Origin of the sequence: Nocardia sp. NPDC049707 (genome assembly GCF_040674855.1) — a bacterium.
GTDB lineage: Bacteria > Actinomycetota > Actinomycetes > Mycobacteriales > Mycobacteriaceae > Nocardia.
Genome location: NZ_JBFANN010000009.1, coordinates 1 through 57671 on the forward strand (window position 1 = coordinate 1; position 57671 = coordinate 57671).

Consider the following 57671-nt stretch of genomic DNA (forward strand, 5'->3'; position numbering starts at 1 on the left):
CTGCCGGACTGGACCGACCGGGACGCTGTCGCGGCGTTCGCCGCCTCGGGGGCCGAGTCGATGGGCAACAATCCGGAGGAAGCGCGAGCGACCGCGGCCCGAATCTGGGACCGGACGGCGTCGAGCGATCCCGCGGTGCACCAGGCGAATCAGCTCGGGATGGTGTTCTCCCGGATCGATTGCGCGCCGCGCTGGCGGGGCCGGCTCGGTGGGCTCGAGGTGCCCACGCTCGTGGTGCATGGTCGCGCCGACTCGTTCTTCCCGGTCGGCAATGGCGAGGTCCTCGCCGCCGAAATCCCTGGTGCGCGATTGCTCGTCCTCGATGACATGGGTACCGCTCTGCGCCCTGCCGCGGCCGACCAGGTCGCCGCCGCCATGCTCGCCCTGTAATTCATCCGGCTGGGAAGCATCCTGAGCCGGCGGAATGCACCATAAGTTGCCGCGCAATCGGAGAGTCGCCAAGGCGGATCGTCGTCGCTACTCGTTTGCTTGGTGGCCACATAACTGCCCGCTATGTGGCCGCCAGTGCGGAGTTCCGACTGGCCGCTGAGAGGTACCGTCCCGCCGATTGCTCAGTGTGACACCGATAACCGTACCCATCGCTTCCACCGTCGCGATTGCACCTGCTCCACACGTCAGCTCGTCTCTGCCTTCGACAAGGCGGCGCAATTTACTACGCAGACGTAATTCACTACCCAAATGATGCAGAGAGCCCCCTCGAAGCCGTGACACGATACTTGACCAGAAGTCACATACCAGTGCAGTTGAGATGAAAGACGCTCGGCTGCAGCCTATTACGGTAGAAACACTTCACCGACGGCGTTGAAACGAACATGGCAATCACCTATATTAGATGTCGTCGAACACATGGTTTAGGCAAATCTGCCGCACGTAGGGGTTCAAGTCCCCTCTCGCGCACAGCTCTCATCGACCCGTCGTAGCGGGTCAGGCTCATCGAGGTGATACATCGACGCCGGTGAGTGCCGAACTGGCTACCCACAGTCGGGCGGCGGTGTCGGGGTCGGCCATGTGCGCATGGGGTGTTTCCCGGCGCGGTCGTCCGCGCAGGCCGAAAACCCTTGGCCCCCAGAGCTGCCCGCTGCTGATCTCAGTATCGAGAACGGCCCGGACGATAGGCTCCGCTCCGACATGTTTGCCATGTAGCAGCAAACTTGCGGGCAGCCCGCGCAGGTGCTGTGCGGTGGTGCGAGTGAACAGCGGTGGCCGCGACGGGGTCAGCGAGTCCAGCGCTCCGCCGGGATGGACAACGATGCTGGCGGTGGTGGCACCGCGTGCGCGCAGGCGGCGATCCAGTTCGAAACCGAACAGCATCTGGGCCAGTTTCGAGCGTGCGTAGGTGCGTTTGGGCCGGTAATCGTGCTCGGACTGCAGATCGGACAGATCCAGCCGCTCCGAACGCACGGCGAAACTGCCCACAGTGACCACGCGGCTGTTCTCGGTAGCCGCCAGCACCGGCGCCAGGTGCCCGACCAACGCGAAGTGCCCGAGATGGTTTGTCGCGAACATCAATTCGTGGCCGCGGGCAGTGCAGCGACGATCAGCACCGGCAAGCAGCACCCCGGCATTGAGCACAACCGCGTCCAGGCGATCCACACCGAGGTCGGCCACTGCCACCGGCAGCGAGGCCAGATCCGCCAGGTCCAGTCGCACCGACCGCAATCGAGCATCCGGCACACGTGCAGCGATAGTGCGCGCTGCGAGGTCGGCCTTGGCGGTGTCGCGGCAACCCAGCACGACAGTGGCCCCGCTGGCCGCGAGCTGTTCGGCGACGAAGTACCCGATGCCCGCACTGGCACCGGTGATCAGAAACGTCTTGCCCGCTGCCGATGAGTAGTTTTGCCATGTCATGCCGTCGACTGTCACCCGAGATGCTTGCATCGGACTTACAAGCCGCTGGCATCCGACCGTCACCATCGATGACGACGATCTACCGCCGATGCCGTGCGCCGAACGCCCGTGACGGCGTTCATCAGCATCGCGTTCAGTGCCGGCCTTCCCACACGCTCGTACACCACGTCCACCAGCAGGGCGCTCCGAAATACCGCAGATCCGATCGAACAACACCCCTGCATCCCTTCCGATGCAGCCCGACTGCTCGACCACGTCAGCCGCCACCACGGCCGCCTCGGCCCACCACCCGCAACCGGGTTACCGGCCGTGATTCCCGGCCTGGCTGCTCTGCTAGTCGGCATTGAGTTTGGCGGGCATGGAGCGGTAGGCATGCAGGTTCTTCAGGCGACGCGGGATCGGCGGGCCGTCCAAGCGCAGATCCGGATATCGCTCGAAGAGGGTCCGCAGCGCGATGACGCCTTCCATTCGGGCCAGCCGGTATCCCAAGCAGCCGTGCACCCCGCTGCTGAACGCGAGGTGATCCGCGGCGTTGGTCCTGGTCACATCGAATCGTTCGGGATCAGGGAAGACACCGGGGTCGTAGTTCGCGCCCGCCAATGACAGTAAGACCATGGAACCGCGCTTGATGCGCTGACCGGCGATGTCGACGTCACAGTTCGCCATCCGGCCGGTCATCCGCACGGGGCAGTCGTAGCGCAGGATTTCCTCGATCGCGCCCGGCCACAGCTCCGGCTGCGCCAGCAGCAGTTCCAGCTGATCCGGATGGCTGGTCAGCAGGGCGATTCCGTTGCCGAGCAGGTTCACCGTCGTCAAGAATCCGGCGTCCAGCAGCAGGGCCGCGTTGGCGATCTGCTCGCGGCGGGTGAGCTCATCACTTGTCACCAGCACAGTGAGCAAGTCATCGCCCGGTTCGGCGGTGAGCTTGTCGATGCGCTGGTCGAAGTACCGCTTGACCTCGGCCAGCTCTTCGGTGGCGTGGCGATACGTGGTCCAGGGCAGGGCTCGGTCGACCAGCGGCGCACTGTTGAAACCCCACTTCAGCATGGTCGAATGCATGTCGGCGGGAAACCCGAGAATCTCGGCGATGATCGCGACGGGCACCTGCGCGGCGAAGTCCTCGATCAGGTCCGGCCGCGGCTTTGATTCCAGGCGTTCGAGTAGGCCATCGGTCACTTCAACGGCCCGTTGCTCCAATGTGGCAATCGCCCTCGGGCTGAATGCCTGCCCGACCAGGCGTCGGTACCGAGTGTGCTCCGGCGGATCGGTCACCAGCATCGAGGGCGGTTCCGCGAGGTTGGGAAGTTCCCGGTCCGTCTTGGCCAGCACCCAGCGGATCGGCTTCGGAATGACTGCATGATTGGGCGTGACCACACCGAAGCGATTGTCTCGCAGGATGCGACGGCACAGTTCGTAGTCCGCGGTGACGTGCGCTCCCGAGAGCTTGGGCAGACGGCCCCGCTGTCGGATCTCCTCGATGAACGGCGACGCGCCGAGCAAGCGATCCTGGCCGAAGGCGATCTGTGCGAGGGGATCGCCCCGACGCGACGACCACAGCAGGTAGGACCGCATCATGCCGTGCAGGAGCAGCCACCGAATCCACGCGCGAGTCAGCATTGTCACCTCCCGCTCCGGCCTCTTCCCCATGACAGGCAATGATAGGCGATGACTATGATCTTGCACCGCCGTTCGCGCGGTTGGCCGGTCTTGTCGATAACGGTGGTGACCTGCGATTATCGGCACGTTCCGACGACTCGCGCGTGCGTAACCCTGTTTCCAAACGTTTACTTATTCCAAACGTTTACTTACCGGAATGGGGTCTCTACGGACGAGGGCCGTCGTCAGATGGCCGCAGACCACGAAGCGCCGGACAGAGCAGGCGATACGAAGCCGGGCCTGATCCAGATAACTGCGAGACGCAGGAGCCGGTCTATACCGGGCTCGCCGGTCCGGCGCGGAAGGGAGCCGCAAGAGCACGCAACCGCCGCACAGCCCATTCGGTCTCGAACTGCACACCCCGAGAGATGACGGAGTCGTCGAACGTCGCAAAGGGCGAGTGGTTCGACGGCGCCGTTGCCGGATCTCGGTCGGAGGTGCAGGCGCCGAGGAGAACGAACGCGCCGGGGACCTGGTCGAGGAACCAGGAGAAGTCTTCGGAGGCCGTAAAAGGTTGGTCCAGCACCCGCACGGACTCGACCCCGAATTGGCTTCGGGCCGTTGTGATCGCGAAGTCCGCTTCCTCGTCGGCGCTGACGGTGGGAATGGCGACCTCCTCCAGCACCGCCGTCGCCTCGACACCGTGGACAGTTGCGACGCCGCGCGCAACCCGCTCCACAAGAGCCCGAAGTCGCGACGAATCCTCCGTGGTGAAGGCACGGGCAGTTCCACTGACCTGCGCCGTATCGGGAATGACGTTGCCGCTGTGTCCCCCGACGATCTGTCCAACCGTCGCCACGACCGGCTCGAACATGCCGAACGACCGGGTGACAGCGGTCTGGAGCGCGGAAACGAAGTCGGCGGCCGCAACGATCGGGTCGCGGGCAGTCTGTGGAGCGGAGCCGTGGCCGCCCTGCCCATCGAACCGTACGGTGAATGTGTTCGACGCCGACAACATCGCCCCTCGGCGCATCCCGAACACCCCGCGAGGCAGTTCGTAGGAGAACACGTGCAGGCCGAGAGCGGCGTCCACCCTACGACCCGACACGTCGAGAACGCCCTCAGCCAACATCGCGAGTGCGCCACCCCAGTTCTCTTCGCCGGGCTGGAAGACGAACACTACGTCGCCGGCCAACTCATCGCGCCGGGCCGTGAGGCGATGTGCGGCGCCGACGAGAATCGCCATGTGCACGTCGTGTCCGCAGGCATGCATCGCACCGTTGACAGCCGCGTAGTCGAGACCGGTGTTCTCGACCACCGGGAGCGCATCCATGTCCGACCTGATCAGTACTGCCGGGCGGTCCGTACCGCGGACCGCCCCGCCGCCGCGGAGTACGGCCGTGACCGAGGTCGTTGACCTGCCGGTAGAGATCTCCAGATCCAACCCCTCGAGGGCACGGAGCAGGCGCGCCTGCGTCCAGGGCAGGTCGAGGCCGACTTCGGGGTTGCGGTGCAGCTCATGACGCAACAGGATCAGGTCGGGGGTCGATGCTGTCATGGGTTCTCCTGCGCTTCGGGATGGATAGTTGAAATGGATAGGGTTGGTTCATGGAGTGGTATGCGGCGGCACGACAGTGGTCACGCGACGCACGCGGGCGCCTGTTCTCGGCCCCTGCCACGCCGTTCGATCGGTCTGGAACGGCTCGACCCGAGTTCGCGCTCGACTACTTCCGTGCGCTTGTCTCCCATGGTGCCGACGGACTGGCGATAGCCGCACATACCGGCCGCGGACCATATCTATCCGCCCCAGTTCGCGCGGATCTGGTGCGGATGGCACGGCAGGCAGGTGCCTCGGTGGTCGTCGGTGTAAAGAACGGCGACGAGGCCCGCTCGGCCGCTGACGCGGGCGCGGGCGCCGCGTTGGTCTTTCCTGTTCCTGGTGACACCGACTCCGCGCTGCGCCACATCGACCAGCTCTGGGAGGTGGGCCGACTGCCACTGATCGCGTTCGATCTGTACACCGCGCCCTATTCGGATGCGACTTTCGCCGCGGTCGTCGAGCACCCGGCCGTAGCCGCGGTCAAGTTGGCCCGGCTGTCCGACGCCGTCGCCTGCCAGGACCGGATCGCGCTGGTCCGCGACTGTGGCAAGTTGGCGATCACCGGTGAGGATCGGATGTTCGGTGCTTCCCTTACGTGGGGAGCTGAGGCCGCTCTGGTAGGTATTGCCGCTGCCGCAGTGTCGCTGACGCGATCGGTCCTGGACACGTTCGCTGGACGCGACATGTCGGCGTTCCTCGAGGCCACCCGCAAGCTCGACGAGTTCGCAGCGGCGACGTTCCGGGAACCCTTCGATGGGTACGTACAGCGAATGACTTGGGTCGCGGGAGCGGAGGGTCTGCTCCCGCGACACCTGCTGACCGACCCATACGCGCCAGTGCTTCCGGACGACGAGCGAGACCGCGTGCTGGAGGTACACAGCCGGCTCACGATCGGTCAGTTGCCCACCCGCGCGAGCTGAGCTGCGGCCAACGTCGTCTCGACCACCGCCCGGCTGCGTTCCCACGGCACTGGAGACGGAGCCCCTTCGGCCATCGCCAGTACTGCCCGCAGGCAGTCGATGTAGCCCAAGCTGTGGTAGTGATCCGAACCGTCCAACGACATCCGACGCACACCGGACTCGGTGTGGACCGCCAGTTCGTATTCTTCTCCGGTGCCCGCGCCCACGATGTCCACGCTGACCGGCACTCCCCCGGACGCCACGGCGTGGATTGCCGCGACGTTCTCCGAGATCGTGGGACTTCCGGGCAGTCGGGTGGTCACGCCTCCGAGCGGGGTGACCGCGCGCGGGAGGATGGCGTCGAGCATCTCCCACGCGTGGAGTCCCATCGAGATCGCTGTTCCACCACCGTCGTTGGGGTCGTCCTGCCATCTGCGTTCGGGAGTGGTGAAGATATCGATCCCATGCCGCACCGACACGTGTACCGCAATCGGTTCCTCGCCGTCGATTTCCGCCGCCAGCGCGCGCACTGCGGGAGCGAACCTCAGCACCGAGGAGGTGAGGAATCGACCCGAGCGACCGCGGACCGCCGTATCCAGCGCGGTCAGGCCCGATGAGTCCGCAGCCGGGACCTTGTTGAGGAAGCAGGCGAGACCGCGGTCCAGCACTGCCGAAACGACCGAGGCGATATGTCGTGGCCGCGGCGTGACGATCACGACGTCCGGACCCCAGTCGAGCAGCTCCGTCAACGTTCGGTGCGTTACGGCGGACCACTCCCGGGCGAAGTCCTCGCGCCGGGAATGATCGTCGGAGTCCCACACGGCCAGCTCACTTATTCCGAGTGATCGAGCATTGTGCGCATCGCTGAACGGATGTGAGTGCGCGACTCCAGCGAAACCGATTCGCATGCCAGCTCCTCATCTCATGTCGACATCACGAGTCTCCGGACTGAGAACGGCGCCGACCACGGTGAGCAATCCACCCAAGCAGAGCAGCACCACCGCGGTGTACGGCAACGGCATGAAGGCCGATAGTCCGCTCTGGATGTAGGCATAGAACGCGGGGATGACCATGCCCAGCGAGTATCCGAGACCGTAACCGGACGCACGAACACCGAGGGTGAACCGCTCGGTCAGGTAGGTCGTCAAGCACCCCCACGGGACACTGATGAGGACCGTGACCGCAATCAGCAGGATGAGGGCGGTTCCGAAGGTCTGCACGTTTCCGGAGGCGATCAGGGTGTACGGAATCGGCGCGATGAACATGCACAGCAGCCCACCCGCGATCAGCATCGGCCGCCGGCCGACCTTCTGTGACAGCAGACCACTACCCATGTACACGGCTACCACGATCGCGTTCGCGATGACCAGCGCCAAGGTCGTCGAGTTCGGACTGAGTTTCGCTTCGCTCTTCATCAGACCCGGCAACACCGTGGTCAGCATGTAACTGGTGAACCACAGACCAGTGGTGAGTACGAAAACCTGGAGGAAATCGCGGCCGGAGCTCCCCTTGAACAGCTCGAGCAGCGGCGTCTTCACCTTCTCCGACTGCTGCCACTCCTCGCTGTCCTCGACGCTTCGCGAATACCAGAACGCGAACCCGACCGACAGCACTGCCCCGATGAAGAACGGGATACGCCAACCCCATTGGACATACGCGGAGTCGATGCCCTGTGCGGGCATGATCTGCAAGAGGCCGAGCGTGATCAACGCGATCGAGCAGTACGCCAGGGGGAATCCGGTGGAGATGATCGCACCGTTGAGCCCGCGGCGTTCCTTCGCGCTCTGCTCCAGCGCGGTCGGTGTCGCGGAGGTGTACTCACCACCGAGGAACACACCGTCGATGAAGCGCAGGGCGATCAACAGGATCACAGCGAGGATGCCGATCTGCTGATAGCCGGGCAGCAAACCGATTGCCAGTGTGGTGACACCGAATCCCGTCACCGAGATCACCGTGATGCGACGCCGGCCGAACTTGTCGGCCAGATGCCCGAACAGCATCGCGCCCAACGGTCTGCCGATCAGTGTCGCGGCGAACACCGAACCATTGATCAGTGCGATCGTACCCGCCGACGCACCGGTGGCCTGGAAGTACACCGCGGCCGGCGCCAGCACGATCACCGGTAGATAGATGTCGAACAGGTCGACGTAGAACCCTAGCCAGGCGCCGAACAGCGCCTTTTTCGCGCGCGCGGTTTTCTCCGCATCGGGTGCAGCGGTGGACGTATCGGCTGCTATCGAACTCATGACAACCATCCTTCGAGTCGAGCGGCGATGAAACCGTCCTCCGCGCGGAGCAACTCGTACGCTCCGCTGATCCTGGTCAGTTCGTCGGCTTGTCCATCTGATAGACCTTCGGCCGGATCGAGACACCAGATGCCTTCGAGCAGACCCTGGCGGCGGAGCACCTCGTGCACTCCGGCGATGACGCCGGCGAAGTTGTTCCGCACGTCGAATACCGCGGCATTCGCGTCTGTGACGGCTGCTGCCATCGACAACGCTCGGACCCGAGCGAGTTCGTCTCCCGCCCATGCCTTCCGGACGAGTTCGTGCAGCTGAACAGCGGACCTGGTCCACACCGCCCAGTGCCCGAGCAGACCGCCAACGAACCGCCGGGTCACGCCCCCTGATGGTCCGCACAGCTCGTACGGTGTCAACAGATCCGGGACGATGTTGTCATCGTTGCCGGTGTAGAGAGCGACATCCGCGCCACGGTCGGAATCGACGACTCCCTGCACCAGTTCGAGCGTCCGGTATCGATCGAACGGCGCTGCCTTCACCGCCACGGTTGATTCCTGGTCGGCAAGCCGGCGCCAGTAGTCGCGAGGAAGGTACCGTCCGCCGACAGCTTCTTGGAGGTAGAACCCCATGACGGGAAGCACCTCGCCGACCGCAGCGGAACGATCGAGTAGGTAGTCCAGATCGCGGTCGGCGAGCCCGCCGGGTGAGACGAGCACGGCATCGTATCCGAGTTCGCGGGCCAGTTCAGCTTCGGCGACGGCCTGCCCGGTCGGGCCGGCGACACCCGCGATCCGAAGAAACGGACGCTTGCCCACGCGGTTGTCGAGTTCCTCCGCCGCGAGCTCGAGTACCGGGCGCAGCAGACCGACTTCCGGCCTCCGGATCTCGAATTGGGTGGTGTGCACGCCAACAGCCAGGCCACCGACACCCGCCTCGACGTAGTAGCGCGTCAATCCACGTTGCCGGCGCTCGTCGAAGCTGCGGGTGGCATCGAGCGCGAGCGGATGAGCGGGAATCACGGTGCCCGCGTGCAGAAGTGCGGACTTTGCGTCCGACAACGCCTGTGTCATCAGAATTTTCCGTCCCGCCGCTCGAACTTGGTCGGCTTGTTCCACAGCTTCCCACCGGCGTTGATCCAGTCGGCCTGCATATCAATGAGATTGCCCAGGGTGCGATCGGGATAGCCGAAGAGTGCGTGACACTTGGCGGCGTTGTTGAGCAGGCTGGTCTCACCTTCGGCTCCGACGAATACCGGTTCGACGCCGAGCTTCGCACCGAGCTGCGTGGCGATGGTCCGCACCGAGGCCGTTTCGGGACCGGTCAGATTGAGCAGGAACGGCGTGGTGTCGGCGTGCCCGAGGGCGCGCAGGACCACCTCGTTCGTGTAGCGCTGCCATACGACGTTCACGACACCGATGGACAGATCGACGGGCTCGCCGGCGTGCACCCGCCGGGCGATGTCCGCGACGACGCCATAGCGCGGTTCACACGCGTAGTTGAGGCGCACGAGTGCGACTCGGGTGCCTCGGGTCCGGGCGCCGTGGGTGAAGACCTGTTCGCGGCCTCGACACGTGATGGCATACTCGCCGACCGGCCCGGTCTCGTCGGTTTCGACGGCCCCCCCGGTCATCGGCGAGGTCATCGGATAGACGTTCCCGGTCGATAGGGCGGTGATCCGCGAGTGTGCGTATCGGCGGGCGACATAGGCAGGCAGCACCGTGTTGGTCATCCACGCCTCATCGGAGTTGGTGGCAGTCCCGAATTTCGCGCCGACCAGGAAGACGACATTGTCGGCGTCCGGCAGTTCGTTCACTGCGGCGGGATCTGCCAAATCGGCCATGACCGTTTCAACACCAGTGGAGTCGAGGCGCTCTCTCGCCTCGACGTCCGTCCAGCGCGACACCGCCAGGACACGCACGTCGGCGCGCCCAGCCTCATCTAGCGCGCGTCGAGCCATCGACGCTACTCCCGACCCGATCTTTCCGCCGGCACCCAGCACTATCACGTCACCCTGCCACGAGGACGCATCGGCGACGAGACCTGCACCAGGCCGACTGAGCTCCCGCTCGAGCTGCCCCTCATCCGTGAACATCCAACCGACCTTCTTCCCATTTACTTATTTCGGTCAGGACCGTAATAATGGAGCAGGGTGGTGTCAAGCGCAATCGGAAGGAAACCGCAGCCGTGACCGTCAGCGTCTTCGACCTGTTCTCGATCGGCATCGGACCGTCGAGTTCGCACACCGTTGGCCCTATGCGGGCGGCCCGCGAGTTCGTCATCGGACTGGAGAAGGCCGGCGAGCTCGAGCGGGTTCGGCGCCTGCGTGTCCTCCTGTGCGGCTCACTCGGTGCCACCGGCCGCGGGCACGGCTCCGACCGCGCGGTCATTGCTGGTCTGCAGGGCGCCGACCCGGAAACCGTCGATCCACGACTGCCCGCACAGTGGCACAGCGCCGTCACGAAAAGCGGGCTACTGAACGTGGGCGGTCGGCATCGGATTCCTTTCGGGAACGCTGACCTCGTCCTGGACGGCGCCGTACACCTGCCAGGCCACCCCAACGCGATGGTCATGACCGCCGAGCTCACCGACGGGTCACGGCGCGAACGTACCTTCTACTCGGTCGGCGGCGGCTTCGTCACCGAGGAGGGAGCACCGACACCGCACGAACGGGACGTCGATGTCCCGCATCCGTTCGGTTCCGCCGACGAGCTGTTTGCTCGCGCTGCCGAAACCGGCCTACCTGTCAGCGATCTCGTACTGGCGAACGAATGCACGCTCCGGCCGGAAACCGACGTTGTCGCCGGCCTCGATCGGATCTGGTCGGTTATGCAGGAGAGCGTCGACGCGGGGCTGCGCACCGAGGGGTGCTTACCTGGCACACTTGCGGTCCGCCGCAGGGCCGCCGATCTCCGTAGCCGACTCCATGAGAAGGATGCCGCCGCGGACCCATTGCACAGCCTGGATTGGGTGAACGCGTTCGCCATGGCTGTCAACGAGGAGAACGCGGCCGGTGGCCGAATCGTCACCGCCCCGACGAACGGAGCAGCCGGAATCATCCCGGCGGTGCTGTGCTACTACGCCCGGTTCGTCCCGGACTCAGATCAGGAAGGAGTCCGACGATTTTTGCTCACCGCAGCGGCGATCGGTGCGCTGTACAAGAGCAATGCGTCCATCTCAGGTGCCGAGGTCGGGTGCCAAGGCGAGGTCGGTTCCGCCTCCTCGATGGCAGCCGGGGCACTGTGTGAACTCTTGGGCGGTACGCCCGAGCAGGTAGAGAACGCCGCTGAGATCGCGATGGAACACAACCTGGGACTCACCTGTGATCCCGTCGGCGGATTCGTGCAGATTCCGTGCATCGAACGCAACGCGGTCGGAGCGGTCAAGGCGATCAATGCGGCCCGAATCGCTCTGGCCGGTGACGGAAACCATCGTGTCAGCCTGGACACTGTCATCAAGACCATGCGCGAAACAGGAGCGGACATGCAGTCCAAGTACAAGGAAACATCGATGGGGGGACTCGCGGTCAATGTCGTCGAATGCTGAGCACGCATACCGGATCGGCGTGGTCGGGCCGTCCGATCTGGTGTCGTTGGTGAAAAGGGTTGCGGCCCTGGAGTTCACCGACCATCTCGTCGTGCCTTTGACGTACCGCGGCGAGGCGCAGGCAGTCGATGTGATCACCGCGCACCCTGACGTCGACGCATTGCTCTTCACCGGAGTCATTCCGTACACGCTGGCGCAGACCGCGGGAGCGCTCACCAAGCCCGCCACGTTTATCGACTACACAGGCGCCACCCTGTATGGCGCGCTCGTCCAATTGATGTCGAACGGTCACGACCCGTCCCACATCTCGATCGATACCTTGGCCCGCCCGTTGGTTGTCGAAAGTCTCGCGCATGTCGGTATTCCCACCGGCGATGTCGCGACAATGGAGTATCACAGCGGAATCGATGCCCAGCGCCTCGCGGCGTTTCACCGGCAACACACCCGAAACCACCCCGGATCGGTGGCGATCACCTGCGTCCGCTCGGTGTACGAACTGATCCGCGAGGACATGCCCACCATCCGGCTGGCCCCCGCAATCGCCTCGGTGCGCACCGCGCTCGACACCCTGACGATGGAGTTGGCGGGCCGTATCTCGTCCGATGCGCAGGTGGTTCTCGGCATCGTCGAGTTACCCGAACCCGACGATCATCTCGCCGACGACATCCGGGCCCTGGCGGGCAGTGTGTTTCCCACCGGTTCCTCGAGCTACGTTCTGGTCAGCACCCGCGGCGTTCTCGCTCAGCACACGTGTGACTGGACTGTCATGCCGCTTCTCGAGCAACTGGCCGAGCGTCATGTGTGGGTGCGCATCGGACTCGGGGTCGGACGCTCCGCGGCCGACGCGGAGGTCCTCGCGCGGCGCGCGGTCGAACGCTGCCGTACGGCAGGGCCTTTCACGGCCGTGGTGTCGGTCGGCGCGGGTCGCGACTTCGTGATCACCGACACCGAAGCGGATCCTGATCGAGCGGAGGAGCCACTGAGCCGGCATATCGCGGCGCGCCGGGCCGGGCTTTCTCAGGCGACCCTGCGCAAGCTGGAGGCCGCGGTCGCCGCGCATCCGGACAACAAGGTCACTGCCGCTGACGTGGCGACCGCCCTCGGCATCGAACCCCGTTCAGCGCGAAGAACATTGAAACAACTCGAACGCGCGGGTCTGGCGCGGCCGGTCGGAACTGTCGGAAGCGGCGCTGGACGTCCGGCCGTGCGGTACGCAGTGCGGCTGGATACCTAGCCTGCCCAGGTGACCGCAGCGGGGACTAGGCGGTGCGGGTCGAGCGGAAGTGCGCTGCGAGGACGAGTCCGATCGCGCGAAGCGCGGCGGGTTCGATCATCCGTTCGTGCCGGATCGGAATGTAGTGTTCGATGATCCGCCCGGTAATGAGGGCCTGCCATGCGAGGGCCGGATCGGGGCTGCCGTCGGTATCGTCGGCGGCGCGGAAATAGATCAGGTCGCCGTCGAAGGGCATCGGCCGATGGTGCCAGGTGAGGTCGACCAGCCGGGCGTAGTCCTCGCGCAGCGTCACCAGATGCTCGGCGGTCACGGCGGTGAACAGTCCGCCTTGCCGGTGCAGCAATTCGGCTGCGGCTTCGGCATCGAGATCAGTGGCGCCGTCCGGAAGGGCGATGCCGCCGAACTCGGCAAGCATCTTCGCGATGCTGGGTGTGGGCGCACGAACGGTGCGAGGGGTGACGACGCGGGTGTCCATCATGGCCAGGGTCGCGACGGACTCGCCGTCGGCGCGGAGTCGGACGGCGATCGCATGCGCGATGGTGCCGCCGAGCGAGTAGCCGAGCAGGTGGTACGGGCCGTGCGGCTGGACGGTCCTGATCTCCTGTACGTACCGGGCAGCGAGTTCGTCGAGCGTCGCGAACGCAGCGTCGGCATCGCTGAACGCCGGGGATTGCAGTCCGTATACCGGGCGGTCGGGATCGAGGTGCTGCACGAGTCCGGTGAAACCCCAAGCCAATCCGATGGCCGGGTGGACGCAGAACAACGGTGCGTCGGCTCCGGCGGCGCGCAGCGGGAGCAACACGGCGAGTGCGTCGCCGGGGTCGTGTTCGTCGAGGCCGCGCAGCCGGGAGTCGATGCGGTGTGCGAGCGATGCGGGGGTCGGATCGGTGAAGATCCACTGGATCGGCACGGTCACACCGGTCGCCTCCGCCAGCCGCGCCACAAGTTGGGCGGCGGCCAGCGAGTTGCCGCCCAGGGTGAAGAAGCCATCGTCGACGCCGATTCGTTCGATGTCGAGGGTCTCGATGAAGGCATCGCGGACGGTGGCCTCGAGCGGGGTGGTCGGCGACCGGAACCGGGTCTGTCGCCCGTCCGGCGTCGGTAAGGTCCGGTAGTCGACTTTGCCGGTGGCGGTCAGCGGTATCCGGTCGAGGGTGAAGATGGTCGTGGGGATCATATGGGTGGGCAGTCGGCCTGCGAGGTGAGTGGTCAGTGCGGCGATGTCGATTGCGGTGTGGAGGGTCGGTACCACGTAGCCGATGAGTTCATCGTTGCCGTTGGCATGGGTGTGGACCGTGACCGCGGCATGGCTGACATCCAGGTGGCCGCGTAGCGCGGTTTCGATGTCGCCGGGTTCGATGCGGTGGCCGTTGATCTTGAGCTGTAGGTCACTGCGGCCTTTGAATTGCAGTGTTCGATCGAGCGTCCAGGTGACCAGGTCGCCAGTGCGATACATGCGTGTCCCGGCCGGTCCGTATGGGTCGGGGACGAAACGAGTTGCCGTGGTCGTGGGCTGCTGGTGGTAGCCGCGGGCGACACCCGGTCCGGACAGGTACAGTTCGCCGACTACCCCAGGCGACACGGGGCGCAGTCTGCGGTCGAGTACGACGGCGTTGAATCCGCGGACCGGGCCACCGATTGTTATCGGGCTGTCGGTGCTCGTGGTCAGCGGAGCGGCGGCGCAACTCATGATCGTGGTTTCGGTTGCCCCGTAGGTGTTGATCACCGTGTGGCCCGGCGTCCATTGCGCTGCCAGGTCGGACGCGCAGATCTCGCCGCCGAGGATCAGCGTGTCGAGGGTGTCGATCTCGTCGGGGCGCAGTGATGCGAGCACGGTCGGGGTAAGGGCGGCATGGGTCACCCGTTCGGTGTTGATCAACTCGCCCAGTTCGGCGCCGGCGACCACCGATGTGGGAGCGAGGACCAGTGTGGCGCCGGCGGCGGTCGCCATGAGCCATTCCAGGATCGAGACATCGAAGCTCGGCGAAGCGGCGCCGAGTACGCGACAGGTCGGGGTGAGACCGAACCGTTCCCTTGTTTCGGCGGCCAGGTTCGCCAGCCCGGCGTGAGTGACCACGACCCCCTTGGGGATACCGGTGGAGCCCGACGTGTAGATCAGGTAGGCCGGGTGCTGTGGCCGCAGCGTGGTGGTGCGGTCGCGGTCGCCGATCGTGGTTGGTGCCGCCGCCGCTGTCGCCGCGGCGAAGGCGGGGCTGTCGACGGTAAACCATCTGACGGCGTCTGGCAGCTGGTCTCGATGGGTTTCGAGGGTCAGTCCGATGGTGGCGCCGGAATCGGCGATGATGCTCGTGATCCGGTCGTGCGGATGGCCGAGGTCGATCGGAACGAATGCGCCGCCGGTTTTAGCGACCGCCCACGCGGCGATCACGCCATCGATGGAGCGTGGTAACGCTACGGCTACCAACGATTCCGGTCCTACTCCTGTTTCGATCAGTACGCGCGCCCACCGGTTGGAGGTTTCCTCGAGTTCGCGATAGGACAGCCGTTCGCCATCGCAGACCACCGCTTCCGCGGCCGGCCTCGCCGTGGCCGTCAACACCTGCGGCAACACCGACATCGCCGTGCCGGGCCGACCGCGAACAGGTACCAGCGTTGCCCGCTCGATGGGCGAGAGCAGCTCCAGTTCGGTGAGCGGGAGGTCGATGTGTACGGCGATGGCATCGAGCACTCGCAGCACTCGGTCGGCGATGGCGTCGATCTGGTGTCGGGTGAACAGTTCGGGCTGATATTTGAAGGTCAGGTGCAGTCCGGTGTCGTGGTGGACGACCAGGCCGAGCGGATAGTGCGCGGCGTCTCGTCCGTGCACGTCGAGGACGCGCATGCCGGCGATGTCGGTGTCTTCGGACAGCCCGGCGCGGTCGATCGGGTAGGACTCGAAGACGGTCGCGGTGTCGAATATCGCGCCGGGGCCGGCCAGCTGTTGGATGCGGGCGAGTCCGAGGTGGTGATGGTCGAGCAGCTCGGCTTGTTCGGTTTGGATTCGGCGCAGCAGTAGGGCGAGGTTTTCGCGGTGGTCGAGCCGGACCCGCACGGGCACGGTGTTGATGAACAGTCCGATCATCGATTCGATGCCGGGGATCTGTGGTGGGCGCCCGGAGACGGTGGTGCCGAAGACCACGTCTTCGCGGGCGGTCGCATTGGCGAGCACGATCGCCCAGGCGGCTTGGATCAGGGTGTTGAGGGTGGTTTCCTGCTGCTGGGCCACCGTGACCAGGGCCGTGGTGTGCTGTTCGCTCAGTTGCGCCTGGACCTCACGCGCGGTGGCGGTGTGGCGGCGGGCACGGTCCGCGGGGGCGAGCAGCGTCGGCTCGGCGATTCCGTCGAGTGCCTGTGTCCACGCGGTTTCTGCACCGGCCCGGTCTTGGCCGTTGAGCCACTTCAGGTAGTCGCGGTAGGGGCGCACCGAGGGCAGTGCCCTCGGGTCGCTGTCGCTGGCGTAGAGGATCAGCAGTTCCCGGATCAGCAGTGGTGTGGACCAGCCGTCGATGAGGATGTGATGCACGGTCAACAGCAGCTGGTACTGCTGGGGGGCGATGTTGATCAGGGTCAGGCGTAGCAGTGGTGCTGCGGTCATGTCGATGTGGCGGTCGTTGTTCATGAGGTGTTCGAGTGCGGCGTCGGTGTCGTCGGACTCGGTCAGGTCGATCTGGGTGAACGGCACCTCGATGTGTCGATGCACTATCTGGACCGGGTCGTGGGTGCCGTCGCGCACGAATGTGGTTCGCAGGTTGGGGTGTCGGGTGAGCAGTGTTTGTGCGGCTCGGTGTAGTCGGTCGGTGTCGACGTGGCCGCCGAGTTCGATGCTGAGTTGCACGATGTAGGCGTCGACGGCGCCGTCGGCGAGTTGGGCGTGGAACAGGAGTCCTTGCTGGAGCGGTGTGAGTGGCCAGATGTCGTCGAGTGTCGGGTGTCGGGTTTCGAGCCGGTCGATGGTGGGTTGGTCGAGGTCGACGAGGTCGATATCGGAGGGGGTGAGCCCGCCGGCACCGGGCTGGGACGCGTGGGTGGCCAGGGCTGTCACTGCGTCACGCCACAGCTCGGCGAGGTCGGTGACCTCGGCGGGGGTGAGCACGCCGGTGGGGTAGTCCCAGGATGCGGTCAGGGTCGGCCCGTCCGGTGTGTCCATGGTGACCGCGTTGACACCGAGCACGGCCGCCGCGGACGCGTGCGGGTTCTGGCTGCCGCCGCCTTGGGTGTCGCCGCTGGCGGGCATCCACCCGCCCTCGCGCAATGCTTGCGGGATGGTGTCGAAACGACCGAGATAGTTGAAGCTCACCTGCGGGTCGGGCAGCGCGGCGAGGATGGGGGCGGTGTCGGTGTTGAGGTAGCGCAGCAGCCCGTAGCCGATCCCGTGGTCGGGGACCCGGCGCAGTTGTTCCTTGACCGATTTGATCACCGCTGCTGCGGCGGTGCCCGCGGCGTAGGCGTCGTCGATGTCGATATCGGACAGGTCGAGTCGCACCGGGTAGGTGCTGGTGAACCATCCGACGGTGCGGGTGAGGTCGGCGCCGGGCAGCAGCGTGTCGTGGCGGCCGTGGCTTTCGAGGGTGAGCAGCGTCGCGGTGGTGTCGTCACCGCGGCGGCGCCGCCACCGTGTCAGCGCCAGCGCGAGCCCGGCGATGAGGGCGTCGTCGACGTTGCCGCGGAACGCGTGCGGCACGGTGGTGAGCACGGCGCGGGTCACCGCGGTCGACAGGCTCACCTCGACCGTGGCGAGGGTGTCCTGCACATCCACGACCGGGTCGAGCGCGCGGGTGCCGATCGGCGGATCAGCGGTATCGAGAGTGGTTCGCCACCAGTGGAGTTCATCGACGCTGCCGGCGGCGGTGTGCAGGGCGTGCGCCCAGCGGCGCATCGAGGTGCCGACGGGCGCGAGCCGCGGCCGTTGCCCGGCACCGATCTGGGCCCACGCGGTGGCGAGGTCGGGCACCAGGATCCGCCACGACACCCCATCGACGACCAGATGGTGTGCCACGACGAGCAGCCGTCCCGGCCCGCCGGCCCAGTCGAACCAGACCAGCTGCACCAGCACTCCCGCCGCGGGGTCCAGACGCTCGGTGGCCGCGGCCGCCTCCGCGTCGAGGATCGCGGCGAACCCGCTACCCTCCGGCGCCGCATCCACCGACACGCGTCGGATCAGCCCGGCGGCCGACACCCCGGTCGGCTGCACCCCCAACGCCCACCCGGACCGATGGGTCGGGTCGGGGTGTAGTCGGGCCCGCAGCATGTCGTGCTGATCGATCACCGCTTGCACGGTCGCCGCGATCCCGGCCCTGTCGATACCGGCCGGCAACGTGAGCAACACCCACTGACAGAAACGATCCAAGCCGCCACGCTCGAACATCCAATACATGATCGGCGTCAACGGCACCGAACCCACACCCCCGCCGGGCAGTTCCTCAGGAAGAGCGACCGCCGCGGCACTGTCGCGGACGGCGATCCCGGCCAGCCCGGCCACCGTTTTGTGCTCGAACACCTCGCGCACGGAGAACACCAGACCCGCCGCCCTGGCGCGGGTCACCAACTGGATCGACACGATGCTGTCACCACCGAGGGCGAAGAACGAATCATCGAGTCCGACCGTGTCGAGACCCAATACCTCGGCGAACAGTCCTGCCAGCGTCGTCTCCACCTCGGTGACCGGTGCCCGGAATTCGGCCCGGCTCGTGGTGAAGTCGGGCTCGGGTAGCGCGGCACGGTCGAGTTTGCCGTTCTTCGTCAACGGCAGCGCGTCGAGCATCACCACAGTCGCGGGCACCATATGTGGGGCCAACCGCTCCGCGGCGAATTCGCGGACCTGGGCCGGGTCGAGGTCGGCGCCGGTCTCGGGCACCACGTACCCGATCAACCGATCGGCGGTGGCGGGGCTCCGGTGCACCGTCGCTACCGCGTGGGCCACGCCCGCGCAGGCCAGCAGACCGGATTCGACCTCGCCGAGTTCGATGCGGAAACCGCGAATCTTGACCTGGAAATCCATCCGGCCCACATAGTCGAGCGCCAGATCCCCCTCCGGTTGCCGCATCCACCGCACCAGATCACCGGTCCGATACATGCGCTGTCCCGGCTCCGCGAACGGATCGGCGACGAACCGCGCTGCCGTCAGATCCATCCGGTTGTGGTAACCGCGAGCCAGACCCGGACCCGTGAGATACAACTCCCCCACAACCCCGACCGGTACCGGCCGCAACGACGCGTCGAGCACGACCTGCCCGACGCCACGGATCGGTCCGCCGATCGTCACCGCCGTCGATGGGTCCAGCGCCGCACTGATATTCGTCATGATGGTGGTCTCGGTCGGACCATATCCGTTGTGGAACGCTCGGCCCGGCGCCCACCGTGCTACCAATCCCGGCGGGCAGGCTTCGCCGCCGGCGACGAGCACCCGCAAGCCATCCAGGCCGATCGGGTCGACCGACGCCAGCGCCGACGGGGTGATGAAGGCGTGCGACACCCGTTGATCGATCAGCAAGCGCCGCAACTCTTCTCCGCCGTATACGGTTGTCGGCGCGATCACCAGTGTCGCTGTGGCCTCGATCGCCATCAACTGTTCGAGCATGGCCGCATCGAAGCTCGGTGACGCGAAGTGCAGGATCCGTGCCGATGGTGTCACCGCGTACCGGTCACGTTGCTCGGCAGCGAAATTCGCCAGTCCGGTATGGGTGATGATCGCGCCCTTGGGGCGCCCGGTGGAGCCGGAGGTGTAAATGACATACGCCGGCTGGGCCACATGCAGCGGTACCTTCCGTTCCGCCGGCGTGATGGCGGCCGTGGAGGTGGTGGTGAGATCGGCTCGTAGCTCGGGGGCGTCGAGTACGAGCCAGTCGATCGTGCCGGGCAGCTCTGCCGCTACCGTCGATACGGTGATACCGACCTGGGCACCGGAATCGGTCAGCATGAAGGTGATCCGGTCGGCGGGGTAGGTGGGGTCGATCGGCACGAACGCTGCCCCCGACTTCGCGACCGCCCATACCGCCAGCACCGACTCGAGCGACCGGGGCAATGCCACCGCAACATGTGCCTCTGGCCCCACACCCCGATCGATCAGCAGTCGGGCCAACCGATTCGACTCGGTATCCAATGCGCCGTACGTCCACCGCTGATCCCCGTAGACCACTGCGACCGCCTGCGGATCCCGCCGCACCGCCGCCGCCAACAGCTCCGGCAACACTCGCCCCGGCACAGCCGGGTTACCCGACACCGCCGTCAGCTCCCGGTATTCCGCCGGGGAGAGCAGATTCAGCCGGGCCAGCGGCAGATCCGGGTCGGTGGTAACGACGCCGATCACCCGCAGGACCCGCTGCAGGGTCGAGTTCACCATGTCGTGGTCGAAGAGTTCGGGCAGGTACTTGATTTTGAGGTGCAGTCGCGTGTCGACATGCGCGACCACTCCCAGCGGATAGTGCGCGGCGTCGGTGCCGGTCACGTCGACCAGCCGCATGCCGGCGATGTCGGTGTCCGCCGTCTGCCCACCGCGATCGATCGGATAGGACTCGAACACCGTCATCGTGTCGAACACCGCCCCCGGACCGGCCACCCGCTCGATCTCGATCAGCCCCACGAGCTGGTGGTCGAGCAGGGCGGTCTGCTCCGCCTGGATTCGGTCGAGCAGCTGCCCCAAGCTCTCGGCGGCGTCGAGGCGGACCCGCACCGGCAGCGTGTTGATGAACAGCCCGATCATCGATTCGACGCCCGCGATCTGCGGGGACCGCCCGGAGACCGTGGCACCGAACGTCACATCGTCGCGGGACGTCAACGCGCGCAACACGATCGCCCACGCCATCTGGATCACGGTATTGAGGGTGATGCCACGGGACCGCGCGAGGCCGGTCAACGCAGCGGTCTGCTCCTCGGTCAGTTCGCCGACCACCTCGCGTGATTCGGTGTATCGACGGCGGGGGTCGGCCGGAGCCACCAGGGTCGGCTCGTCGGCGCCGTCGAACACGCGGGCCCAGGTGTCGAGCGACGCAGCCGAGTCCTGCCCGGCGATCCATGCCAGGAAGTCCCGATAGGGCCGAACCCGAGGCAGCATCGAGGCATCGCTGTCGGTGGCATAGAGCACCAGCAATTCCTTCAGCAGCAGCGGTGTCGACCAGCCATCCACCAGCAGGTGATGATTGGTCAACACCAGCCGGTAGCGCTGCGGCCCCGTGGTGACCAGCATCCAACGCAGCAGCGGTGCCCGCGTCGGGTCGAACCGGGTCGCCCGGTCCGCGGCCATGAGTTGCTCCCACTCGCGATTGCGTGCCTCGTCGTCCAGCCCGGACAGATCCAGCTCCGACCAGGGCGCCTCGACGTCTTCCTGAACCACCTGCACCGGCGCGGCGCCGATGTCGGTGACGAATGCGGTGCGCAGATTCGCATGCCGGTCGAGCAGCACCTGCCCGGCTCGGCGCAGCCGCTGCGGATCGACGTGCCCACGCAGCTCGAGGACCAGCTGCATCACGTAGGCGTCCACCGACTCCTCGGCGACCAGCGCATGGAACAGCAACCCCTGCTGCAACGGCGTCAATGGCCAGACGTCGCTCAACGCCGGGTACCTGTCCTCGAGGCGCTCGATCGCGGACTGGGCGAGCCGGACCAGATCCAGATCCGATGGCGTCCGTCCCCCGCTCCCGGAGTGGCGGGTGTGAGTTGCCAAGGCAGTCAATGCCCGGCACCACGACTCCGCGACCTCGCGCACTTCGTCGGCGGTGAGTACCCCGGCGGGATACGACCAGATCGCCCGCAATCGCGGCCGGCCCCCGTCGTCGAGGGTGAGGGCATTGATGTCGAGCACCGCGGACACCGGCATATCCGGATTCCGTGCACCGGCGAGCTCGCCACCACCAAGGTCACCACCGCCGTCCACCGGCAGCCAGCCGACCGCCGACATCCCCTCGGGAACCCCCGGGGAGACCCGGCCGAGGTAGTTGAAGCCGATCTGCGGCGTCGGCAGAGTCTGCAGTATCGGGCCGGTGTCTTCGTTGAGATACCGCAACAAGCCGTAGCCGATCCCGTGGTCCGGGACAGCGAGGAGCTGTTCCTTGACGGACTTGACCGCTGCCCCCATGGCCGGCCCACCCGCGTACGCGTCGTCGAGATCGATGCCCGACAGATCGAGGCGTATCGGAAAGCTCGTGGAGAACCAACCGACCGTCCGGGTGAGATCCGCGCCCGGGACAACGCCCTCCTCTCGGCCGTGCCCTTCCAGACCGATCACCACGTCCGCCGGCGCGCGGCGGCCAGAGGTTTCCGTCGCACGCTGGCGCCGCCACTTCGTCACCGCCACCGCCAGCGCGGCCAACAGCCCGTCGCCCACGCTGCCGCGGAATTTCGCGGGCACCGTGGTCAACAGCGCCTCGGTCACCTCGGGAGACACGTCGACCGCGATCGTGCGGACAGTGGCGGCGACATCGATCGTGGGGTCGAGGGTCCGGGATCCGATCACCGGATCGTCACCGACGGCCATCGCTTGCCACAATTCGAGTTCGGCGGTCCGGTCCGGGCGTTGGGCTGCTTCGGCCAACCCATGCGCCCACCTGCGCATCGATGTCCCGACCGGGGGCAGATCGGGTTGCTCGCCGGACTCGATCCGCATCCACGCGACCGCGAAGTCCGGTATCAGCACGCGCCAGGAAACTCCATCGATCGCCGAATGGTGCACCAGCACCAGCACCCTGCCCGGCTCTGCCGTACTCACCGGATCGAACCAGACCATCTGCACCACGATCCCCGCGCCCGGATCGAGCCGGTCCGCGGCGGCATCCAACTCCGCTGCCGCCAACGCTCGGAACTCGGCGGTTCCCAGCTCGCCCGCCATCGCCACCCGGTGAATGATGTCGTCGGCGCGAACCGTTCCGACCGGCAGCGCCTCCCAACTCCAGCGCGCGTCGGCGCCCGGACGCAGTCGCGCGCGCAACATGTCGTGTCGATCGAGCACCGCCTGCACCGTGTCCGCCAGCCGCTGCCCGTCGATCCCCGCCGGCAGACCCAGCACCATTGCTTGCGAGAAGCGGCCGAATCCCGACTCCGCCCGCTCGAGCAGCCATCGCATGATCGGCGTCAGCGGTATCGCTCCCACGCCTCCGCCGGGCAGTTCCGCCGGAAGGGCGGTCGCCGCGGTGCTGTCCTGGACGGCGATCTGGGCCAGTCCGGCGATCGTTTTACGCTCGAACACCTCGCGCGGGGAGAACAGCACGCCCGCTGCCCTGGCCCGAGCCACCAACTGGATCGACATGATGCTGTCTCCGCCGAGGGCGAAGAAGGAGTCGTCGAGACCGATGGTGTCGGTGCCCAGTATGTCGGTGAACGCTTGGGCGATCGTGTGTTCTATCGGTGTCTCAGGCGCCCGGAACGGTTTGCTGTCGGTGTACACCGGCTTCGGTAAAGCCTTGCGATCGAGTTTGCCCACCGGCGTCAACGGAATACGGTCCAACACCATGATCGAAGACGGCACCATATACGACGGCAACCGCCCAGCCAAATACTCGCCCAAAACAGCAGTATCAATCGAATGATCCGGCGCGGCAACAACATACGAAACCAACGACTCGCCCCCCGAATCGCTGCGATAACCGACAGTAGTAACGAAACCAACGCTCTCATGCACAGCGAGCGTCGCATCGATCTCACCGAGCTCGATACGCAAACCCCGAATCTTCACCTGAAAATCGGAACGACCCAGATGCTGAACCGCCCCACCAGCCGTCCACCGAACCACATCCCCCGTCCGATACATACGTTCACCGGGCATCCAGGGGCACGCTACGAAACGCCCAGCCGTCACACCCGACCGACGATGATATCCACGCGCCAACGCAGCACCCGCGATATACAACTCACCCGCCACACCGACCGGCACCGGCTGCAACCGCTGATCCAACACCCACTCCGACACACCACGAATCGGACCACCGACCGTAACCAACTCCCCCGCCACCAACGGCGACGCCTGATTCGTCATAACCGTCGCCTCGGTCGGACCATAAGCGTCGACCATGTTGCGACCGCTGCCCCACTGCTGAACCAGATCGGTGCCGTAGTCCTCGCCGCCGACTACCAGATGTCCCAAATCCGGTAGCGGCCAACGGGTGTGGTCGATGGTGGACAACGCGGTAGGTGTGATGAAGACGTGGCTGACATGCTCGCGGTCGAGCAGTTCGCCGAGTTCGTCGCCACCATGTGCGTCGCTGGGTGCGATAATCAGAGTGGCGCCCGCGCACAGCGCCGACAACAATTCCTGCACCGACACATCGAAGCTCGGCGAAGCCAAATGCAAAGTACGAGAATTGGATTCGACGTCCATGGCATCCCGCTGCTCGGTGGCGAAGTTGCCGAATCCCTGGTGGGTGACCGTGACGCCTTTGGGTAACCCCGTCGATCCGGAGGTGTAGATGACGTAGGCGATATCGTCGACACGCAGCGGACGTACCCGGTCGCTGTCGGTGACGGGACGATTGTCGGCCTCGTCGAGGTTGTCCGGTGTCAGCCAATCGATATCGTCTGGCAGTTGTCCACGCACCGACGCCACCGTCAAACCGATAGCCGCTTTCGAATCGGTCGTCATATACGTGATGCGTTCAGCCGGATAGGTCGGATCGATCGGCAGAAAAGCAGCACCCGATTTGGTCACCGCCCACACCGCAAGAACCGAATCCACAGAACGCGGCATACCAATCGCGACAATATCCTCCGGACCAACACCCCGCTGAACAAGCAACCGCGCCAACCGATTCGAACGCTCATCCAACTCCCGATAACTCAACTGCTGCCCATCGAAAACAACCGCCGTCGCATCAGGATCCCGCGCGACCGCCGCACTCAACAGATCAGCCAAAGTAGTAGGCGCCACCGTCGGCGCACCCGAACGCGTCAACAAATCCACCCGCTCAGCGGGCTCGAGCACCTCGATCGCCCCCACCACAACCATCGGATCAGCCGCAACCGACTCCAAAACCCGAATCCACCGACGCACAAAAGAATCAACAGTCACCGCATCGAACAAATCCGTGGCATAGGTGACCGACACCGTCATACCACCACCATCACCATCCTCCGACAACACGAACTGCAAATCGAAACGCGACACCTCCGAAGCCAAATCCACCACCGACACCGCCAAACCAGGCAACTCGAACTCAACTCGCTCCAAATTCTGGAACGCCAACAACACCTGGAACAACGGATGCCGAGACTGAGACCGCTGCACAACAAGCTGATCCACCAACTGCTCGAACGGAACATCAGCATGCTCGAAAGCATCCAGATCCACCTGCCGGACCCGACCGAGCAAATCCGAAAACGACTCATCCAAATCAACATCGGTCCGCAACACCAAAGTATTGACAAACATCCCGATCACATCATCGAGCGCGGCAGCGCCACGCCCCGCAACCGGCGTACCAACCGCAACATCAGTCGAACCACTCAACCGAGCAAGCAACACCGCCAACGCACCATGCATCACCATGAACAACGACGAACTCCGCCGCCGCGCAAAACCTTCCAACATCCGAACCAACTCGGCATCCACCGCATAGCCGACCGTCGCACCCCGATGAGACATCACCACCGGCCGCGGCCGATCAACCGGCAAAGACAACTCCTCCGGAACACCGTCCAGAGTTTCGGTCCAGTATCGGATCTGCTGGGCGCTCAACGATTCCGGGTCGTCGGGCGAGCCGAGGGTAGCTCGTTGCCATAGTGCGTAGTCCGCATACTGGACAGGCAGCGGTGCCCACGATGGGACTTCACCACGAATCCGTGCGGTGTACGCAGTTGTCACGTCGCGGGCCAGGGGTGTCATGGAGAAGCCGTCCGCGACGATGTGGTGCATCACGACGGCCAGCACATATTCGGATTCCTCGCCGCCGACCACACGGAACAATCGGGCACGCACCGGTACCTGAGTGCTCACGTCGAAGCCCTCGGCCACGAATTCGGTTACCGTTGCGATCAACTGGCTCGGCAGAACGGGTACCGGAGTCAGTTCGTGGTCTACGTCGTCGGCGGATTCGATCAGCTGGATCAGCATTCCGTCGTGGTCCGGGTACCGCGTTCGCAAAGACTCGTGTCTGCGCAGCACGTCGACCATGGCCAAGCGCAGGGCAGCGACATTCACCTCGCCGCGCAGCCGAATGGCGATCGGCATGTTGTACGCCCCAGCGCCGGGTTCGTACTGATTGAGGAACCACATCCGTTGTTGCGCCGGTGCCAACGGCACGAGTTCGGGGCGCGGCCCGGCAATCAACGGCGGACGTTGTCGTCCCGTGCCGGCCTGCCGCGCTATCTGGGTTGCGAGCTCCGCTACCGTCGACGCCTCGAACAACAGCCGCACCGGAACCTCGGTTTTCAGCGCGGCCCCGAGTCGCGTCGCAACCCGGATCGCGACCAAACTGTCTCCGCCCATATCGAAGAAGGAGTCGTCGAGACCAATCGTGTCGATACCCAGCACATCGGTGAATACCTGAGCGATCGTGTGTTCTATCGGTGTCTCAGGCGCCCGGAACGGTTTGCTGTCGGTGTATACCGGCTTCGGTAAAGCCTTGCGATCGAGTTTGCCCACTGGCGTCAACGGAATACGGTCCAACGCCATGATCGAAGACGGCACCATATACGACGGCAACCGCCCAGCGAGATATTCGGTCAAAGCCGCAGTATCGACCGAATGATCCGGCGCGGCAACAACATACGAAACCAACGACTCCGCCCCGGAATCGTTGCGGTAGCCGATGGTGGTGACGAAACCAACGGTCTCATGGGCGGCGAGTGCCGCATCGATCTCACCGAGTTCGATGCGTAGGCCCCGAATTTTCACCTGGAAATCGGAACGACCGAGATGCTGGACCGCTCCGTTGGCCGTCCACCGAACCACATCGCCCGTCCGATACATACGTTCACCAGGCATCCAGGGGCACGCTACGAAACGCTCGGCCGTCACACCTGCCCGACGATGATATCCACGGGCCAGTGCAGCACCCGCGATATACAACTCACCCGCCACACCGACCGGTACCGGCTGCAACCGCTGATCCAACACCCATTCCGAGACACCGCGAATCGGACCGCCGATCGTCACCAACTCACCCGCCACCAACGGAGTGCCCTGATTCGTCATGATCGTCGCCTCGGTCGGACCGTAAGCATTGAAGAACTCACGACCGCCGCCCACCCAGCGTCGCACCAGCTCCGGCGGGCAAGCATCACCGGCAGAAACGATGACTCGCAGGTCGTCGAGCCCGTCCGGATCCACCGAAGCCAACGCTCCCGGCGTGATCACGGCATGGGTCACCCGCTCGCGGCGCAGCAGCTCGGCCAGCTCCGCGCCACCGTATATGCCGGGCATGACGATCACCATCGTGGCGCCGGCGCCCACCGCAAGTAGCAGCTCCCAAACCGAGGCATCGAAGCTCGGCGACGCGAAATGCAGGGTCCGCGAAACCGCGGTCACCGCATAGCGTTCCCGTTGTTCGGAACTGAGCGCGGCCAACCCGGCATGCGTCACGGTCACGGCCTTCGGCATACCCGTGGAGCCCGAGGTATAGATCAGATAGGCCGGATGCTGCGGCCGTAGCGCGGTTGTGCGTTCGGGATCGGAGATCGGCTGGGCACCGAAGTCCTTGTCGAGGTTGTCCGGTGTCAACCAATCAATATCGTCGGGCAGTTGCGCACGCACCGATGTCACAGTCAGACCGATAGCCGCTCTCGAATCGGTCATCATGTAGGAGATGCGTTCAGTGGGATACGTCGGATCGACCGGCAGAAAAGCAGCACCCGATTTGGTCACCGCCCAAACCGCAAGAACCGAATCCATAGAACGCGGCATACCGATCGCAACAATATCCTCCGGACCGATACCCCGCTGAATAAGCAACCGCGCCAACCGGTTCGAACGCTCGTCCAATTCCCGGTAACTCAACTGCTCTCCATCGAACACAATCGCCGTGGCGTCGGGATCCCGCGCGACCGCCGTGCTCAACAGATCAGCCAAAGTGGTGGGCGCCACCGTCGGCGCACCCGAACGCGTCAACAAATCGGCTCGTTCAGCAGGCTCGAGCACCTCGATCGCCCCGACCGCAACCATCGGATCAGCAGCAACCGACTCCAGTACCCGAATCCACCGACGCACAAGAGAATCAATGGTCGCCGCGTCGAACAAATCCGTGGCATAGGTGACCGACACCGTCATATCGCCGCTGTCACGATCGTCCGACAACACGAACTGCAGATCGAAACGAGACACCTCGCTAGCCAGATCGACCACCGACACCGCGAGACCGGGCAACTCGAGCTCGACTCTTTCCAGATTCTGGAACGCCAACAACACCTGGAACAACGGATGCCGGGACTGAGACCGCTGCACAACGAGCTGATCCACCAACTGCTCGAACGGAACATCGGCATGCTCGAAAGCATCCAGATCGACCTGCCTGACACGGCCGAGCAAATCCATGAACGACTCATCGAGATCGATGTCGGTCCGCAACACCAAAGTATTGACAAACATGCCGATCACGTCATCGAGCGCGGCAGCGCCACGCCCGGCGACCGGCGTACCGATCGCAATATCGGTCGTACCACTCAACCGAGCAAGCAGGACCGCCAACGCACCATGCATCACCATGAACAACGACGAACTCCGCCGCCGCGCAAAACCTTCCAACATCCGAACCAACTCGGCATCCACCGTGTAGCCGACCGTCGCACCCCGATGAGACATCACCACCGGCCGCGGCCTATCAACCGGCAAAGACAACTCCTCCGGAAGGTCCGCGAGCGTGGCGCGCCAGAACGCCAGGTTCTCGCGGCGGCGCCGGATCCGCGCCCCGTGGCGAGCGCTGCCGGGGTGGACCTGCCGGAGATCAGTGCCTGGTGTGGCGGCTGCGAACGCGTCGAGGAACTCCACGAATCCGGTACAGTGTGCCGACAATTCGGGGCCGGTATGGAGGTTGGGATTGGCGAGGAAGTGGACGATCGTCCGCGGCGGGTCCCCGGTCTGATACAGATCGATCAGCAAATCCTCGACCGGCCCCGAACTCAGGATATGGAATTCCCCGATCATCGGTCCAAAACGGATCTGTTGGGGGAAATACATGACATTCACCAACGGGCCCGCGAAACGCCGCTGCCCGCTGTATCCGGTATATCCGGCGGCCGCGCGAATATCGGTGAGGCCGTACCGCTGGTGCCGCAGAGTGCCTACCAGGTCGGACTGCACCCGCCGCACCAGCGTCGCGACCGTGTCCTGCGGACCGAGCACGATCGGAAGCGGTGTGACATTGACGAACACACCCCCGGACCGCCGCAGCACGGCGGTTGTGCGACCTGACACCGGAATGTTGACCAGGACCTCGTCGCGGCCGGTCATCCGGGCCAGATAGCATCCGAATGCGGCGATCACCACCGCGGCAGGGCTCGCTTCCAATGCTTTCGCGGACTGGTCGATCCATCCCACTGCCGCCGGCGACAGTTCGGCGGTGGCGACCACACTGTCTGCGCGTGCGGGTGCGAGCCCGGCGGCCAGACTGGACTCTTCCCCGACGTCAGCCAGTTTCTTCAGCCAATATGCCTGGTCGTCGGTGAACCGCTTCGACTCCCGGTAGCTGCGGTCGGCCTCGTAGAGAGTGCGCAGGTCCACCGCCCGGTTCGGCTCCGCTGTCTGGCCCTGCACCGCCGCCGTATACAGCGCCCCGATCCGGTTCACCATCATCATCGCGGCGTAGCCGTCCAGCGCGACGTGGTGGATCCTGTTGTACAGCAGGTAATGCCGATCCCCGACCTGCACAATCGCCGACGCGACCAACCGGTCCCGGCTCATATCCAACGGCGTGGTGTACTCGCGATGCATCCACGCCAAGCCCGCCGCGACGGGATCCGGTTCACCACGCATATCGATGAGCGGCCCCGCCGACTCCAGTGCCGGGTCGTACAGTTGATGCGGTTCACCGTCGATCTCTACCAGTCGTAGGTACCCCGACTGGAACTCGTGGCCTGCCTGAATCGCCATCGCACGCAGCAGATCGACGTCCAACTCCCCATGGATCTCGATATACTGTGCCTCGCATATCGGCACGTCCGGACTCAATTGCTGCGCCAGCCACAAACCTCGCTGCCCAACGGACAGCGGGACCGGCTGCATCACTGACATGTCCGGCTCGGCGTCTCCGCTCAATCCCCGGTCGGGATGAAGTTGTTGTCGCGGAAAGGTCATCAGTTCCCCCTTCGCCATGCTTCACCAATTCAAGCACTTCGGTTCGTTTGCGTACACCCCGAGCCCATATTTCGTACCCAAAGTTGACGGGCCACGGGTTTTAGACTTTCGATGTGATCTTTCAGTAGCCAAAAATTATTGAAGACGATGTCTTACGTGATTGTGATTCGTCCGCTGCGTATCGGAACCGCTTGTGCTGCACAATATTCGATTGTGACCGACGATTTGTCGAAACGTATTGCGCCCGATGCGCTCTGGGACTGGTCGAGCCGCACTGTCCAGCTTCAGCCCGCGCCCGCAGGGCGGCGGTACCGCACCGACTGAGCAGCGGGCAGTGTTCACCGCGGTGATGTTCGCGCTCACTAGTGGGTATACGTGGCGTTTGTGCCGCCGGTTCAACCTGTGGACCGAGGCGGAGTTGTGGCGGCATGCTACAAGAAACTGGCGAAATGGACCACACAAGACTCCGGCTGAATAACCCAGCATGATCGAAAGGACTTTTGACCCTGGACTAGAGGACTAAGTTCCCTCGACCACACAAGGAACCGAGGTGCCGAAAGGTTCTCGGACAGTGCCTCGAGTAGGATTGGGATCCATTGACGAGAGTTGTTGTGGCCTGCACGAATTCGCGGCGACGATTTCACCGCCGACCGGCCGGGATGGAAACTGGCCGGAATTCGGGGCTGCCGCAAAGGAATTGAAGATTCTCCGGCCGGGTCGGCCGGACGGTTATTTGTTTCGATAATGCCTGGGCAGAATCGTTCAACGGCACCCCGAAGAACGAAAGAGTGCACCGCACGCAATATCCCACACGAAAGCATGCTCGGGTGGGATATCACCCGCTATATCGAGCTGCGGTGCAACCGGATTCGGTTGTGCTCGGTGATCGGGTACCGAACACCGAACAAGATGGTTCACGCACTGCCGACGCCGCCGCGGTTGGCTGGTTTCACCCAGATCGGTGGTGCAAAGCATCGGGCCGACGTGCGTAATCGGTGAGCAAGCTGAGCTGCGCGGCGTCGAGCAGCAGCAGCCACCGGCATCGACGCTCTTCGACACCGCGGCCCGAACTCGGATGTCGACCCGATCCGAGATGTTGAATATCCGCGCAGGACAGCTCAACTGGGTAGGGCTGCCGTCGAACCCGACGCACAATCTCGGCGCCCGCACCGGATCGTCCGATGAATCGGTCCTACAAGCGACCCACTCATCGGACTCCCGATCGGTGTCGGTGCCATGCCGCATCATCGACTACGGGCACAGCACGGACACGGCCTGTCACGCGGGCGCTCCCGCACTCCTGATCGGGCGCCCACCAGCGGTTACGCCGGCTGCGGCTTCGGCAAGGAGGTGATCACGTACCGACATCATCCGGCGGCTCGGAGCAGGAACAGGCGCGACCTACCCGCCGCCCTCGGTAGTTGATCGACAGGTTCTTCTGTTTGTGACGTGGCGATGGGGGAGGATGGACGTGGTGCTGTCAGCGCCACGGTTTCTTCTGAGTGTGCTCCGCGATCTGTTTCGGCTACGCAGGAGGAAGAAGACCTATGGTGACTATCCGGAACTACCGAAGTCCTGCCGTCATCGTGACCGTCTTCGGGGCGATCGGGCTGGCCGCAGCTCCCGCGCTCGCCGCCAACACTATCGATGTCAGCGGTGTCGGGCCGGCCAATGTGGGGGTCGACTACAGCTGCGATGCCTCGGCCGGAGTGGCCGGCATTCGGGCGATGGTGGGCGATCCCAACGCGGACAGTCCGTCGGCCACCGGCACGCAGAACGCCGTCACATGCGACGGAGCCCAACATACCGCCGTGATCATCCTGGCCGGAACACCGTTGTCGGCAGGGCAGACGGTCCAGGTGCGGGTCGCGCTGGTCGATCGCAACGACACTGTCGTTTCCGGCCAAGCGAAGGTGGTCTCGCTCGGATAGCGATCGATTGCGCTCGGACGCCTCGGGCGTCGCGCGGCAGCGCGCTTCCAGTGGCCGCGGCTGGACTGGACGCACTATCCACTGCCCGGCGGCGTAGTCGATAGCTCTGTACACCCTGCGCGTGCACCTTTGCTGCGATCTGCAAGGTTTCGTTCAGTGTCAGGTCATGCGGTCACAGAGCGTGCCGTGTCCGAGGTGCGGGGACGGAGTTGGACGCAGCATTCGCCGGCTTTCGGTGCCAGTTCCGCGGTGATGGTGTCGGCCTGCAGTCCGGTGAGCACGCCGGCGAGATAGGCGTGGTTGAGTCCGCACACCAGTTCGGGCGCCTGCGCGGCCAAGGGATGGAAGGGGCAGTTGCGCAGCCGGATACAGTCCGGCGCGTTGCGGGCGGGTTCGAATCCGTACTCGGCGAGCAAGGTGTGTAGCAGGGTGAGGGCGCGTTCGGCGCCGAGTCGCCCCGGCCGCAACCGCTCCCGCGTAGCCCGTCCGATGCCCGCACCGCGCTCGGCGGCCACCCGTTGCGCTGCCGCGCGAGCGGTCTCGTCGGCACTCTCGGTAAGTACCGCGCCGATCAGGATGTCGGCCAGCACCTCGTGGCGGCGTTCGGGGATGGCCACCCGGAATTCGGTATCGGTGGGCTCATACACCTTCGGTGCCCGCCCGACCCGCCGGATCCCGCCGACCTGCTCGTACCGGGCCTGCAATAGTCCGGCGTCGACGAGCTTGTCGAGATGGAACGCGGCCAGCTTCCGTGAGATTCCAACCTGCTCGGCGGCTTCGTCGCGGGTGACCGGGCGCCCGGCAGCGCGGATGAACCAGTACATACCGCGGCGCGACTCGTCTTCCAACGCGGCCACCGCGCCGATCGCCGATTCACTGGTCACACGACCACAATAACGCCGACTGTGTTGATCGAAACCTGCTGGGTACCCGAGGGGTGAGGTGAGCTTGACCGATTAAACCAATAGCACCAATAATCTTTGGTGTAACCGTCGGAGGATGTCGTGATAAATGACATGCAGCAAGCCAAACAGCCGGTCAGCGCCACGCTGGCTGGGCCGTACGGACATCCGTTCCACCCGATCCTGGTCACCGTGCCGATCGGCGCCTGGGTGGCGAGCCTCGTATTCGATATCGCCTCGCATATCGTCGACGACCCGGCCTTTCCGGCCCGCGCAGCGGAATGGCTGATCGCTATCGGTGTCCTCGGAGCACTGACCGCTGCGATGGTCGGCTTCCTGGATCTGTTCGCCATCCCGACCGGCACCCCCGCATTTCGGACCGGACTGGTGCACATGAGCCTCAATCTGGCCATCACCATCGCCTACGCACTCAACTTCTGGTGGCGCAGCTCCGGCGACGGCCCGCACGGCGTCGTCCCAGCCGGGCCCCTGGCGCTCTCGATCCTCGCTGTGGCCGCGCTGGCGGTGTCGGGCTACCTCGGCGGCACACTCGCCTACCACTACGGCGTGCGGGTCGCCGATGAAAACACCCAAGCTACCGGCTACCGACGCTGAACCCCACCCTTCTCACCGTCAGGAGACATCATGGGTATCGCAGCATTGATCCTCTGGCTGCTCACCGCCGCGGGCGGGTTCGTCCTGCTCGGCACCTGGATCACCAAAGGCGGTGCACGCCAACCGAGTGCCAGTCATCTGCCCGTACCGGTCGTATTCGGGCATTTCCTGCTCGCTGTCGTCGGACTGGTCGTGTGGATCGTCTACCTCGCCGTCGACAACGACGCCCTTGCCTGGATCGCATTCGCACTGCTGATCCCGGTGGCGCTGCTGGGATTCACCATGCTGCTGCGTTGGCTGCCGGTCTACCGAGCAGGCACCGAAACCGCAGCTACCCCACCCCCGAACCGGCCGAGAAACACTTCCCGGTGGCGGTCGTAGGCGGCCACGGCGTCCTCGCCGTCACCACCGTGATTCTCGTACTGCTGACCGCCCTTGGTGTCGATGGGAGCTGATCATCATGTCCCACCCCGCGTTACGATTCGTCCACAACCCCGCCGACAGCATCGACCTGGTCGCCGCCGAGCTCGCCGCCCGGAACTTCCTCACCGCGCTCGGCATCAGCCTCGACGATGAACATCTGCACGCCACCCCTGGGCGGATGGCCCGCGCGTACGCCGAACTGTTCACCTCACGCCCGTTCGATCTGACCACCTTCGCCAACGACGAAGGCTACGACGAACTCGTGCTCGCCCGCCGCATCCCGCTGCGGTCGGTGTGCGAACACCACCTGTTGCCCTTCGTCGGCGTCGCACACGTCGGCTACCTACCCGGTGACCGCATCCTCGGGCTGTCCAAACTCGCCCGCGTCGTCGAGCACTTCTCCCGCCGCCCACAAGTCCAGGAACGACTCACCAAACAGATCGCCGACTGGCTCGACGAACACCTCCAACCGAAAGGCGTCGGCGTGGTCATCGAAGCCGAACACACCTGCATGACCCTGCGCGGCGTGCAAGCAGCCGGAACCACCGCCGTCACCTCCACCCTTCTCGGCTCCCTCCGCGAAGACGCCCGCTCCCGCCAGGAATTCCTCTCATTCACCGGTATCACCCCCTGACCAGACCGGAGAACTCGTTGGACCTGAGCCCAAGCCGCCCCGTTCGCGGGTCACCCACATCGGACGTCCGTTCGCTGTCACGGTCCGCACTCAGGCCGCCCGTCATTCGTCGCTGGGTGACGGCCGGTCGTCGGGTGATTCGGCGGTCGCCATGAAAATGGTGCGGCGGCCGACCGGGACGGCGTGGTCGGCGAACCGTTCGTCATAGCGGCCCAGTTCTGCGCGGTCGCTCCGACCGGAACTCGACACCTTCGCAGCTGTCCGGCGCGAACGCGTGTCAGCGCCCGATCGGTGATCGGGCGCTGACACGCGTCTGTGTTCGGGTATGCAGTTGTCGCCGCGAGTCCGCGTTCGGCTCAGTACCACCAGGGCAGTTCGTCGTGCCCGAAGTCGTGGAAGTCGCCGAACAGGCCGGAGTAGAACACCAGACCGGTGCCGTCGCGCCACCGCATATCGGTGACTTCGCCGTAGAAGACGCGATGGTCACCGATGTCGTGCGCGGCGTGGACGCGGCACTCGAGCTGTGCCAACGCATCCGGGATCAACGGCAATCCGGATCGACTCAGGTCCACCGGGATGCCCTCGAACCGGGCCCCGCCGCGGGTGGCGAACCGTCGGGCGATCGCCTCCTGCCGGGAACCGAGAATCGACACCGCAAACGTCTGCGTCGCGTCGACGGCGTCGGTGGTGCGGCTGCCGTGGGTGAGCGAGACGAGCAGGATCGGCGGCTCCAGGCTCACCGACGTCAGCGAACTGATGGTCATCGCGCAGGGGTCGCCGGTGCCGTCGTCCGCGCTGACGACGGCGACTCCGGTGGTGAACCGCCCCATGCTGCGTCGCATGTCCGCTGGCGTCGGACACTGGAATGCGGGCAGAGTCATGGCGCGCCTACCTGCTGTGATAACGGACTTCGAAGGTGACGACGCCTTCGTCGGTGCGCCACGGGCCGTGCGGCATGCCCGGCGGGCGGCAGGCGTACATGCCCGCCGAGAAGGTCTGGCCGAGAGTGAGATCGGTGAACGAACCCTCCAGGATGTAGACCTCTTCCCAGAAGTCGTGCTTCTGCACGCCCATCGGGGTGGAGTCCGCACCGGGCTCATAACGCAGGATCCTGGTGGCGACCTTGCCCTCGGGGTCGCGGGCCAGGATGCGCTCGGTGATAGCGGGGTCGTCGCCGGGACAGACGGTGTATTCGACGTCGGTGACGGGGAAGAACTCGTATTCGGGCTTGGCCACGGGTATTACCTCTCAGACGGTTTCGGACTTGTAGGCGGCGAGGAACTGCTCGACGTCGTGCAGCGGCTCCTCGTAGCCGTAGTTGCGGTAGGTGTAGGCGCCCTTCACGACGAACGGCGCACCGGCGTAGAACAGTTCGTACTGCTGGTGCCGTCCGGCGAATTCGGAGCCGATGATGTCCCAGGCCAGCTTGAACAATTTGATGCGCTCCTCCGACGGCACGCCGGGCGACTGCACGTAGTGCGTCACATCACCCGAGGTGATCGGGCTGGTGAGATCCGCGACGCTGGACGGCAATTGGAGCACTCCGCCACCCACCAGATCGCGCAGGATCGACAGCACGCGCGGGTAGATCTCCGACTGCAACCCCATCGAGCCGTAGAGCGCGCGCTTGCCGGGCACCCACTGGGCCGCATCGTCTGGGGTCGCGGTGTATTCGGCGGCCAGCACGGCCGACTCGACGCCGGAGACGAGGGCGGCGAGTTCTCCGAGCTTCTCCTGGACACTGGGAATCTTGTCGACGCCGTTGACCTGGGTGACGCGCCGAGCCACGCCCGCGATGAACCGCAGCTTGGTGGCGAAGCGGATCTGGGCCTGCCAGTTGCCGAGCGCGTGCGCGCCGGTGTCGAAGAACTGGCGCCGCACACCGGTGATGTCGCGATCGATGAACACCCGGTCCCAGGGGATGAGCACGTCGTCGAACACCACCAGCGCGTCGGGCTCGTCGTAGCGGCTGGTCAGCGGGTAGTCGAAGCTGCTGGTAGCCGCCGGGGCATAGGGACGGCGGCAGTACAGCTTGAGTCCCGCGGCATTCGCGGGAACGACGAACGACACCGCGAAGTCCTGATCGTCCGGGCCGAGCGGCTTGATGCAGGACACCAGGATCTCGTCGGCGATGGCCGCGCCGGTGGCCAGCATCTGCGACCCGCGCACGACGATGCCCTCCTCGGTATCCCGGACCACCCCGACCTGAAGGAACTCACCCTCCCACCCCGAGGCGGTGGTCGCGCGCGACACCTGCGGCGGGATGATCGCGTAGGAAACGTACAGGTTCTCCGCGAGCAACCGCCGGTGGAAGGCCGTCACATTGGCCGAGAAGTCGCGCGCGCCGCCGGCGAAGACCTCCGGGTGCGCCGCGAAGGACGCGAGGAAGGTACCGACATGATCGGGGCTGCGCCCCACCCAGCCGTGGGTGTGTCGCGCCCAGGTCTCGATCGCAGCGCGGCGGGCGCGCAGTTCCTCCTGGCTGCGTGGGATCCCGAACACCCGGTTGGCGGTCGCCCCGGTCTCCGGCGCGGTGTACTGCATGTTGTTGGCGGGGTCGGCGGCCAAGTCGAACAGTTCGGCGATGGTGTGCGCGACCGGCGCGAACGCGGGGTGGGTGGTGACGTCGTCGACCCGTTCCCCGTCGACGAGGACGACCCGCCCGTCGTTCAGCGAGGCCAGATACTCGGCTCCGGTGCGCATGTCATGCTCCTTCGGTGGTGGTGTAGGTGTGGGTCAGGGTGCGGCCGTCGGGCAACAGAAGTTCGAGATCCCAACGCTTTCCGGGCGTGAACCGGCCGTCGAGCAGGGGCAAGGTCCCGGCGAAGCAGACGAGGTCGCCGCCGTCGTCGCCGATCCGTTCGGCCACGACACCGAGCAGATTGCCGGGGGTGCGCAGCGCCGCCAGGGTGCCGTCCTGGTAGAGCCGCCCGTCCACCCAGCTCCGGGCCCGGCAGCTGTCCCAGTCGAACGTGTCCCAGTCGCCGACCTCGACGACGTTCGGTCCGATCGGCTTGGCGCAGGCCCGCTTCGACTCGCCGATGTCGACGGTCTCGAGGGCACGGTCGGTGTGGTCGGAGCCGACGCCGAGGAAGTAACGGCCGCGGTGGCGCAGCAGGACCGGTTCCACCTCGCCGGAGGTGTCCGCGCTTGGCACCGGGGTGCTGGCGGCCGTGGTGACGGTGGCGGTGGCGACCGGGTACAGCATCGGGACGTCTTCCGGCGGTGCGACACCGATGGCGGCCAGCTCGTCGATGTGGTGGCGCACCGCGGCCTCGTCACGTCCGGTGTAGCCCGCGACCAGCGCTCGCGCTCCGTCGAACCGGAGGGTTTCGCCGGATCCGAGGACGGTGCAGCTGAGAATGTCGACGGTCGTGTCGGTCATGACAGGACCTCCCGCTGGGTCAGGAAGCCGTAGTCGTCGAGACGATCGGACAGCACCGGGAATTCCGCGCGGGTGCGTCCGACGACGCCCGGTTCGATCTCGGCGAGGGTGAATCCCTCGGCATCACCTGCCTCGGCGAGCACCTCCCCCCACGGGTCGATGACGCGGCTGTGGCCGCCGAGCTCCACACCGTTGTGCGTGCCCACCGCATTGCAGGCGATGACGATGACCTGGTTGTCGACCGCACGGGCGGAGGTGAGCAGACGCCAGTGCGCCAGCCGGGCTTTCGGCCAGGCCGCGGGCACGATGACGATCTCGGCTCCCCCGCGCACCAGCTCCGTCCACAGTCCGGGGAAGCGCAGGTCGTAGCACGTGGTCGCGGCGGTAGGCCCGAAAGCCGTGTCAACGACCTGGATCTGCTGTCCGGGCAGCAGCAGCTCGGCCTCCAGGGAACGGTAGCCGAAGACGTGAATCTTGCTGTAGTGGTGGGCGATTCGACCGTCCGGGTCGATCAGCACCGCTGTGTTGCGCAGCTTGCCACCGTCGATGCTCTCGACGATGCTGCCCGCGTGCACATAGCACTGTCGCTCGCGTGCCACGGTCTGCAACACCTGAACGGTCGGCCCGTCGAGGGGCTCAGCGGCCGCCGGGTAGCCGTCGAAATGGTTGTATCCGACGCGCCACAGCTCGGGCAGCACGATCAGATCGGCGTCGGCGCGGAAGCCGGCGAGCAGCTGTCGCACCCGCTCGAGTCGGTGCGCGGGGGATTCGGTGTCGGGGCTGGCTATCTGTGCCAGAGCGACTTTCATCAGTATGTCCTTGTGTTCGGGAGAGTCAGAACCTGGGCTGCTTGAGTGAGCGCAGGGTGGTGTCGAGGTGCTCACGCACGGCGCGGATGGCGGCCTCGGTATCGCCGGCGGCCAACGCGTCGACGATCGCGCGGTGCTCGATGAGGACCTGTTTCTTGCGCTGCTCGTCGGCGAGCACGATGCGCACGCCCATCCGCATCTGCCGGTCGCGCAGCGAACGGTAGAACTCGTGCATCACCTGGTTGCCCGCGGCGCGGATCACCGTGGTGTGGAATTCGAGGTCGTGGGCGATGAACTCGACGGGGTCGGTGTCGGCCTCCTGCTTGGCCACCAGTTCACGCAACCGCGCGGGCACCTGACCGGGATTCGGGGCGACCTGGGTGATCGACCACTCCTCCACAACCCGCCTGGCCTGCAACACGTCGTCGACGTCCACGTCCGTCAACGCCGGTATGTAGGCGCCCTTGTGCGGCACCCGCCGCACGAAGCCTTCGGCCTCCAACCGCAGTAACGCTTCGCGGACCGGTGTGCGTGAGGTGCCCGAGGCCGCGGCGACCTGGGCCTCGGACAGGAACATCTCTTCATCGCGAGGCAGGGTGAGGATAGTGTTCTTCAACCATTCGTAGGCCAGCTCTGGCGCGGGAGCCGCACTGGTCTTCGATGTCGTCATGAGAGATGCCTTTCCTGATCGTTACGGGATGACAACTGCTGTGTCGGGGGAAGTGCCGGGTAGTGGCGCTTCCTCGTGCACGTCCGCGAGATCCACCGTGCGGGTCTCGCGCGCCACCAGCGCGGCTGTCAGCGAGACAGCCCCCATGACCGCCAGGTAAACGGCGATGGCTTGGCCGGTGCCGAAGTGGTCGTAGAGCGCGATGGCGATGATCGGGGCCAGCGATCCGGCAAGCACCGAGGCCAGGTTGTAGGCCAGCGACACCCCCGAATAGCGGACCTCGGTGGGGAACAGTTCGGAAAAGAAGGCGCCGATCACCGCGCTGTAGGCAGCGAAGATCACGAGCCCGACGGCGACCGCGAGGAAGATCGCACCGGTGGCGGTGGTATCGAGCAACGCGAAGAACGCGAATGCCCACACGATCGTCGCCAGCGAGGCGCCGATGTAGATCGGGCGGCGGCCTATCCGGTCGGCCAGCACCGCGAATAGCGGAATCGTCACCAGAGCCACCGCCATGCCGATCATCACCGCGTTCAATCCGGTGCTGCGTGGCAGGCCGCGGATCTGGGTGAGATAGGTGATGACGAACAGCGAGAAGATGTAGAACCCGGCGTTCTCACCGAACCGGCTGAACGCCCCGAGCAGGATCTGACGCCAGTGCCCGCGAACGGCCGCGCTCAGCGGCATGCGCACCAGCCGCGGACTCGTCGCGGCTCGCGTCTGCTCGAATAGCGGCGTCTCGGCGACGTACAACCGCAAAACCAGGCCGATCACGACCAGCAGCGCCGAGAGCGCGAACGCGATCCGCCATCCCCACGACAGGAACGCCTCCTCCGACAGCACGGCACCCAGCAACGCCAGCACACCCGCAGCCATCAGATTGCCCAGCGGCGGGCCGAGGTTCGGCCACGCCGACCAGAAGGCGCGACGCCGGGAATCACCGTGCTCGGAGACCAGCAGCACCGCCCCGCCCCACTCGCCGCCCAGCGCGAAGCCCTGCACCAGCCGCAGCAACACCAGCAGCAGCGGGGCTGCCATACCGATCGAGGCGTGGGTCGGCAACAGCGCGATCAGGAACGTCGACACCCCCATCAGCACCAGGCTGGCGATCAGCGTCGCACGCCGCCCCTTCACATCGCCGAAATGGCCGAGCACGGCCGCGCCCAACGGCCGGGCGATGAACCCCACGGCATAGGTCGCGAAGGCCAACATGGTCCCGACCAGCGGATCTTCCGACGGGAAGAACAGCTTGTTGAACACCAGCGCCGCGGCGGTGCCGTACAGGAAGAAGTCGTACCACTCCACTGCCGTGCCAGCCAGGCTCGAGCCGGCGATGACCGGCAAACTGGTGTGTGGCCGTCGATTGATAGATTTGATTCTGGCGGTTGCCATGTCGACTCCTCGTCGATTCGTCGCTACCTGACGATCCACCTGTCCCACGTCTACCTGCACGTAGACGTCGAATCGGGCGGTGGAAGGTGCTGCCGGGCTCGGTGGTTGTTGGCGCAACCACCGAGCTGTCCCATCCCGTCGAACCGACTGTGAAGCCGGTCACCAACGAACTGTGTACCAGTTGTATACCATCGGTCCACAATCGATCAAGAGGGGAATTCTCCGGTAGCCGCAGCGCCGAGCAGCGGAGGTCTACCGCCCCAACACCGGCCAAGCCTCGGTCGGCCGCCATCGGCAACACCGACATGCTGCGGCGGCCGTCTCTCGCCCCCTCAGCCCGCTCATCCCCGGTCGAAGAAGCTGCCGGCGGGACCGTCGGGATCGAACAAGGCGCGCACAATCGGTTCACTGCCCGCAGCGACGGTCTGGGTGTCGGCCATGACGCCGCCCGTTTGCTGGCGGGCCAGGCCCCGGCCGATACGGCGGGTGTCGAGCCGGGCTACCGGGTGCTGCGGCGAAGTTTGCGGTGGCTGGTGTCGCACAGCGGGTAGATCGCGGAACGGCGACACAGGCACAGCGCCACCACGCATCGGTCGCAGTGGATCGTCCGCCCGTCGTCGGTGACGAGTTCTACCGGCCCTTCGATGAGGGCGGGGCCTTCGGCGGTATATGTGATTGTCCGCCGGCAGTTCTCAGGGTCGGTCGGCACGGATGACCACCAGTTCCTCGTGCTGTTGTCCGGTGTGGATGAGGTGGCGGGCGAGTAGCCAGTCGGCGCGACGGCGAAGCACTGGGCCGAAAGGGATGCTCGTCCTGGCGACTACCGCGGTTTTGAGTCCAACCTGCCGGAGGCGGGTCAGTGTCGTGTCGGTGCCGCACATTGCGGAATGAACCATGAGCAACATTCCTGTGCTGGAAAGCAATTGGGGAGCGAGCCGACACAGGGCGTCGATCGCCGAGCGGCCGTCGTGTCCCGCGTCCCAGCATCGCGCGATCCCCCGTGGCGGCCCCTCGACCGCGGTGGGCACATAGGGAGGATTGGTCACAATCACGTCGAAGCTCCTGCCGTGCAGTACTTTTCGGAAGTCACCGAGGATCAGTTCGATATCGAGCCCGCGTAGCCGGCTGTTGAGCCAGGCCGCGGCCACGGCGGACCGTGAGATATCCACGGCGGTGACCGACGCGACGCGAGCACGGGCGGACTGAATGGCCACCACCCCGGTACCGGTGCAGATGTCCAGCACCCGACTGCGCCGCGGTACGTCGGCCTCGTTCAGCGCGTCCACCAGTAGCCGGGTATCGGCCTGCGGCCGGTACACACCGGGCGGGCGAATCAACATCATAAAGACGGGATAGCCAGGAATTTGCGACTCAATCCGCGCCCGACCCGAGCGTCGTCGCATCCCGGGATATTTCGGCCACCTCCGCAAGCAGCGATGTACGGTCCTCGCACCAACAGCCGAGCACGTGATCGGTGAAAAGTTGTTCGAGCATGGTGGTCGCTTGAATGCCGAAAACCATGGACTCGCGCAGTTCGGGTTCGCGCGCCAGCAGATCGCCGATCACGCCGCGGCGCATGAGCTGTTCGTGCACAGCGTCGGCCTCCACATGTTCGCGGTAGAACAGCACGCAAGCCGGATCCGCATCAAGCCTGGTCAGTGCGTCCACAAGGCGACGCGAACCAGGGGACGAGGTGATCTCAACGGCGGCGAAATGCCCCACCCCCGCGCCGCGCAGCTCACGATGCAGACCGAACAGCGACATCATGTTCACCAGGGCCAGCATCGGCGCTGGTACAACGTCCAGATAGTGCAGATAGTCAGGACTCAACCCCGCACCCGCCAGCAGATCCGCGTAGAGCCGCTGGTGAATGCGGTCACCGTGGCCACCGCCGAACTCGTCGAATTCGACGGCGACCAGCGCGGCCTTGGCTTGCCCGCGCAGGCGCGGAATCAGCCATGCATACGGGTCGGCTTCCTGATGGTGCAGGATCGAGCGATGGACGAAGTACTCGCGTAGCTGCCACGGCTGTCCTTCGTCACGCAGGAAAGCGCTGAGACCGGTTTCCTCGGCGGGGACGGCGAGCAACTCGTCGAGTTCGGCGTCGAGATCGGCACCACCGGCCGTTTCGGCATGCAGTGCGGCCAGGAACCTGCTCTCCAGTTCGGCGCGCAGGCCCAGAAGTCCGGGATCCCATTCCCATTCGGCATCCACACCGTCGAAGCCTTCATAGTGCAACGCGTAGCAGGTGTGCAGCGCCGAGTGCAGGTCTCGGTCGCATGGATCGGCCGAACGCACGCCGGGAACAGGCGACCCGGCGGGAGTGCGGAGGGCCTCCAGCACCGCCGCCGACAGCTCTCCACAGGGTCGCGGGAGCGGTCGGCGGGTACGCGCGATCGGACTTCGCATGGATTCCTCTCACAGCATCGGTCTGCCTCCGGTGACGGCCAAGCGCGCTTTGTCGTGCGGATACCCGCAGGCGGGCGGCCAAACCAGTGACGCGGACACCGGTTGATACCGGAACAGTTGATCGGGTGCCCGCAAACACAGGAGAAAAGCACTGGTCAGGGCTGCTCGGGGAGTGCACCGTCGGCTGAGCAACCCAGACCGCGGTCATCGTTGGTCGATCCGGCGGCTGGCCCGTGCGCACCGCCTCGGACCGAGGGCCTGGATGCGGACCGCTTGTGTGGCCGGGGCAGGCATCCCAGGTCGCGGAGGGGTTGGCCGAGCCGAGCATCCGCCATGTTTTGCCCGATTTGCCCGGTTATGGTGGTCGTGTGAATGTTGAGGTGACACCTTTGCCGGGTATCGGTATACGCAAGGACTTCTCATTGAAGGGCTCTCGTCGTCGGGTGGGGGTGATCGATCATCGGGACGGCACGATCGATCTGATCGTCAGCAAACCGGACAACCCGGATGTGACCGATCAGATCTCGTTGTCGCCGCGGGAGGCGGCCTTGCTTGCCAATCTGCTCGGTGCGCCGCAATTGGTCGCGCAGTTGGAGGAAGAGCATCGCGACCTGGAGGGGGTGACAACCAAGCAGCTGACGATACGGGGTGGGTCGGTGTACGACGGACGGCTGCTCGGGGAGACGCAGATGCGGACCCGTACCAAGACGTCCATCGTTGCGGTGATGCGAGCGGGGCATGCGATCGCCTCGCCGGGTCCCGACTTCTTGTTCACAGCCGGTGATGTGCTGGTTGTTGTCGGTACCGCCGACGGCCTAGCGGCCGCCGCCGAAGTCCTCACCAACGGCTGAGGCGCATGGTGGCTCACGAGACCGCGCTCGCGTTGATTCAGCTGGGCGCGGTGCTTTTCGGGTTGGGTTTGTTGGGTCGGGTCGCGGCGCGGATCGGGTTGTCGCCGATCCCGTTGTATCTGATCGGCGGGTTGGTGTTCGGCACCGGCGGGATGGTCGAGTTGCACCGGGTGGACGAGTTCATCCACTTGGCCAGCGAAATCGGGGTCGTGCTGTTGTTGCTGCTGCTCGGGCTGGAATACAGCGCAAGCGAGTTGGTGACCGGGATGCGCAAGTCCTGGGCGGCCGGTGTGCTCGATATCGTGCTCAACGCCACCCCCGGGGTGTTGGTTGCGTTGGCGCTGGGGTGGGGTTTCACCGGGGCGATCGCGATGGCCGGAGTCACCTATATCTCCTCCTCCGGCATTGTGGCGAAGGTGCTGAACGATCTCGGCAGGCTCGGCAACCGGGAGACGCCGACGATTCTGTCGATCCTGGTATTCGAGGATCTGGTCATGGCCGGGTATCTGCCGGTGTTGACCGCGGTGCTGGCCGGTGTCGGGTTCCTCGCGGGGCTGAAGACCCTGGGTATCGCGTTGGCCGCGGTGACGGTTGTCATGATCGTCGCGCTGCGATACGGCAAATATGTGTCGATGATCGTCGACAGCAAGGACCGCGAGGTCTTCCTGTTGAAGCTGCTGGGGTCGGCGTTACTGGTGGCTGGTGTGGCGACGGCGGTGCAGGTCTCGGCGGCGGTGGGGGCGTTCCTGCTCGGCATCGCGATCTCGGACTCGACGGCGCACAATGCCACCAAGCTGCTGGAGCCGTTGCGAGATCTGTTCGCGGCGTTGTTCTTCGTATTGTTCGGGCTGAGCACGGATCCGACTTCCATTCCGCCGGTGCTGGGATGGGCGTGCCTGCTGGCGGCGGTAACGACGGCAACGAAGGTGGCGACCGGTTGGTGGGCGGCCAAACGTGTCGGAGCGTCACGTTATGGGCGGGCCCGAGCGGGCACCGCGCTGGTCGCTCATGGCGAGTTCTCCATCGTTATCGCCGGTTTGGCGGTCACCGCGGGTGCGGTTCCGGCCTCGTTCGCGGCGCTGGCGACGGCATACGTGCTGTTCATGGCGGTATTGGGACCGATCGCCGCACGGGTGATCGAACCGATCATGGTCTGGTGCACCAGAAGACCTGCTGTCGCGCCGGATCCTGCTGCGGTGCTGGAACCGGCCGGGTTCGATGAGGCCAGCGCGGATGGCGTAGCGAGTTGAGCCGGTTCGATCGTCGACACTCGCTCGCGGCGATCGAACCGACACCCCACGCCGCAGATCCGGCCGGCGAATACCGGCCGGATCTGGACAGGTTGCGCAGGTTGGCCATCGCACTGGTCGTGGTGTTCCATATCTGGATGAGCCGGGCTGGTGGTGACCGCCGGTTCCCCCGAGCACGTCGTCAGCGCGCTCCGCACGTCCCTGTCGGGGTGTACTGGCAGGGATTCTCGGTGCGGCCTCGGTACTGATCGTGGCCGTCGCTGTTGGAGCGCACTCCGGCCCCGTAGCCACTGTTGTGCTGACTGTGGTCATTGCTGTTAGGGCGCGTTCCCGCTCCGTAGCCGCCGTGACCACCCCCGGTGCCATGCGAGTCCCGAGGCCCGGCCGAGGCCGCGAAAAGGTGCGGGGAGGCGATCGTCACTATCACCAGCGCGATGCTGAAAAGCGTCGTGACCACTACACGGCGCACCGTCCAGAACTTCGTCGCGATCTCCATAAGCTATCTTCCCTCAATTAATGTACCGCTATATAACGACACATTAATTGATGAGACGTCGCGAGGGAAGACGTTTTCCCGGATTCGCGCGAGCGCGGCTGCGCAATGGGACCGCCGCCGCCGCGACGGCGTTGTGGTCGCCGCGGGCGTGGTGATGGCGACGGTCCGCGGCACACCGCGGAACTCCAGCAGGACACGGCGATTCGCTTGCCGCTCGCCGAACATTCCCCCACGGCGACCGACGAAGCCTGCACGCACGCCGAACGCCTGGTGCACGAAAGCTCGGCGGGCAACCGACCATGGGCCGTGACATCCACCGAACTGCTCTGGGCGGCAAACCTTTCCGAGGCGGGCCGGATGGCGGAGGCGATCGCCGTCGCAGCCCAGTCTCGGACAACGCACATGCAGGGCTTGATCCGCTATCGGACCGACGAGAGCCCACCCCTGCGCCGCATCCTCGAATTCCTGTGCGCGAATTCCGAATCGGCCCCGGAAGTCCCGCGCTCCTTCCTCCGCAGCGCTTTGGCCGAACCGCAGCTCCGACCCTTCGGGTCAGGCCAGCGCCAGGAAGAGTTTCTCGAGTTCATCGACAGTCATCGGTTCCGACCCATCGGCCGTCTCCCGGGTCAGGCAATCGCGCAGCCCACTGGCGACGATCTTGAAGCCGGCGCGGTCGAGGGCACGGGATACCGCGGCGAGTTGGGTGACGACATCCTTGCAGTCGCGGCCCTGTTCGATCATCGAGATCACGCCCGCGAGTTGTCCGTGTGCGCGGCGCAGGCGGTTGAGCACCTGGGCGATGCTCTCCTCGTCACCAACCATGAGATCGTCTCCTCGACTCGCTTCGATCGAATTGACCAAGTATACCCCGTGGGGTATAGAAGTGTTCCGGACCGCCCGCAGCCGCTCGGTCAGTGCACCGAATTGGCCACCCTGCGCACCACGGGCGTTTCGGTGCGCCGACTCACCATGGCGGTGGCGGGCACAGTCGCAGCGGCCGGGCGGGCCGGCCGATACAACGCACAGACGTCGCCCGAGTGGTCTACGAGCGGGCACGGTAGCCTGCGAGGCCGATGTTTCGATCCGTTTCCTACCAGGCACTCCCGGGGTAATAACCGAACACACTTGCGATTCGACGTCGGACCAGATGGGCTGGAGCGGTTTTCGTCGACAGCGCACAGCGAACCGATGATCGGTTCACCAGGACAGCGAAGAAGATGGGCACCTCAGATGGCTGATTTCGCCGAGCGGTTGAACAAGCTATTCGAAACCGTGCATCCCCCGGGCCGCCGATCGCATACCAATGCGGAGGTCGCGGACGTGCTGACGAACTCTGGATACCCGATCTCGAAACCCTATCTGTCCCAGCTGCGGTCGGGACAACGAACCAATCCGTCCAACGAGACCAGGACCGCCCTCGCCAAGTTCTTCAAGGTCGGACCGGACTACTTCGTCAACGACGTCTACGCCGCCAAAATCGACCACGACCTGGAACTGCTGTCTCAACTCCAGGGCTATCACCTGCGCCGACTATCGAGCCGAGCTTTCGATGTCTCCGAGGAATCGCAGACTCTGCTCACCACCATGGCGGAGAAGCCGCGGGCGAGCGAAGGACTACCGACCGCACCGGACACCGAAAACTCAGGACCCATTGGCAACCAGGCCTAACGCCCTGACCGGGTGCCGAGGTAAGCGGCACTGACACAGGAACTCTCGGCAACAGCCGGATCGTGTGGAAACCGCCGGGAGTCCCTTCACAAACAGGTATCACACGCCGACCAACCTCTGAGTTCTCAGCTGGGCGCTTACGGCACGCTCTGTTCGGGCCCGGGAGAGATCGGCCTGCTCACGTGAAGGCGTCGGATCCCAGTTCTGGCTGGAGGTGATCGAGGTTGGAGATGCGCCTAGCCGATCGCATCAGTGCGGCGCGCAGAACGTCGCTGTTGGGACCGTTCAGTCCCTCCCGGTACGCGAGGGCCGCGTCCCTATGCTGGATTGCCGCCTCGCGGCCGATTGCCCAGCGGGTGTTGCGGCCGGCGGCATCCCAGGCGGCCGCAGGGACGTTGGCCCGCAGTCTCCTTTCGTGATCCCAGTCCCGCTGAACCGCTTGCACGAAGTTATTGTCGATCGCCGCGCCGGGGGTCGGCGCGACGGTGTTCCGGACAAAACTGTCCGCCGCGAGGAATGCCTGGACGGCGAATGCCTCGTCTGCCCCGCGGCCGGCATAGTTCTCCACCGCCCTCGCCGCCGCGACAGCCTTCTGTACTGGTGCGAAGCCGTATGGATTCTGCGACGTAGTCTTCTCCTGGACCGACATTGCGTACAGCGCATTGTTGAGGAAATCCTCGTTCGCACCTTCGGCGAGCAGAACAGCAGGTATACGCGATACGGAAACCTGCCTGTCCCGCAAGGCTTGCACGGCACGGGCGACACCCAGTTCGGTGTGCATGCCGGCACCGTCACGGTTTGCGTGGGTACGCGCGAGGTGCCGCCAGTTCGCACGGACCAGCTCGGTCTCGGCGTAGCCCTCCGCGCGGGTGGCGGAGATTCTCGCATTGGTCCGTTCCACCTTCCTCCGTGCGCGGGCCAGAGGATTCAACGGGTTGACGGTTCCGCCGGCGAGCCAGGCCGTCATGGGCGAGGTGTTGACGGTATTGAGTGCGCCGAGTCCGGAGACGAGACCCATCCCGGGTGCGGCCTTGGCGCCACTACCACCGGCCATACCGAGGGCGGTCCCGCGGCCACCCGAACCGCGTGCGCCACCACCGCTGCCCTGCACAGCCAGTGCGAACCGATTCGCGATCCACTCATTGCCGCGGTCCAGACCATTACTGAGGCGTTTGAGCTGAAGGATCGCCACGATTTCGAAGATCGCGCCGATGATGAACACCACCATGACCTGATCGCCGGCAAGCTTGAACAGGTCCCCCAGGATCAGTACATACAGGCCGAGAAAGATGGTGTAGGCAGTCATGCGCGCCGCGGCGACGAAGCCGTCGACGACATTGCGGATCAGGAACGTCTGCGTGGGTCCGTACACGAATCCGCCTGCGGCGAAACCGAAGATCGACATCAATCCGTGGTAGATCGTGTCGAGGGCCGCCCGGATCACCTTGATGGCGAGCACCGCCCCGAAGGCGAGCAGAATGGCCCCGGCCAGCAGCAGCAAGAGGCCGGTGCCGATCTGTTCGAAATTCGGATTCTCCATCGATTCCTTGGCCGCGCCGTCCCCGCACGCACCGATGCCCCGTTTCACCCGGTCCTCGCTGCGCGCGGCGACACCGGCCGACCACGCGGCCCGGCACGACGGCTGTTCGTCGACCACATGCCCGAAATTCCAGACTTGCAGTGGACGACGGGCGAAGTTGTCGGTCAGCGTGCCCTGCATGGTCGCCACCATGTGGGACGGATCGATATTGGTATCGCCGTTCAATCCAGCCGCCACCGCAATGCCGAGATCACGGCCCTTCGCCAGCAGACCGTCCGAGGACAGCACATCGGCAAGTGGTTCGGCGAGGAATATCGGCCCCAGCAATCCGACCGTGACCATGGTCACCACTTGCACGGTGGCCTTGGAGTAGAGGCCGCGCACGACGAACCACGCGACGAAGAATGCGCCGATCGTCGCGGCGGTCACCAACATGATCGGCGTCGCGATCTGTCCGGTCAGGCTGTGCGCCACCCCGAGCAGTGCTTTCGAGAAGAGGTTCAACCACTCGAAACTCAGGGCGTAGCCGATCAGCCAGATCGCCGTGATCACAATGATTTTCCAGCCCGCGAACTCCAGGCCGATCACCAGGGATATCGCGGTATCGCCCGGATTGAACACGCCGCCGTGGTCGGTGGCGAATATATAGCTGGCGCCCTCGACCCCCGAGGAATCGGTGACATGGGTCCAGCCGAGCGCACTGCCGACCGACGATCCGGCGGAGCGGGTGCCGCTTTCGGCCGTGGCCGAGGCCGTGGCACCGAGTAAGCCCGGGAAGACGACCAAAACGAAGACTGTGAGCAGAACGCCGACAGTCCAGCGCCGCCGCCGCGTCGCGCGTATCCACGCATGACCCCGCCGCAGCACCGCGGGCAACTGCCACCGATCCGGATCCCAGTAATCCGATCTCCAGTTGTTCACTACCACAACCTGATTCGTTTCCGCGCACCCAGTCGCAGGCACGGCATGGCAAGGCGAGCATCCAAGCGGACAACCTCGGAGCTGCTCAACAGTCTCCGGAAGTGACCACGCGAACGCTAACCACGCGTTATGAACGACCACCCTCCGATCAGTGAACAGAGCACTGCGAAACCAACAGAGCCCGTTGGCTTTTCGTCTACAGCCCGACCGCGGCTGTTCACCGCCTGTTCGCACCGCGCGGTCGCGGAATGTTCGCGCTGTCCGGCGCATCGTCGCCACGGTAGCGGCGCTTGTGGTTGCCGCAGATCGAGCGCTGAGCGGCCACGAAAGTGTCTGTAGCCCAGTATTTTCCAGAGGAAAGGGCCATACCTACCGGTCCGTCCCCGCCGCGAACCGCTGGACCGATCGAGGAATCGTGACGATTGCTCGTCCATCGCTGCGACCGCGAAGACGCGCCGCCGCGAAAATCATCGGATCTCCCGGCGTCAAAGGCCCCTAGCGGGAATCCGGGTCGGCATAGCGGGACTTGGGAGCCTCGATGATCACTTCCGGTTCGATGATCACTTCCGGTTCGGCCGAGCGGCCCAAGGGTGGACGCTCGGCCAGTACCGGAAATTGGCTGGTGTGGTGCTGACGGATGCGGGCGATTCGCAGTACTCTTCCGCGGGCCACGAACCAACCGCCGATCAGGGCCGGTACCAGGATGACGAGCATGGCGAGTACGGCGCCGCGCTGGACCATATCGCCGCTGCAGGCCATCAGGATTACTACGGTGGCCAGGAAGAGCAGGGTCGCCACATCGGTATAGGGGGCGCCGGGTAGGCGGGAGGCCGGGCGCCAAGCCAAGCCCCGGCGCCACTCGCGCCAGAGTCGAAGATGACAGAGCAGGACCGCGGTCCACGACACAATGGTGCCGAGCGCGGATACGTTCAGCACGATCTCGAAGGCCTTGTCCGGCACTACCGCATCGAGTCCGACCCCGACCAGGGCGATCGCACCGGTGGCCAGAACTCCGACGTAGGGTACGCCGGAACGCGACATGCGCGAGGCGACACCGGGCGCGCTGCCGTTCATCGACATCGAACGCAGAATCCGGCCGGTCGAGTACAACCCGGCATTGAGACTGGAAAAGGCGGCCGTGAGCACGATCAGATTCATGATCGAACCTGCCGCTGGCACACCGATTTTCGCGAAGAACGTGACGAAAGGACTCTCACCGGCCCGAAAAGCCGAATAGGGCAACAGCAGTCCGAGCAGCACCAACGAGCCCACATAGAACAGCGCGATGCGGGCAATGACGGAGTTGATCGACCGCGGCATGATCTTATCCGGACGCTCCGCCTCACCGGCCGCGATGCCGACCAGTTCGACTGCGGCATACGCGAATACGACCCCGGTAGTCACTGTGACCAGCGGCAGCGCACCGGTAGGGAACAATCCGCCGTGGTGGGCGATCACCCCGACACCGGTCGGCGCGCCTTGAATCGGGAAGCGGCCGGCCAGGAAAATCGTGCCGATGATCAAAAAGCCAACCAGCGCAACGACTTTGATCAGTGCGACCCAGAACTCCAGCTCGCCGAACCAGCGCACCGAGATCAGATTGGTGCCCACCACCGCGATCAGCGCGATGAGCGCGATCACCCAGTGCGGGACGACCTCGAACACACCCCAATATCGCACATAGGTGGCGATGGCGGTGATATCGACGATTCCCGTCATGCACCAGTGGAAGAAGTAGGTCCACCCGACGGCGAAAGCCAGCTTCTCCCCATAGAACTCGCGCGCATACGAGACGAACGATCCGGCGGAGGGCCGGTGCAGCACCAGTTCGCCGAGTGCGCGCAGGATGAAGAAGACGAATACGCCGCACACGGCATATACCAGGAACAATCCTGGTCCGGCGCTGGCGAGCCGGCCACCGGCACCGAGAAACAACCCGGTGCCGATCACCCCACCGATCGCGATCATCTGCACTTGGCGTGCGCGCAGCGATCTGCGATAGCCGACATCCTCGGCATGTAGCGCATCCGCGAGCGCCGATAATTCAACTGGTCCCCGAACTCCGATCATGACCAGGCCTTCCAGTGAGGGAAGTCATGTCGCGGAAGAATGTACCGTTATTCAGCGGCACATTCAAAGCCCGTTTATTTGAAAATTCAACGGGTATCCTAGCGGCCCGGCGCGGGGCACTATCACGTCCAGGACGCCCGGCCGAGCCGGTTCGAGCAATCAGCTGGGGCAGCGTGCGCAGCCGCGAAGTGCAGACGCGGGTGCTCGGCATTGCCTTCCGGGCGTACACCCGAGCAGCTGCTGGTCCGCTCGAACGATGTGCACGACAATCCGATCGTGACCGCGACAACCGTTGTGGTGCCGGGCATTCCGCGGCAGGGCAGCCCGCAACCGGCGCTGCCCTGCCAGGTGGGGATCAGGCAGTCTTGCAGCTAGACCTGATGCACTCAGTCCCAACCCTGCGCCGCGTCATAGCGACGGCGCATCTGGCGGCGGCGGTAGAAGACCTCGTCCACCGACAGTGTCGTGGTGGCTACCGGCGCTAGGCGGATGTTCAGGCCGAGTTCCCTGATGCGATGCTCCAGATCGATGCGGCGCTCCGCCGGCAGGTTGGACCACACCATTTCGAAGCGGCCGCGGATCGAGTGCTCGGCGGCGATCAGGTCCAGCAGCAGCGGCCAGAAGTGGGTGTCGGTGGCGATACCAGGCAAAGCGGACACCATCGCATCGTTCATCTGCGCGAGCAGGGCCACCATGCTCCGCTGGATCCCGGCGTCGGCGTGCGCCATCAGACTGAACAGTCCCCGCCACGGCTCGGATTGGATGCGACCCTCCAGACTGCCGACGAGTCCGGCCAGTGCGGCGTCGTTCGCGATGATCGGATTCGCGGCCAGGCTGCCGAGGGCCCAGGGATTCAGCCGGCCGATGAATGTCAACAGCTCCGGTGCCGCACCGGCCCGCAGATAGGTCGCGATGAGATTGCCGATCATTTCGGTGGAACCGATGCTGAGCAGGACGTCGCCGATCGATGCGGTCAGTTCGGCCTCGCAGCGCGCGAACGTCGACAACGCAGCCAATTGCAGCCCGGTCGACCCGATGAGCACGGTGTGCAACATCCGCGGCACCCGCTGCCGCGGCCCGGTCAGCAGTTGACGCAGGATGGCGCTCACGCCCGCGACGGAATAGGCATAGGCGGCGGAGTAGATCAGCCCCTCGTCATCGAGTACGCCCTGCTCGAAGGCCGCGACCAGGTTCGGTGTGGCGAAGGCGTCGAGGAACGGTCCCGCGGTGATGTAATCCTTGCGGGCCAGCATTTCGTTGAGAATCCGCACGATGGGTTCCGGCGGTGCCACCTCGGCGAGTTGGCCGACGGTGCGCGGGTCCATATACGGCGCACAATCCGCCACATACCCGGGCGCGAGCATGGCCACCGTCTCCGCCGCCTTCTTCGGGTGATCGACACCGACCGCGCCCGCGGCCCGGCCCGTCATCATCGGCGGGACGATGCGCTGCACCAGCGGCATCGAGATACGCAGCGGAATGATCGGCACCAGTTTGCTGATCCGCTCGAACGTCTCGTTGTGCTGGTCGAAGATCAGTCCCGCCAGCCGTTCCTGGAGTTCGTGCAGATTCTCACTGCCCAATCGCTCCAGATGCGCCAGTCGCTCCACGGGGGCGTGCAAGGTCCGTGACAGCAGGACGATCTGGGCACCGGTTACCAGATCACTCATCAGCCGAGCCGGCTCCCGAACATGATCTTCTTCGTCACTGCCCGGAACGGCCGGGGCAGCGTGCCGACCATCTCGTCGATGGCCTCGATGAGCGCCGCCGTCTCGAGTTGTTTGGCCGCGCGGAACATCTCGAGCAGTGCGGCGGCCTCCTGTTCGGTGATCAGCCCGGCTGCCGCCAGCGGCCCGCGTAGTTCGTGTTCTAGGTCGGTCCTGGCGGTCATACGACAATCCGTTTCTTCAGCTATCGCAGCGTCGAGCGCTCGTGCAAGGCACCGAGCATAGGTGTCCCGGCGACCGGCGGGGCGGTGCGTAAAGAACTCGTTATCCAAAGATCTTCATAAATTTTTTGAGAGGGGAAACTTCCTTTTTATCTGTGCCGCAACACAACTCGGGTTTGTTCTCAGTCACGGGAAAGTTGCGCGTCCGATCACGCGCTGCATCTGTTTGTATCTGGGCATGATGGATTTGGTGTCGGCTCGACCGGGTCCATTCCTGCCTCGGGAGCCACACATGCCCACGTCCGGCCTGACGCGCCGGTCGTTCTTCGGCGCGGCGGGCATCGGTACCCTCGCGCTCACCGCCGCGTGCACCGGCTTCGCCACCACCGGAAGTGGCGGCATGCTCTTTCTCTCCACACAATTCCGCCCCGCCGACGAGGCCGAGCGGTTCCGCAATCTATTGGCCGAGACCGCACCTGGCCTCAGCTACGTGACCATCGAGGAGAGTCCGTTCGCGAGTCAAGTGCGCAGCCAGGTCGGGGCCGGCGCGACCCGGGTCGGTTTACTCGGCGGGCTGCACGGCGATATCGCGCCGCTGGCCGACGGCTATCTCGAGGATCTCACCGGCCTGCTCGCCGACCTCGGCAACCGCGGCTGGCCCGCCGCCTACCTGCAACTGGCGCGGGCCGGTACCGACCGGACGTGGTATATCCCCTGGGCCACAGCGAGTTACGTACTCGCCGCGCACGCCGAGGCGCTGCAACACTTGCCCTCGGGTACGGATGTCACCGCACTGACCTACGACCAGTTCCTCGACTGGGCGATCGCCGCGCGCCGCGCCAACGGCAACCGACCGATGCTCGGATTGCCCGCCGGTCCCAAAGGACTGCTGCATCGCTTCACACAGGGCTATTTGCTGCCGTCGTTCACCGGCGGTCAGATCACCACCTTCCGCTCGGCCGAGGCCGTGACGGCCTGGCAGTATTTCCGCGAACTGTGGGCCAACTGCGCCCAGTCGAGTACGAATTACGACTTCATGCAGGAACCACTGGGCGGCGGCGAAGTGCGCATGGCCTGGGATCACGTCGTCCGCCTCGTACACGCGCCCGAGCACGACCCGCAGGACTGGCGCATGCTGCCCGCACCGCGCGGCAAACACGGCCTCGGCTATATGGCCGTGGTCGCCGGACTCGCGATTCCCAAGGGCAGCACCGATGCCGAACTTGCCCAGCGCACCATCAGCGCGCTGACCAAGCCGGAAACCCAGATCGAACTGCTGCGCTCGAACGGCTTCTTCCCGTCGGTCGAAACCACCATCCCGGCCGACCTACCACCGGCGGTGAAACTCGAAGCCGATGCCGTGCACCGACAGCAGCAGGCGCAGGGCGCGATCCTGTCGCTGCCGCCGGTCGGACTCGGTCAGCGCGAGGGTGAGGTGAGCAAGGTGTTCAAGGACAGCTTCCGCTCGATTGTGTTGGAAGGAGCCGATATTCGGGCCACACTCGACCAGCAGGCGCGGGTGCTGCAAGGCATTCTCGACGAGCTGAAGGTGCCGTGCTGGGCGCCGGATCCCGTCGCCGGCAACTGCGGGGTGGGGTAGATATGCGCGCGCGACTCGGTTCCCCGTGGATTCTGCTGCTGCCCTCGATCGTGCTGTTGGCCGCGCTGTTCGGTTGGCCGCTGGTGCGGGCGGTCTTCGACGCGTTCAGCGACGATCACGGCTACACGCTCGCGCACTGGCGGCGCTTGTTCGACGATCCGTATTTCCTTACCTCGCTGCGCAATACGCTGTTGTTGATCGTGATCGTGGTACCGATCCAATTGGTGCTCGCGGTCGGTATGGCGCTGCTGATGCAGGCGCGGCCGCGGTTCGCGAGCGGCCACTTCTACCTGTGGTGTGTGCCGTTGGCGATCTCCGAGCTGGCCGCCGGACTGGTGTGGCTGTCGATCTTCGGCAATCGTGGATACCTGAACTCGCTGCTGGTCTGGCTCGGGCTGTCCGAGAACGGCGTGCAGTGGTTGAACTATCAGCACACCGGCACCATGCTGCTCGCGGTGGTGATCGCCGAGATCTGGCGGGCGACCGCACTGGTCTTCGTCATCGTGGTGGCGGGCGTGCAGTTGATTCCGCGGGACTACGACGAGGCCGCGCAAGTATTCGGCGCCAACTTCTGGCAGCGGCTGCGGCATGTGACGCTGCCGCAGCTCGGACCGAGTCTGCAGGTGGCGCTGATCCTGCGCACCATGCTCGCGCTGCAGGCCTTCGCCGTCGCGCAGGCACTCACCGGGCGCGACTTTCCGCTACTGGTCGGCGAGACCTACGAGTGGTACTCGAATCTGCAGAATCCGGCGGTGGCCAGCGCGGTTTCCCTTGTGGTGCTGGCCATCTCGCTCAGTACCGCGGTGTTCTATCTGCGCACGATCAGAGCACCGGAAGGGTCGCGATGAGTGAAGCCACGATGCTGCCGCCGATCGACCGCGCACCGCTGCGCCGACGCCGGTGGCGCGCCATCGGCGTGCAGGTGGCGTGTATCGCGGTGACGCTGTTCATGGCGCTGCCGATCGTGCTGATCGGACTCGCCGCGGTGTCCTCGCGCGAGTCGTTGAACGAATTCCCGAAGCCATTGCTGCCCAGCGAATTCTCCACCGAGACACTGCAATCTTTCTTCCGCGCGACCGGAACCGTTCCGGCGCTGGGCAACTCGGTGCTCGTCGGGCTCTACACCGTATTCTGGTCGCTGGTCATCGGTGCGCCCGCCGGATACGCGTTGGCCCGCAATGTCTTCCGCGGCAAGGACACCTACCAGGTATTCATCCTGTTCGTGCGGGCGTTGCCGATCGTGGTGCTGTCGGTGCCGTTGGCCACGATGTTTCTGCGGCTGGATGTCTACGACACGGTCTTCGCGGTGACCCTCGTACACACCACGCTCGCACTGCCGACCACCGTGCTCATCACGGCGAGCATTTTCGTCGCGGTACCGGCCGACCTCGAGGAGGCGGCGCGCGTCTTCGGCTGCACACGCTGGCAGGCGGCGCGCACAGTCGTTGTGCCGCTCGCGCTTCCCGGGCTCGCGGCGTCCTCGATCTTCACGTTCGTATTGTCGTGGAACGAGATCCTCGGCGCGACCATTGTGACGCTCGGACATCGCACACTGCCCGCGCAGGTGCTCACCACGCTCGGCGAGGCATCGACGCCGTACCGGTTCGCGGGCGGATTCGCGCTGATCATTCCGGCGCTGGTCTTCATCTTCGTGATGCGGCGCTATCTGGTGAATATGTGGGGGACGACGCTGAGATGACCGAGGTTGGGATGACAGAGGCTGGGATGACAGAGGCTGGGATGACGGAGGTTGGGGTGACAGGGGTGCACGGCATATGGCCGAGGTGATTCTGCGGGATCTGGTGAAGACCTATCCCGGCGGCACCACGCGCGCCACCGATCAGGTCTCGCTCGAGGTCGCCGACGGCGAATTCATGGTGCTGCTCGGGCCGTCCGGCTGCGGGAAGACGACGCTGCTGCGCATGGTCGCCGGACTGGAACTGCCCGATTCGGGGCAGATCGTGATCGGCGGCAAGGATGCCACCTATCTCGAACCGCGGCGGCGCAACCTGTCGATGGTGTTCCAG

Annotated in this window: 42 protein-coding genes and 1 pseudogene (1 of these 43 running past the window's edge); 17 read left to right on the forward strand and 26 right to left on the reverse strand. The window is 65.2% G+C overall.

Annotated features, from left to right (window positions below; all coding sequences use genetic code 11):
- A pseudogene (locus AB0J29_RS11030) lies at positions 1-390 on the forward strand (alpha/beta hydrolase); the annotation flags it as partial.
- Positions 391-951: 561 nt separating this feature from the next.
- Here AB0J29_RS11030 and AB0J29_RS11035 read toward each other — a convergent pair.
- The 3 genes from AB0J29_RS11035 to AB0J29_RS11045 all read right to left on the reverse strand — a co-directional run bounded on the left by AB0J29_RS11035 (position 952) and on the right by AB0J29_RS11045 (position 5023).
- A complete protein-coding gene (locus tag AB0J29_RS11035) occupies positions 952-1869 on the reverse strand; it encodes an SDR family NAD(P)-dependent oxidoreductase (protein WP_364782862.1) in 918 nt (305 codons plus the stop codon).
- A 333-nt stretch (positions 1870-2202) separates the two neighbouring features.
- Positions 2203-3516, reverse strand: coding sequence for a cytochrome P450 (locus AB0J29_RS11040; RefSeq protein ID WP_364782865.1), 1314 nt, complete (start codon positions 3514-3516; stop codon positions 2203-2205).
- A 283-nt stretch (positions 3517-3799) separates the two neighbouring features.
- Positions 3800-5023: a M20 family metallopeptidase gene (locus AB0J29_RS11045; protein WP_364782868.1), complete on the reverse strand. Its 1224-nt coding sequence runs from the start codon at positions 5021-5023 to the stop codon at positions 3800-3802.
- 50 nt (positions 5024-5073) lie between these two features.
- Between AB0J29_RS11045 and AB0J29_RS11050 the strand changes: the two genes are divergently transcribed.
- Positions 5074-5985 carry a dihydrodipicolinate synthase family protein gene (locus tag AB0J29_RS11050; protein WP_364782871.1) on the forward strand — a complete coding sequence of 304 codons (912 nt, stop codon included), beginning with the start codon at positions 5074-5076 and terminating at the stop codon, positions 5983-5985.
- Here the strand turns inward: AB0J29_RS11050 and AB0J29_RS11055 are convergent.
- The 4 genes from AB0J29_RS11055 to AB0J29_RS11070 are packed head-to-tail and all read right to left on the reverse strand — an operon-like array spanning position 5961 to position 10296.
- Entirely contained in the window at positions 5961-6872 is a 912-nt protein-coding gene (locus AB0J29_RS11055; RefSeq protein WP_364782874.1) for a hypothetical protein, read from the reverse strand. The genes AB0J29_RS11050 and AB0J29_RS11055 overlap by 25 nt on opposite strands.
- A 9-nt stretch (positions 6873-6881) precedes the next feature.
- Positions 6882-8210: an MFS transporter gene (locus tag AB0J29_RS11060; RefSeq protein ID WP_364782877.1), complete on the reverse strand. Its 1329-nt coding sequence runs from the start codon at positions 8208-8210 to the stop codon at positions 6882-6884.
- A complete protein-coding gene (locus AB0J29_RS11065) occupies positions 8207-9274 on the reverse strand; it encodes a dihydrodipicolinate synthase family protein (RefSeq protein ID WP_364782880.1) in 1068 nt (355 codons plus the stop codon). Before AB0J29_RS11065 ends, AB0J29_RS11060 begins: the two co-directional genes overlap by 4 nt.
- On the reverse strand, positions 9274-10296 hold the full coding sequence (locus AB0J29_RS11070) for an NAD(P)-dependent oxidoreductase (protein ID WP_364782883.1): 1023 nt from the start codon (positions 10294-10296) through the stop codon (positions 9274-9276). The genes AB0J29_RS11065 and AB0J29_RS11070 overlap by 1 nt, the downstream gene beginning before the upstream one ends.
- A 92-nt stretch (positions 10297-10388) precedes the next feature.
- Here AB0J29_RS11070 and AB0J29_RS11075 point away from each other — a divergent pair, with 92 nt between their 5' ends.
- A complete protein-coding gene (locus AB0J29_RS11075) occupies positions 10389-11747 on the forward strand; it encodes an L-serine ammonia-lyase (RefSeq protein WP_364783340.1) in 1359 nt (452 codons plus the stop codon).
- Complete coding sequence (locus AB0J29_RS11080; protein WP_364782886.1) at positions 11731-12981, forward strand: hypothetical protein; 1251 nt, start codon at positions 11731-11733, stop codon at positions 12979-12981. Before AB0J29_RS11075 ends, AB0J29_RS11080 begins: the two co-directional genes overlap by 17 nt.
- Positions 12982-13006: 25 nt before the next feature.
- Here the strand turns inward: AB0J29_RS11080 and AB0J29_RS11085 are convergent, their stop codons facing one another.
- Positions 13007-30127: an amino acid adenylation domain-containing protein gene (locus AB0J29_RS11085; protein ID WP_364782889.1), complete on the reverse strand. Its 17121-nt coding sequence runs from the start codon at positions 30125-30127 to the stop codon at positions 13007-13009.
- Positions 30128-30337: 210 nt separating this feature from the next.
- On the opposite strand from AB0J29_RS11085, the gene AB0J29_RS11090 reads away from it, so the two are divergent.
- Both AB0J29_RS11090 and AB0J29_RS11095 read left to right on the forward strand, forming a co-directional pair.
- A complete protein-coding gene (locus AB0J29_RS11090; RefSeq protein WP_364782892.1) occupies positions 30338-30514 on the forward strand; it encodes a hypothetical protein in 177 nt (58 codons plus the stop codon).
- A 1223-nt stretch (positions 30515-31737) separates the two neighbouring features.
- On the forward strand, positions 31738-32121 hold the full coding sequence (locus tag AB0J29_RS11095) for a hypothetical protein (RefSeq protein WP_364782895.1): 384 nt from the start codon (positions 31738-31740) through the stop codon (positions 32119-32121).
- Positions 32122-32285: 164 nt separating this feature from the next.
- Here the strand turns inward: AB0J29_RS11095 and AB0J29_RS11100 are convergent, their stop codons facing one another.
- Positions 32286-33005: a helix-turn-helix domain-containing protein gene (locus AB0J29_RS11100; protein ID WP_364782898.1), complete on the reverse strand. Its 720-nt coding sequence runs from the start codon at positions 33003-33005 to the stop codon at positions 32286-32288.
- Between the two features lie 120 nt (positions 33006-33125).
- On the opposite strand from AB0J29_RS11100, the gene AB0J29_RS11105 reads away from it, so the two are divergent.
- From AB0J29_RS11105 to folE, 3 genes are all read left to right on the forward strand, one after another.
- Positions 33126-33638 (forward strand): DUF2231 domain-containing protein, encoded by a 513-nt coding sequence (locus AB0J29_RS11105; protein ID WP_364782901.1) that lies wholly within the window; start codon positions 33126-33128, stop codon positions 33636-33638.
- Between the two features lie 30 nt (positions 33639-33668).
- Positions 33669-34019, forward strand: coding sequence for a hypothetical protein (locus AB0J29_RS11110; protein WP_364782904.1), 351 nt, complete (start codon positions 33669-33671; stop codon positions 34017-34019).
- A gap of 79 nt (positions 34020-34098) precedes the next feature.
- Positions 34099-34695 (forward strand): GTP cyclohydrolase I FolE, encoded by a 597-nt coding sequence (gene folE / locus AB0J29_RS11115; protein WP_364782907.1) that lies wholly within the window; start codon positions 34099-34101, stop codon positions 34693-34695.
- A gap of 102 nt (positions 34696-34797) precedes the next feature.
- Here folE and AB0J29_RS11120 read toward each other — a convergent pair whose 3' ends face one another.
- The 12 genes from AB0J29_RS11120 to AB0J29_RS11175 all read right to left on the reverse strand — a co-directional run bounded on the left by AB0J29_RS11120 (position 34798) and on the right by AB0J29_RS11175 (position 43360).
- Positions 34798-34944 carry a hypothetical protein gene (locus AB0J29_RS11120; RefSeq protein WP_364782910.1) on the reverse strand — a complete coding sequence of 49 codons (147 nt, stop codon included), beginning with the start codon at positions 34942-34944 and terminating at the stop codon, positions 34798-34800.
- Positions 34945-35051: 107 nt separating this feature from the next.
- Complete coding sequence (locus AB0J29_RS11125) at positions 35052-35537, reverse strand: flavin reductase family protein (RefSeq protein ID WP_364782913.1); 486 nt, start codon at positions 35535-35537, stop codon at positions 35052-35054.
- A 46-nt stretch (positions 35538-35583) separates the two neighbouring features.
- The gene (locus AB0J29_RS11130) at positions 35584-35931 is read right to left on the reverse strand and encodes a cupin domain-containing protein (RefSeq protein WP_364782916.1); all 348 of its coding nucleotides are present in this window, start codon (positions 35929-35931) and stop codon (positions 35584-35586) included.
- Between the two features lie 12 nt (positions 35932-35943).
- Positions 35944-37398: a 4-hydroxyphenylacetate 3-hydroxylase N-terminal domain-containing protein gene (locus AB0J29_RS11135; protein WP_364782919.1), complete on the reverse strand. Its 1455-nt coding sequence runs from the start codon at positions 37396-37398 to the stop codon at positions 35944-35946.
- 1 nt (position 37399) lies between these two features.
- On the reverse strand, positions 37400-38080 hold the full coding sequence (locus AB0J29_RS11140; RefSeq protein WP_364782922.1) for a DUF2848 family protein: 681 nt from the start codon (positions 38078-38080) through the stop codon (positions 37400-37402).
- Positions 38077-38889, reverse strand: coding sequence for a carbon-nitrogen family hydrolase (locus AB0J29_RS11145; protein WP_364782925.1), 813 nt, complete (start codon positions 38887-38889; stop codon positions 38077-38079). Before AB0J29_RS11145 ends, AB0J29_RS11140 begins: the two co-directional genes overlap by 4 nt.
- Before the next feature lie 25 nt (positions 38890-38914).
- On the reverse strand, positions 38915-39559 hold the full coding sequence (locus AB0J29_RS11150) for a GntR family transcriptional regulator (RefSeq protein ID WP_364782928.1): 645 nt from the start codon (positions 39557-39559) through the stop codon (positions 38915-38917).
- 21 nt (positions 39560-39580) lie between these two features.
- Positions 39581-40951 carry an MFS transporter gene (locus AB0J29_RS11155; protein ID WP_364782931.1) on the reverse strand — a complete coding sequence of 457 codons (1371 nt, stop codon included), beginning with the start codon at positions 40949-40951 and terminating at the stop codon, positions 39581-39583.
- A gap of 341 nt (positions 40952-41292) precedes the next feature.
- A complete protein-coding gene (locus AB0J29_RS11160; protein ID WP_364783365.1) occupies positions 41293-41541 on the reverse strand; it encodes a hypothetical protein in 249 nt (82 codons plus the stop codon).
- On the reverse strand, positions 41451-41660 hold the full coding sequence (locus AB0J29_RS11165; RefSeq protein ID WP_364782934.1) for a CDGSH iron-sulfur domain-containing protein: 210 nt from the start codon (positions 41658-41660) through the stop codon (positions 41451-41453). The genes AB0J29_RS11160 and AB0J29_RS11165 overlap by 91 nt, the downstream gene beginning before the upstream one ends.
- On the reverse strand, positions 41644-42294 hold the full coding sequence (locus AB0J29_RS11170) for a HemK2/MTQ2 family protein methyltransferase (protein ID WP_364782937.1): 651 nt from the start codon (positions 42292-42294) through the stop codon (positions 41644-41646). Before AB0J29_RS11170 ends, AB0J29_RS11165 begins: the two co-directional genes overlap by 17 nt.
- Positions 42295-42322: 28 nt before the next feature.
- Complete coding sequence (locus AB0J29_RS11175) at positions 42323-43360, reverse strand: iron-containing redox enzyme family protein (protein WP_364782940.1); 1038 nt, start codon at positions 43358-43360, stop codon at positions 42323-42325.
- A 368-nt stretch (positions 43361-43728) separates the two neighbouring features.
- Between AB0J29_RS11175 and AB0J29_RS11180 the strand changes: the two genes are divergently transcribed.
- From AB0J29_RS11180 to AB0J29_RS11190, 3 genes are read left to right on the forward strand one after another with little or no spacing between them, the layout of a single operon-like run.
- Positions 43729-44211 (forward strand): TrkA C-terminal domain-containing protein, encoded by a 483-nt coding sequence (locus AB0J29_RS11180; RefSeq protein ID WP_364782943.1) that lies wholly within the window; start codon positions 43729-43731, stop codon positions 44209-44211.
- 5 nt (positions 44212-44216) lie between these two features.
- Positions 44217-45461, forward strand: a complete 1245-nt coding sequence (locus AB0J29_RS11185) for a cation:proton antiporter (protein ID WP_364782946.1) — start codon at positions 44217-44219, stop codon at positions 45459-45461.
- Positions 45458-45709, forward strand: a complete 252-nt coding sequence (locus AB0J29_RS11190; RefSeq protein ID WP_364782948.1) for a hypothetical protein — start codon at positions 45458-45460, stop codon at positions 45707-45709. The genes AB0J29_RS11185 and AB0J29_RS11190 overlap by 4 nt, the downstream gene beginning before the upstream one ends.
- A gap of 800 nt (positions 45710-46509) precedes the next feature.
- On the opposite strand, the gene AB0J29_RS11195 is transcribed toward AB0J29_RS11190, so the two are convergent.
- The gene (locus tag AB0J29_RS11195; RefSeq protein WP_364390208.1) at positions 46510-46779 is read right to left on the reverse strand and encodes a metal-sensitive transcriptional regulator; all 270 of its coding nucleotides are present in this window, start codon (positions 46777-46779) and stop codon (positions 46510-46512) included.
- Positions 46780-47187: 408 nt separating this feature from the next.
- On the opposite strand from AB0J29_RS11195, the gene AB0J29_RS11200 reads away from it, so the two are divergent.
- Entirely contained in the window at positions 47188-47625 is a 438-nt protein-coding gene (locus tag AB0J29_RS11200) for a helix-turn-helix domain-containing protein (RefSeq protein WP_364782950.1), read from the forward strand.
- A gap of 178 nt (positions 47626-47803) precedes the next feature.
- Here the strand turns inward: AB0J29_RS11200 and AB0J29_RS11205 are convergent, their stop codons facing one another.
- From AB0J29_RS11205 to AB0J29_RS11220, 4 genes are all read right to left on the reverse strand, one after another.
- The gene (locus tag AB0J29_RS11205; protein ID WP_364782953.1) at positions 47804-50356 is read right to left on the reverse strand and encodes a hypothetical protein; all 2553 of its coding nucleotides are present in this window, start codon (positions 50354-50356) and stop codon (positions 47804-47806) included.
- A gap of 225 nt (positions 50357-50581) precedes the next feature.
- Positions 50582-52156: an amino acid permease gene (locus AB0J29_RS11210; protein WP_364782956.1), complete on the reverse strand. Its 1575-nt coding sequence runs from the start codon at positions 52154-52156 to the stop codon at positions 50582-50584.
- A 386-nt stretch (positions 52157-52542) separates the two neighbouring features.
- Positions 52543-53826 carry a hypothetical protein gene (locus AB0J29_RS11215; protein WP_364782959.1) on the reverse strand — a complete coding sequence of 428 codons (1284 nt, stop codon included), beginning with the start codon at positions 53824-53826 and terminating at the stop codon, positions 52543-52545.
- Positions 53826-54047 carry a hypothetical protein gene (locus AB0J29_RS11220; RefSeq protein WP_364782962.1) on the reverse strand — a complete coding sequence of 74 codons (222 nt, stop codon included), beginning with the start codon at positions 54045-54047 and terminating at the stop codon, positions 53826-53828. Before AB0J29_RS11220 ends, AB0J29_RS11215 begins: the two co-directional genes overlap by 1 nt.
- Positions 54048-54336: 289 nt before the next feature.
- On the opposite strand from AB0J29_RS11220, the gene AB0J29_RS11225 reads away from it, so the two are divergent.
- From AB0J29_RS11225 to AB0J29_RS11240, 4 genes are all read left to right on the forward strand, one after another.
- Positions 54337-55644 (forward strand): ABC transporter substrate-binding protein, encoded by a 1308-nt coding sequence (locus AB0J29_RS11225; protein ID WP_364782965.1) that lies wholly within the window; start codon positions 54337-54339, stop codon positions 55642-55644.
- A gap of 2 nt (positions 55645-55646) precedes the next feature.
- Positions 55647-56492 carry a sugar ABC transporter permease gene (locus tag AB0J29_RS11230; RefSeq protein WP_364782968.1) on the forward strand — a complete coding sequence of 282 codons (846 nt, stop codon included), beginning with the start codon at positions 55647-55649 and terminating at the stop codon, positions 56490-56492.
- Positions 56489-57343 carry a carbohydrate ABC transporter permease gene (locus AB0J29_RS11235; protein ID WP_364782971.1) on the forward strand — a complete coding sequence of 285 codons (855 nt, stop codon included), beginning with the start codon at positions 56489-56491 and terminating at the stop codon, positions 57341-57343. Before AB0J29_RS11230 ends, AB0J29_RS11235 begins: the two co-directional genes overlap by 4 nt.
- A gap of 76 nt (positions 57344-57419) precedes the next feature.
- A protein-coding gene (locus AB0J29_RS11240) for an ATP-binding cassette domain-containing protein (RefSeq protein WP_364782974.1) crosses the window boundary here: on the forward strand, positions 57420-57671 show its start. It continues 840 nt past the right edge of the window; only the first 252 of its 1092 coding nucleotides appear in the window; the start codon lies at positions 57420-57422; the stop codon falls past the right edge of the window.

Coding starts and splice junctions, on each gene's coding strand:
- AB0J29_RS11035 (WP_364782862.1), bottom strand. CDS start 1,869: ATGACATGGCAAAACTACTCATCGGCAGCGGGCAAGACGTTTCTGATC.
- AB0J29_RS11040 (WP_364782865.1), bottom strand. CDS start 3,516: ATGGGGAAGAGGCCGGAGCGGGAGGTGACAATGCTGACTCGCGCGTGG.
- AB0J29_RS11045 (WP_364782868.1), bottom strand. CDS start 5,023: ATGACAGCATCGACCCCCGACCTGATCCTGTTGCGTCATGAGCTGCAC.
- AB0J29_RS11050 (WP_364782871.1), top strand. CDS start 5,074: ATGGAGTGGTATGCGGCGGCACGACAGTGGTCACGCGACGCACGCGGG.
- AB0J29_RS11055 (WP_364782874.1), bottom strand. CDS start 6,872: ATGCGAATCGGTTTCGCTGGAGTCGCGCACTCACATCCGTTCAGCGAT.
- AB0J29_RS11060 (WP_364782877.1), bottom strand. CDS start 8,210: ATGAGTTCGATAGCAGCCGATACGTCCACCGCTGCACCCGATGCGGAG.
- AB0J29_RS11065 (WP_364782880.1), bottom strand. CDS start 9,274: ATGACACAGGCGTTGTCGGACGCAAAGTCCGCACTTCTGCACGCGGGC.
- AB0J29_RS11070 (WP_364782883.1), bottom strand. CDS start 10,296: ATGTTCACGGATGAGGGGCAGCTCGAGCGGGAGCTCAGTCGGCCTGGT.
- AB0J29_RS11080 (WP_364782886.1), top strand. CDS start 11,731: ATGTCGTCGAATGCTGAGCACGCATACCGGATCGGCGTGGTCGGGCCG.
- AB0J29_RS11085 (WP_364782889.1), bottom strand. CDS start 30,127: ATGTCAGTGATGCAGCCGGTCCCGCTGTCCGTTGGGCAGCGAGGTTTG.
- AB0J29_RS11090 (WP_364782892.1), top strand. CDS start 30,338: ATGTCTTACGTGATTGTGATTCGTCCGCTGCGTATCGGAACCGCTTGT.
- AB0J29_RS11095 (WP_364782895.1), top strand. CDS start 31,738: ATGGTGACTATCCGGAACTACCGAAGTCCTGCCGTCATCGTGACCGTC.
- AB0J29_RS11110 (WP_364782904.1), top strand. CDS start 33,669: ATGGGTATCGCAGCATTGATCCTCTGGCTGCTCACCGCCGCGGGCGGG.
- folE (WP_364782907.1), top strand. CDS start 34,099: ATGTCCCACCCCGCGTTACGATTCGTCCACAACCCCGCCGACAGCATC.
- AB0J29_RS11125 (WP_364782913.1), bottom strand. CDS start 35,537: ATGCGACGCAGCATGGGGCGGTTCACCACCGGAGTCGCCGTCGTCAGC.
- AB0J29_RS11135 (WP_364782919.1), bottom strand. CDS start 37,398: ATGCGCACCGGAGCCGAGTATCTGGCCTCGCTGAACGACGGGCGGGTC.
- AB0J29_RS11140 (WP_364782922.1), bottom strand. CDS start 38,080: ATGACCGACACGACCGTCGACATTCTCAGCTGCACCGTCCTCGGATCC.
- AB0J29_RS11145 (WP_364782925.1), bottom strand. CDS start 38,889: ATGAAAGTCGCTCTGGCACAGATAGCCAGCCCCGACACCGAATCCCCC.
- AB0J29_RS11150 (WP_364782928.1), bottom strand. CDS start 39,559: ATGACGACATCGAAGACCAGTGCGGCTCCCGCGCCAGAGCTGGCCTAC.
- AB0J29_RS11155 (WP_364782931.1), bottom strand. CDS start 40,951: ATGGCAACCGCCAGAATCAAATCTATCAATCGACGGCCACACACCAGT.
- AB0J29_RS11160 (WP_364783365.1), bottom strand. CDS start 41,541: ATGCGTGGTGGCGCTGTGCCTGTGTCGCCGTTCCGCGATCTACCCGCT.
- AB0J29_RS11170 (WP_364782937.1), bottom strand. CDS start 42,294: ATGATGTTGATTCGCCCGCCCGGTGTGTACCGGCCGCAGGCCGATACC.
- AB0J29_RS11175 (WP_364782940.1), bottom strand. CDS start 43,360: ATGCGAAGTCCGATCGCGCGTACCCGCCGACCGCTCCCGCGACCCTGT.
- AB0J29_RS11185 (WP_364782946.1), top strand. CDS start 44,217: ATGGTGGCTCACGAGACCGCGCTCGCGTTGATTCAGCTGGGCGCGGTG.
- AB0J29_RS11195 (WP_364390208.1), bottom strand. CDS start 46,779: ATGGTTGGTGACGAGGAGAGCATCGCCCAGGTGCTCAACCGCCTGCGC.
- AB0J29_RS11200 (WP_364782950.1), top strand. CDS start 47,188: ATGGCTGATTTCGCCGAGCGGTTGAACAAGCTATTCGAAACCGTGCAT.
- AB0J29_RS11205 (WP_364782953.1), bottom strand. CDS start 50,356: ATGCGCCGGACAGCGCGAACATTCCGCGACCGCGCGGTGCGAACAGGC.
- AB0J29_RS11210 (WP_364782956.1), bottom strand. CDS start 52,156: ATGATCGGAGTTCGGGGACCAGTTGAATTATCGGCGCTCGCGGATGCG.
- AB0J29_RS11215 (WP_364782959.1), bottom strand. CDS start 53,826: ATGAGTGATCTGGTAACCGGTGCCCAGATCGTCCTGCTGTCACGGACC.
- AB0J29_RS11220 (WP_364782962.1), bottom strand. CDS start 54,047: ATGACCGCCAGGACCGACCTAGAACACGAACTACGCGGGCCGCTGGCG.
- AB0J29_RS11225 (WP_364782965.1), top strand. CDS start 54,337: ATGCCCACGTCCGGCCTGACGCGCCGGTCGTTCTTCGGCGCGGCGGGC.
- AB0J29_RS11230 (WP_364782968.1), top strand. CDS start 55,647: ATGCGCGCGCGACTCGGTTCCCCGTGGATTCTGCTGCTGCCCTCGATC.
- AB0J29_RS11235 (WP_364782971.1), top strand. CDS start 56,489: ATGAGTGAAGCCACGATGCTGCCGCCGATCGACCGCGCACCGCTGCGC.